Genomic DNA, 57,671 nt, shown 5'->3' with positions numbered 1-57,671 from the left:
CGCGCTGCGGGTTCTCCGCTCGACGGAACAGGAGACAGCCGATCATGAACGATGCCGGCAATGCGATCGAGATAGCCGGACTGGTCAAACGATTCGGCCGACACCGGGCGCTCGACGGGCTGGACTTGACGGTGTCCGAAGGTGCGATCGCGGGGTTCCTCGGCCCGAACGGCGCGGGCAAGTCCACGACGATCCGGATTCTTCTCGGACTGGTGCACCGCGACGCCGGCACGGTACGACTACTCGGCGCAGACCCGGTGCGTGATGCCGTGAGTGTCCATCGGCGTCTTGCCTACGTGCCCGGCGACGTCGCGTTGTGGCCACGACTGACCGGAGGAGAGACGATCGACCTGCTGCTCGGAATGCGCGGCGCTCGCGTGGACGCCCACGCACGCGAGTCCCTGATCGAGCGCTTCGACCTCGACCCCACCAGACGTGTCTCGACCTACTCGAAGGGGAACCGTCAGAAAGTCGTGTTGATCGCTGCGTTCGCGGGGCGCGCCGACCTGGTCGTCCTCGACGAACCCACGTCCGGCCTGGATCCCGTCATGGAGAACGTGTTCGCCGAGTGCGTTCGGGAGATCGCCGACCAGGGAACATCGGTGCTGTTGTCCAGCCACATCCTGTCCGAAGTCGAGAAACTCTGCGACACAGTCACGATCATCCGCGCCGGGCGGACGGTAGAGAGCGGCACGCTGGCCGACCTCCGCCATGTCACCACCGTGCACGTGACAGCGGAGGTGACGGGAGACCCGGGGTCGTTGGCGAGAACCCCCGGCGTGAGCGACCTCGACGTCGTCGGGTCCGCCGAGACCGGTCGATGGCGCGTCACCTTCTCCGTGACCCGTGCGGACATGCCCATTGCGGTCGCCGCACTCGGCGCTCTCGGCGTCGTGGATCTGACGGTGGCGCCACCGTCTCTGGAGGAGTTGTTCCTGCGGTACTACGACTCCGACGGTGATCGTTCATGACCACGCTCTCCGACCGGCGTGACACTGCTGATCGCCCCGGCGACCGCCCACCGGGCCGGCTCGCCGGAACCACGTACCTGCTTCGTCTCGCCCTGCGCACCGAACGATTCACGACCCCGGTCGGCGTCCTGGTGGTGCCGGTCCTGTACCTGCTGACCGCGGCGTCGCTCGCGCCTCTGTACCCGGATGCGACATCGCGCGCCGCACTGGCCGACGGCTCGGCAGCGAACGCGGTCTTCCGGATCCTTCTCGGCCCGCTTCGCGACACATCGGGCATCGCCCAGATCGCCGTCTGGCGGGTGGGCGCCTTCGCGCTTCTCGTCGTCGCGATCATCGTCGCCGCGACGGTGACGCGACACCTTCGCGGCCCGGAAGCCACGGGGCGGATGGAGCTCGTGCGGGCGGGCGCCATCGGCGCAGCGGCACCTCTGGCGGCTGCGGCGATCACCGCCATGGGGGCTGCGGTCGCGACCGGCGTGTCGACCGGTGCGGCGGCCGCCCTGGCCGGAGTGCCCGCGCCGGCCGCGACTTTCCTCGCTCTCCAGTTCGTCGGCGCCGGACTCGCCGCGACAGGTGTCGCCGCGGTCGTCGACCAGGTCGTGACGACGTCGCGAACGGCCATCGCCACGTCGGCGGTCGTACTGCTCACCGCGTACCTCGTCCGAGGGATCGGTGACGCCGTGGGCGGACTCGCCTGGATGACGTGGCTGTCACCACTGGGGTGGGCCGAACGCGTGGACCCACTCGGCGACCGCGCCGTATCGCCGTTCCTCGCGTGCGTGGCCCTGTGTGCGGTCGGCCTCGGAGTTGCGGCAGCGGTCGTGCGGAGGCGTGATCTGGGTGCAGGCCTGGTGCAGCCGCGACCGGGCCCGCCGGTCGCACGATGGCCGATCTCGACTCTCGGAGTCACCGTCCGGACCATGGGAGCCTCGCTGGTGCCGTGGATGTCCGGTGCCTTCGCCTACTGTCTCCTCGTCGGGCTGCTCACCGACTCCATCGACGATCTCGTGGGTGCGTCCGGGGCGACAGGTGACGTACTCCGAGACATCGGGGGCGGTTCGGGGGCGGCGTCATCGGGCCTCGTCGGCGCCTTGATCGACACCGTCCTCGGCATCGTGGCGATCGCCGCGTCGGCTGCCGCGGTGTCCGTGGTCGGGCACCTGCGCGAGGACGACCGGACGGGTCGCGCGGAAATACTCCTCGCTACCGCCGTCTCCCCTGTGTCCCGTCTGCTCGCCGCTGCCGCCACGGCGACAGTCACGGCAACCCTCGTGTTGCTTCTGGCAGGTGTCGGGCTCGTCACCGGGGCTGCTGCCGTCGGCGGAGACGGCCCCGGTGTCGTCGACGTGCTCGTCGGAGCGGTGTCGCAGCTGCCGGCAACCCTTGCTGTCGCCGCGATCGCCTGGGCCGCATACGGATTCGGAAGCCGGTGGATCGCAGTCGGGTGGGCCGCAGTCGTCCTCGACCTGCTGCTGGGGCCGCTCGGTACCCTCATCGGCGCTCCCCAGTGGTTGCGCGACACAGCACCGCACACGCATCTTCCCGCCGACGTCGGCGCGCCGGTTCCACTCACCGCCGCGTTCATCCTCATCGTCGTGGCCACAGCACTTCTGACCACCGGATCGTGGGCTCTGCGCCGCCGCGACCTCGTGTGAACGCCGGACAGAGCGTCGGCGAGTGCACACCAGCAACACTCCCGATGCCTGACCTCACTGCGCCCCACGGACACGTCGGCACGCCACGACCTGCCCGAGCACGTCGACCACGGCGGCCGCAGCGATCGCCACGAGCAATACCCACACCAACAGAGCCACGTCCGGCGCCCACCTGCCTGCCACCGACAACCCCGCGCCGGTCGAAGAAGACAGTCCGAACAGGACGGCGACAGCGGCCGCTGTCCCTACCCCGACCGCAACGACCCCGCGCACGACGGCGACTCCTCTGGTCCGCTGGGGCGTCCTGCCCGAGACGATGCGGACCGCGTGAACGCCGATGCCGACCACCAGCGTCGCGATGATCGCAGCGAGCGCTCCGAGCACGGTGGACGCCGAGGACTCGGGTAGCTCGCTCGTCCGTCCACCCGTCACCGACGTCGTCAGGTTCCGGCCGACGGCCGCGAGTCGATCGGCCTCGATCTCACCGTATCGGTTCGCCGCCAACACGATTGCTGTGTCCAGCGACGGAATCACAGAGACGTAAGTGTAGTAGCCGGGCACCGCACCCGCATGCCACCAGACATCGTGGCCATCGATCCTCTCGTGGAACAGGCCGTCACCGTAGGTCGAACCCTGAGCTGTCGGCACCTCGCGATACCGGGCTTCGTCGTCGCGACGTTCCCGCAGTCGCCACGACGCATAGCGTCCCAGGTCGTCGATGGAGCCGGCGAGGTAGCCGTATCCCAACCCCGCCGAATCGACGCCGACGTCGACCGGGCGGGAGAAACCGAAGAACGGAACGTGTCCCCGCGGAACACTGTCGACGAACAGCTGCGGGTCGGTGATGGCGTCACTACCGGCGGGATCGAGTACGACGCGGCGCACGGCGTCCGCGTAGGAGGACCCTCCCGCCTGCTCGATCACAGCCTGCAGGAGCAGGTAGTTCAGACTCGAGTACCGGAACTCACCACGAGGTCCAGCCCCCTTCGGCGCGTCGAGGGCGGTGACGGCGTCTGTCGCGGAACCCCTTCGGGTCCACTCGTCCGTCACGGTGATGTCGTGCGGCAGCCCGCTGGCGTGATGAACGAGGTCGTCGACGGTCACTGCGGGGTCGGAGAGCACTCGGCGAGCCTGCGGGACCACCTCGACGACAGGGCTTGTGGCGTCGAGAACGCCCTCGCGCTCGAGGCCCCTCGCTGTCGCTGCCGCGAACTGCTTCGACACCGACCCCCAGACGAACGGGGTCGACCCGTCGATGTCGTGTCCGTCCCCGTCGACTCCCACGAATGCCGCAGACCGTGCACCGTCGCTGTCGACGATCCGTGCGGCCATTCCTGGTGCACCGATCTCCGAGGCCCACCGGGTGACGAGGCCCTGCAACGACTCCTCGTCGTGCCCTAGACCGGCCGCTGGGCAGATCGACGGTGCGAGCAGTGTCAGGGCGCCCAGAAACACGGCGACGAGTCGTCGCGCTCCGGTCATCGTCGAGTTTGCGTCAGCGCTGTGGCCCGGTGCGTGGTGGACCACAACCCGGTCAGCAGCGCTGCGCCCCAGACCGTGAACAGCGGATCCCAGACCACGGCATGCCCGATCATCGCGGTCCGGTCGTACCCGCCGTCGGGCACGATGACGCCGGCGAGCACCGCCGCCGCGGACACTGTCGACACTGCGCCCCACACGAACAGCACACCGCCCGCGCACCACCCGCACATGCGGACCTGCCGATGACCGTGGCCTCGGACCCGCTCGTTCACCCACGGAAGGACAGCAGCGCCGGCCTTCACGACAGCGACGACACCGAGCGCGAGACCGCTCGCCACCGGTCGGTCGTCGGCCAGGGTCACCGCCCAGTCCCCCACCGAGGCGAGCTGCCATCGACCACCCACCGCCCAGTACGCGCTCGCGGCCGCATGCAGCAGCCCGGCTGCCGCAGCGAGGAGAAAGGCCACCGCCGCAGGCATTCTCATGCGTGTCGTTCCCGAGGGTGTCTGCACACGATCGACACTAGGAACGTTCCGCTCGCCCGAACATCCGGGAACACCCCGACCCCACCCTGAGACAGACGAGGTCTCGACCGACGAGGGACACCAGGAATGCCGTCTCGGAACCATCCCACCCGCACCAGTCGATCAGCTCAGCACCACGAGTTGCCGGGTCGCCCGCGTCATCGCCACGTAGCGGTCGACGGCGCTGTCCAGACCCGGCCCCTCGACGAGGACGACGAGATCGAACTCGAGCCCCTTGACCGACCGTGCGCTCAGAGAACGGATCCGCTCGGTGTCCGGCCGAGCCGGCATACCGATGACGCATGCCACGCCCTCACCGGCCGCGGCCCACTCGTCGAGAATCGCGTCCAGGTCGTCCACTCCGGCCTGGCGAACGCCCACCCCGGTGCTGCGGACCGAACGGGGCACGTTCGCGTCGGGGAGGACCGCTCTGATGACCGGTTCGGCCGCGGCCATGATCTCGGCCGGTGTGCGGTAGTTGACGTCGAGCGTGGACACCGCCACGTCGGTGAATCCGACACGCGCCAGCCGCGCCTCCCAGGATTCCGGGAAACCGCTGTGGGCCTGCGCGCGGTCACCCACCACCGTGAGACTGCCCGACGGACAGCGGGCACGGACCATCTGCCACTGCGCATCCGTCAGTTCCTGGGCCTCGTCGACGACGACGTGGGAGAACGGACCAGCAAGCCGATCCGGTTCGCCCGTCGGAAACTCGTTCTCGTCCAGCACATTCTGCAGGTCGTCGCCGCGGAGCATCGACATGACACGAAGCTCCGAATCGTCGGACTCGACGAGATCGTCGACCACCGCGCGTCGGCGCGCACGCTCGGAGGCGATCGTCCGGGCACGGCGCACGCGCATCGTCGTCGCCCGTGGGTCTCCGAGGCGGCGACGAGCGACGTCGAGAAGAGGGAGATCCGCAGTCGTCCAGGGAGCACCGAGGTCTCTGCGGACCGCGGCCCTGTCGTCCTCGTCCAACCAGGGCGCGCACTGGCGTAGGTATGCCGGCACGGCCCAGAGGTCGGCGACGAGATCGGGAGCATCGATCACCGTCCACGACGACTCGACGCTGTCGCGAAGCTCGTCGATCTCCCGCAGCGACGACGTCAGCTCGGCGGCCGACACGTCGCCGGCGAGGCGGTCGACGACGATGTCGCCCAGCGCCGCCCAGATCTCCTCTCTCGCATCGTTGTGCGGAGTCTCCGCGTCGGGTGCCGCGAAGGCTTCCGCCCAGTCGGTTGCCCGGAGCAGCACTGCACCCCACTCGGTCTCGACGACCATGTCGTTCGCGGGCGGTGTCTGGTAGAAGCGGATCGCGCGATCGATCATCTCCGTCATCGACGCGGAGCCTTTCACCGCGGCGGCGCGTGGCGAGCTCTCCGCGACTGCATTCCGGCCCTCGGGAACCATCTCGTCGAGCAGGCACACCCGGACGCCGTCCTCTCCGAGATCAGGAAGCACGTCGGCGACGTACGACAGGTAGGGCTCGTGCGGTCCGATCACCAGGACCCCGCCGCGGTGGTGTTCGACCTGCGGATCCGCGTACAGAAGGTAGGCCGCACGGTGCAGTGCGACCACGCTCTTTCCCGTTCCGGGGCCGCCGTCCACCACACGCACTCCTCGGGACGGAGCGCGGACGATGGCATCCTGGTCCGCTGCGATGGTGCCCAGCACGTCGCGCATGCGGGACGACCGCGCCGCCCCGAGATCGGCGACGAAGGCCGACCGATCGTCCAATGCCACGGCGCCGTGCGGGATCTCGGCGGTGAACACCTCGTCCCAGTAATCGCTCACTCGTCCTCCGGTCCACCGGTAGCGACGACGCCAGGCAACACCCATCGGACGTGCCGGGGTCGCGGCGAAGAACGGTGCTGCTGCTGGTGAGCGCCAGTCGACGAGCAGAGGATGACCGGTCTCGTCGAGAAGTCCGCGCCGCCCGACGTACACCGGGGCCGTTCCGTCCGCCGGCACGAGTCGTCCCAGACACATGTCCCGCCCGACACGTCGCACTGCGCAAATCTCGGCGGTGAGCCGATGTGTCTCCAGGTCGCGTTCCATCGCGTCCTGGCCGGATCGGCCAGGGGCGGCGCGAGTCCGGGCGAGGCGTCGTTCGAGATGGGCGAGGGACCGACGCAGGGCCGCGTCGATTCTGGCGAGATGTCGATCATCCGCCGCGATCGAGGCGGGGTCGGCCTTGGCTCGGCGGTGCGGGGGCAGGGCGAACACGGTGTCCACAGGTCGGCTCCGATCGGTGAAACGTGCAGGTCATGGCATCGAGCGAGCCATACTGCGCCGACCGCGGGGGCTTGCCGCAAGCCCCACCGTGCGCTATATCTTGGAGGTGGAAGGGATCGTTCCCGTCAACGCCGATCGTCGCGCGCCTCGGCCAACCGCCTGATCGCCGACGGCCCCACTCCGTGCAGCGCGGACAACACCGCGAGGTCCGCCGGAAGGTCGAGCACCGTGCGATACCCGGCGTCGATCAACGCGCCCGTCGCAGGCCTACCGATGCGGACACCGTCGAACACGGGCCCACGATCGGTCGGCGCGTCGTTGGTCATGCTGCTCACCGCCTTCCGCTCGTCGTCTTTCTCTGCAGCCAGATGGTGCACATTCCCGTCTCCGATGCGGCCGTCGCGACACGCGACTCTGATCTGTCGAGTTCGAAACCGAGTCGGCGTGGGATGGCTCGGCTCCTCACGTTGGCCGCGTCGCAGTGGATTTCGACCCGGTCCACCCAGTCGAGACCGAGGGCTTCGTCCCGGATCATGGCGACTGCTTCGGTCATCACGCCTCGCCCTTCGGCCGCGCCATCGAGCCAGTACCCCAGCTCGACACCGCGAGGTCCGATTCGGCGGTGCATCGAGATCTTGCCCCAGAATGTCCCCGTCGCTCGATCGACGATCGCGTAGTCGAACATCTCCCCGGCGTCCCACTGCTCACCGCTCCGGGTGATCCGAACAGTCTGCGCCTCGACGGAGGCAGCCTCCTCGGTCGCCCATCCGAGCCACGGCAGCAGTCGGTCGCGATTGCGGCCGATGGACGCGGCCACAGCGGCAGCGTCATCGGCCGTCTCCCGACGAATTGTCAGACGTCTCGTCACGATGTGGTCCGACGGCACGGTCAGCATGGACCCATTCTGACGCTCCCCGGGACGACATAGGCCCGGCTGTCCCCAGAGCTCGCCCGGGCACCTGCTGCAGTATTCGCCCACAGCGCTTTCGCCGGTCCTCACCGATCTCCACGAGTGTCCGAGCCAGGACGATCGGTCACTCGTTCCACGACGCTTCCGGTGCGGATCCGGCGCATACTGTTCGCCATGGCGACCGTGGCAGACCATTTCGTGCAGACCCTGACCGAGAGCGGCGTGACCCACGTCTACGGCCTTCCGGGCGATTCGTTGAACGGCTTCACCGACGCGATCCGCCGGAACGACGGCATGACGTGGCAGCACGTCCGCAACGAGGAGACTGCCGCCTTCGCCGCAGCCGGTGACGCGGCGATCACCGGCGAACTCGCGGTGTGCGCCGGCAGTTGTGGTCCCGGCAATCTCCACCTGATCAACGGGCTGTTCGACGCACATCGCAGCCGGGTTCCCGTGCTCGCGATCGCGGCGCACATCCCGTGCAGCGAGATCGGATCGCAGTACTTCCAGGAAACTCACCCGCAGAACCTCTTTCAGGAGTGCAGCGTCTTCTTCGAACTGGTCAGTGACCCGGAGATGGCGGAACACGTGTTCGCGATGGCGATGCGGGCGGCGATCGAGGAACGCGGTGTCGCAGTGGTCGTCGTCCCTGGCGAAGTGCTACTGGCGCATGCCGAACAGAGAAAGGCCACCCCGGCCATCCGCGCGACCACGTCCCACGTGCGACCCGACGATGCCTCGCTCGACGAGGCCGCGTCGATCCTGAACTCGTCCGACAACATCACCATTCTGGCCGGCGCCGGTGTGGCGGGTGCGCATCGACAACTGCTCGAGATCGCCGGCGCGCTGCAGGCTCCTGTCGTGCACGCACTGCGCGGCAAGGAGCACGTCGAGTACGACAATCCCTACGATGTGGGGATGACGGGGCTGCTCGGCTTCGCCTCGGGGTACCGCGCGATCTCGCATGCCGACGTTCTTCTCATGCTGGGCACCGACTTTCCGTACCGCAACTTCTATCCCGACGACGCGAAGATCATCCAGGTGGACATCCGTGGCCAGAACCTGGGCCGCAGAGCGACCCTGGACGTCGGCTTGGTGGGTACCGTCGCCGACACCGTGGACGCTCTGCTCCCCCGTGTCCACGCCAAGACGGACAGCAAGCATCTGGACACATCGGTCAAGCACTACCGCAAGACACGCAAGAATCTCGATTCGTTCGCCGTGGACGACCGGCACCGCACACCCATCCGGCCGGAGTACCTGGCACGCATGGCGAACGAGCTGGCCGACGATGACGCCGTCTTCACCGTCGACGTGGGATCGCCCGTCGTGTGGGCTGCCCGGTACCTGACGATGAACGGCAAGCGCCGATTGCTCGGGTCGTTCAATCACGGATCGATGGCCTGCGCTCTCCCGTTGGCGATCGGTGCGCAGACCGCTCAGCCCGGAAGGCAGGTGGTGGCCTTCGCCGGCGACGGCGGGTTGACGATGGGCTTCGGTGAGCTGATCACGTTGATGCAGAGCGGTCTGCCGGTCAAGGTCATCATCTTCGACAATTCGTCGTTGAACTTCGTCGAACTCGAGATGAAGGCTGCCGGCATCGTCAACTACGGCACCGATCTGAAGAACCCCGACTTCGCAGCTGTGGCACAGGCTCTGGGGATGTTCGGCCGACGAGTGGAGAAGCCGCAGGATCTGGAGGCGGCTCTGATCGACGCGTTCGCGTACGACGGTCCCGCCGTCATCGACGTCGTCACCGCGGCACAGGAGCTCTCCATTCCCCCCAAGATCACCCTCGAGCAGGCAAAGGGGTTCACGCTGTACGGCATTCGGACGATCCTGTCCGGCCGAGCCGACGAACTCGTGGACCTCGCGGACACCAATGTCCGTCGGCGGATCTTCGACTGAGAGCTTTGCTGGCCGGACTGGCGTGATCCGGTGCCACGGTCGTGGTCGACGCGCAACCATGCAGGCGTCGAGTGGTGAAACGTGCGCCCCAACCACGTTCTGCTCCGTGAACGGCGATCAACGGAAACCACGGCCGTCACGGCTCGACCCGACGTGGCCGACAGACGTCAGGTCATGACGCTGCGCTGACGATCGAGTCGACGACAGAGGCGGGCGCCGACAACGGAGTGAAGCCGTCGGCCAGGATGCGCCGGCACCCGTCGAGTTCGATGTGGACGTCGATCATGACCAACTCGTCCCCAACCGTGGACTGCGTCGAGGTGGTCGCCAGCGACGTCGCGCGTTCACCGCAGGGACCGGCGGGCTCGACGTCGATGAGGGCGGCGTTCCAGTCGAGGTACGGCTCGGATTCGTACCGATCCGCCCCGGTGAACATCAGATCGGGTCCGGCGGTGTCGAAGTGGCAGAACCCGGACGGTGTCAACGTCAGGTCGAGTAGCGACCGAGACCCCGGCACCGGCGTCGAGACGACCGGCGAGCACGAGTAGAAGTAGGCGATCCCGGCAGCATCGAGGCGGACGCGGTGTTCGGTGGCCTCTACCTCCGGGAACTCGAGAATCTCGGCGAGCCCCAGGGTGTCGTCCAGGCCGCAGTCACCACGCGGGTACGACGGTTGTACGGCGCGTCCGTCCACGTCGACGAGCCACATGTCGACCGGCGCCGCAGCGAGCACGGACGCAAGACATTCGGCGTCGAAGATCGAGCGACGGGTGGGCGGCCCGTTCAGCTCCCGCACAGCGCTGCCGAAGTCCCCGGCGTAGCGGCGTTCGACGTAGGTCACGGTCCCGTCGGCCTCGACGTGGTCTCCGATACCGATGTCGCACACCACGGCTGCCACCGGCTCGAACCCCTCGGGCACCGTGCCCCGCGCCGGACGGGGAGCGACGCTCTGCTGCGGCGGCGGGGCCGCGAGATAGCCGCCGACGTCCTGTGGCAACGCGCAGACGAAGCGATCGGCCGAACCGATCTCGGCGACCGACCTCGGCTCAGGAGTGGTCAGCACGCCGTAGGACGCGAGAGCAACCGTCACCACCAGAAACAACGCGAGTCCCACGTGTCGACCAGTCATGGCCGGAAGCATCCCACCTCGCGCAGTCGCGGTGAGTGTCGTCGAAGACCAGTCAGTGGCAGCTGACGAGGCGTCTCGAGGACCAGTGGATCACTGCCAGGCGGGGACGTTGTGGCGATGCAGCGAGCGGGTACGGCACTGCAGGCGCAGCGCCGCGATCTCGGGCGCCGACAACGCCTGCGCCACCGTCGGGTCTCCGCTGTCGAGGACACGAGCGAGCCGCTCGTGGAACTGATACCCGGGGACACCGAACGTCACGAGGATCTCCTCGTCAGGACCGCCGCCGTAGGGCAACCACCGACGCGCGAACTCGATCATCCCGCGAAGGCCCTCGGCCTGACTCGTGCTCATCGCACCATCATCGCGGCCGACGAGCCGTCCCACCCGGCGGTGAGCCGAGTCGACACCCGCTGTTCACCGCACCGCCACTCCGACCACCTGCGGACCGGGCATCCCTCACTTGGCGCAGCCCCACCACGGCCCGACCCGAGGAGCCCCCCGATGTCCTACATCCTCTTCGACACCCTGCTCCCCTACCTCGGTGAGCACACCGCCGCGTACTGGGCTCAGCTGCTGGTGATCACCCCGGTCTGATCGGAACCGTTCACGGCGGCAACCCATTGAGACAACCGATGATCCACCGTTCGTTCACCAGTGCTCGGTACCAATGAACAGGCATTCCTGCCACCACCACTCGACCACGGGAGCTCCCATGATCACCGACCTCGCAAGCTTCGTCGACTTCCTTGGCGCCCTGTCCGACATCTTCGGCGGCAGCGGCGACTTCCTCGACGGACTCAGCTTCTTCAGCTGACACACCCCGGGCCGATCTGATCCGCGCTGCAGCAAGCGCGATGCGATCGGTGAATGTCCGCACCGTGCACGGTCGCCCACGTTCTGGGCTGCCGTGTACTGCTGTGCGACAGGTGGTGTCAGTGCGGTGCGACGGAGCGCAGTGCCTCTCGTGCGTTGCGCTCGACGAACAGCGGCACGAAGTCGCGCACCGAGCGTCCCTCGAAGCGGGCATACTCGGCCGCCACGGTCTGTTCGATGTCGTGTCGGCTCACCCCGGGCAGGGCGGCGGTGAGCCGGTCCTGCACCGCCGCGAGATGCTCCGATTCGTTGGTGGTTGTCATCTACTCAGAATCGACCTCGTATCGGGACCGAGTCAACGTTTCGACGATATTGTTCGCAGCAGTAACGATCACTCGGCAATGAGCGCGAACCTCGTGCGCAGGTTCTCCGACTGCCGGGTCACTTCGCGTGCTTTTCGCTCCGAGAATCCGACTGTGCTGCAGTTGCCGTTGCTGCCGCACCCAGACTCGGGCACGCCTCATCCAGCACAGTCCAACCACGTCCGGAGCGCTGCGGCAAACTCGATGGGCCGGCCCGTCTGACCGTACTCACCACCGAGAAACCCCTGGTGTCCGCCGGGGAAGACGACAGCGTCCTGGCCCAACAGACGGGCCACCGCATACGCTGCACGACCGGCCATCTCGCCGTCCTCAGGCCCACCGGACTCTTCGCCTACCGCGATGACGATGCGAGTCGACGCTGCCGTCAGACGCTCCACGTCGGGCACGTAATCGACGCCCAGTCCACGCATGTTCGACATCAGCGGATCGGTACGAGAACCGTCGTCCTCGGTCGGGAGTCCGAACTGCGCCGGGTCCGGCGCCGGCCCTGCGAGGTACGCGTCGTCGACAGGACCGCGGTGCATCACCAGGCGGATGAACTCGGCCATCGCCGGCCCCGTCCCCGCCGCGTCGTAGGACTCCACCATGTGCGTGCAGGCAGCCGAGATGTGGTTGTGGTCAGCGAGTGCACCACCGGCGGGTGGCTCGTGGGCGACGAGAGTTCGGATCGCGCCCGGCCGGCGTTCGACGCAGACGAGGGCGTTGACCGCGCCGCCGCTCGACGCGAACACGTCGACAGGTCCGGACCCCAGCGCTGTGATCAACGCATCCAGATCGTCGGCGTGCTGCCACGGCGTGACCGCAGCCGTGGGTTCGCCACAGACGCTGCGGCCGGTGTTGCGTGGGTCGTAGGTCACGACCGGTCGATCGATGAAATGCGTACGGAGCGTGGTGAACCCACTCGCATCCATCGGTGAACCGATGAGCAACAGGGGTGTATCCGAGGTCAGTGGACCATGGACGTCGTAGGTGATGGTGGCGCCGGAAACGGCGAGCGTGTGTGTAGTCATGCCGTGTCGACTCGGGTGCGCTGCCGAACTCATCACCGGACAGGCACGCCGTGTCGACGTCACATCGGTACCTCGCCGTCATACCTGTGGTCCACGGTCTCGAAAAAAGTAGTGAGTAGCATCTGAACCAGAAGGGACTCGAACCCCGGACCCAGTGACTGTCCCCGGCCGAACTCGGAAATCCAGTGGGACCATGAATCCCACCTCAGTAGCGTGGATCAAGAGTCACATGACCATGTGGGACCATCACGGTTCCGATGAGACCGCAATAGAAGTCGGGAATCATTGCTGTCAGGTACCCCGGTCGCACGGGCAACGGCTTTCATGACGAGACGGCGCACAACCTTGTAGGTGAACGACGAGGCGGACGAGGACGCAAGGGCAACCGCGCACACGGGCACCTCACCGAATTTGTGCCGCTGCACACCCTTGAGCTGCGCATTCATCGCTAATCCGAGCTCGTGTACCGTCCCCGCCATGCCGACGCACCATCGATCGGTCGACGGCAATGCCGACCAAGTGGGCCACGACTCGGGAACGGATCCGCACATGCCACTCTCCACCGGACGCGAACGCCAGAACCACATCTACACAGCGGGGGTGGCCGGACGAACACCGACTGTTCCCACGGATTTCCCTGGATTGGAACGGCGTGCACTCACGAAGATGTCCGACCGAGCGCGTGCCTACATTGCGGGTGGGGCCGGCTCCGGCACCACGATGGACAACAACCGCCGCGCTCTCGACCGATGGAACATCGTGCCTCGGGTCCTTCGGGACGTGTCTGCGAGAACCACCGAAAGCGAACTCCTCGGCCTCACGCTTCCGGCACCCGTGTTGTTCGCTCCGGTCGGAGCCGGGGGCGCAGTGCATCGACAGGCAGATCTGTTGATCGGCCAAGCCGCCGCCACACTGGGACTTCCCTACATCTTCTCCAACCAGGGGTCCGTCGCGATGGAGGAGGTCGCTGCCGGCATGGACCGGATCGCGCCCGGGTCCCCGAGGTGGTTCCAACTCTACTGGTCGACCGACGACGACCTGGTCGATTCCCTGCTCACGCGGGCCGAGCGCTCCGGTGCCAGCGCGATCACGGTGACCCTCGACACGACACTGCTGGGATGGCGACCACAGGACCTCAACCTTGGATCGCTACCGTTCTCACGTGGTATCGGCATCAGCCAGTACACCTCGGATGCTCGGTTCCGTTCGATCGTCGCGGAGCGCCTGGCGGCCGGCGCCGAAAAGCCGAAGCTCCCCATCACGGGCCCGTCGAGTGCACTGTCCGCGCTGTCCACCCTGTTCTCGATCGCACGGAACGCACCGGGCAGCACCGTGGCCAATCTCCTGTCGCCCGAGCCGCGCACCGCGGTGACGACGTTCACCGACATCTACTCGCGAGAAAGCTTGAACTGGAACGACATCGCCGGACTGCAGGACCGCACGTCCCTGCCGATCGTCTTGAAAGGCGTTCTGCATCCGGACGACGCCCGACGCGCCGTCGATCTCGGCGTCGCCGCAATCGTGGTGTCCAACCACGGGGGACGACAGATCGACGGAGCGATCGGAGCCGCTGACGCTTTGCCGGGGGTCGTCGACGCAGTCGACGGACGCGTGAGGGTGTTGTTCGACTCCGGAATCCGATCAGGGTCGGATGTGTTCAAGGCACTCGCCCTGGGCGCCGACGCCGTGTGCATCGGCAGACCGCACATGTACGGACTCGCTCTGGCCGGTGCCGCCGGTGCCGCCGACGTCGTCGCCAATATCGTTGCCGAATTCGACCTCGTCATGGCACTCGCCGGCCACTGCTCACCCGACAGCATCGATCGAGACTCCCTGTGGCGAGCACCATGACACGATCGAGTGCAGCGCAGTGAGCCACGACGGAGCCGCGGCGCGAACCCTACTTTCCTCGCGAATACAACAGACCCTGGACGGCGAACCGCCGTCCGGCATCCCGGTGTGCCGATCACTCGCAGCTCAGCTCCGATCATCAAGGCGATCGCCCACAGACGGAACAGCAAGACCACCCAAACGCACTGCGAGCAAAGTCGTTCGGGCCGCGGCCGAGTGAATACAGGACGCCACCATGACCACGCCGACACCCTCGGGTACGACCGGACCCCAGCGACGTGCATGGAGACGACGTACCACATCTCGTCTATTGGTCCTCGCCGTCGTCGGCGTTCCTCTCACCGTCCGACAACGCACTGTCGCAGACAAGCGCGCCCAGGCCTGGCAACGCATCACATGGTGCCTCGAACGCACACCAGTGACAACGGCAACGAGGCCGAACTCGGCCGGGACATCTACGCCACGGTCACCGACTCGGCGCTGACCACCAGGACCGAGGAAGACGTTCTGGTCGCTGTCACCGACCGTGCAGCGGCACGGCGGGCGCTGGTGCCGCCGACCGAAACCGAGGACACTGACAGCCAGAGCGAGCAGCAGGAGGACCCCCGATGACCGCCACCGAGGAACGCAGTGACCGACCGGCCGAGCGGCCCAGGGTGGCTGCTGCCGCTGCCCGCGCCTCCATCGCCATCCGCGAGCGAAGCGGACGAGAGGTACCGCAGTGGCTTCGCGACACTGCTGCCGGCCGTCCCACCACGCCACCGCCTGATTTGACCTGACCTTCCAGCGGTGCAGCGGCTGCTTGGAAGGTGAACACCAACTGGCGCAGCGGGCGTAGAACACTTGTCTTTCGCTGTGGCGTTGCTCGGGGAACCGACCGATCAGTGCGCTCAGCCCGAGAAGGGCTGTACACGGTCCATCCGTCGCTGCGGCGTATCGCCGCCGTCTCGATACCACGACCTCGAAGCTGAGAGGCTCGGTCATGGAGTGTTTCTCCCGGCTCGGTAGAGGTAGCTGTGTCTGGCTGTACTGCGCGAGGCGGTGCTCGTCGAGCTGGGTTGTGTTCTTGTCCCAGTTGCCGCCCCGGGTGCCAGGTTGCGGGGCGGCATAGCCGTCGAGTGTCAGTAAAGGTCCGGGGTGCGGGTCCCTGTGGGCGCACCACAAAGGGCCCCTGATCAGCAGCCGTGCCGATCAGGGGCGCGGAGAGGTGGGTAGCCCTGGGAACAGTTTCTCGGTCGAGATGGTTGACTTGTAAACTAAACCAGGGTCGACGTCGTGGCCCCGACCGAGAGGTTCAGCAATGCATGTAGGTGTGGACAGCTTCGTGTCCTCCGTGACCGACCCGACCGACGGCCGCGTGATCGGCGCTGCCGAGCGAATGGAGCACCTGCTCGAGGAGATCACCCTCGCCGACCGGGTGGGTCTTTACTCGTTCGGGATCGGCGAGCACCACCGCAGCGAGTACTTCGATTCCGCTCCATCGATCATCCTCGCGGCCGCGGCAGCTCGCACGGAACGAATCCGGCTGGGCAGTGCGGTCAAGGTACTCAGCGCGGACGATCCGGTGCGAGTTTTCCAGGAATTCGCCACCCTGGATTTGATCTCGAAGGGGCGGACGGATCTGGTCGTGGGCCGCGGCTCGTTCACCGAGTCGTTCCCCCTGTTCGGTCTGGACCTGGCCGACTACGACTCGCTGTTCATCGAGAAGCTCGAGCTGCTGCTGCAGATCCGGGACAACGTCGAGGTGACGTGGTCGGGCAAGCACCGGCCGGCGCTGACGCGGCAGAGCATCTATCCGCGTCCGATGCAGGATCCTCTGCCGATCTGGGTGGGTGTCGGCGGCAGTCCCGAATCATTCGCTCGCGCAGGTCTGTTGGGGTTGCCGCTGATGATCGCGATCATCGGCGGTGAGCCGCGCCAGTTCGCGCCGCTCGTCGATCTGTACCGCCGCGCGGGTGCGCAGGCAGGTCATGCGCCGGAGAAATTGAAGGTGGGCCTGCACGTGTTCGGGTTCGTCGCGGAGAGCACGCAGGCGGCGGCGGACACCATCTACCCCGGGTGGAACGAGATGTTCACGAAGATCTCGCGGGAGCGAGGATTCGCGCGACCGACCCGAGCGCAGTTCGATGCCACGTCCGGACCTAACGGTGCCTTTTTCATGGGTGACCCGCAGACGGTGGCCGACAAGATCGCGCGAGTGGGCGAACAGCTCGGCGGTGTGGATCGGCTGTCCCTGCAGATGACCAATCCCCGCTTGGCTCACAGTGATCTGCTCCGCGGCATCGAGCTACTGGGAACGGAGGTCGCACCGCTGGTGGCCGATCTCTGACCGTGGGCTTGATCATGACGAGCTAGCGGACCTACGGCCGGTTCTGCGGAATTGCTCGGGCGCGTTCGATCTCGATTCCCAGCCCACGTAGATTCCGTGGATCTTCGCCCGCCGTCCAAGTTCGGACGGCGGGCTCTGACGCGAGATTGCATTATGCCCCGCCCGGAAAATATTCGATTCACAGTCGCCGATCCCTCGACCGGTAGGGCCGGCCTTGTCTCAGGTGCCGGGTGAAGAATCGGTCCGCCTCGTCGCTGGCGTATTCGGGGACGCCGACGTGCCCACCCTAATCGGCGTGCAACATTCGGTGGTGGTCCACAGTGCGGTGATGAGCTCGTCGCCCCCGGTCGAGTCGGAGATCGGAGTTCGACGGTGTAGATGTACGGCAGGGGCGCTCCCACGATGCACAGCAACCCCCACTCCGCCCGGGGGGCGATGTCGCCGTCCGAACTCTCTGTAGCGGACGGTGGCACCCCAGGCGTCGCAGTGGGCGCGAGCAGCCTGCACCGCAGGTCATTGGACCCGGTACAGACAACTTTGCAGCCGCCTGAGCAGGCACAATGCGTCGTTCGATATTGCCGAGGAGAAGACCCGAAACCTCGAGTTTCGAGTTGCAGTCATGCATAAGTAGTGAGTGGCACCGAAACCAGAAGAGCCCCTGACCAGCTACCTGCTGATCAGGGGCCCTTTGTGGTGCGCCCACAGGGACTCGAACCCCGGACCCAGTGATTAAGAGTCACTTGCTCTACCAACTGAGCTATAGGCGCATGGTCGGAGCGGCTCGCGCTCCTCGGTGCGTGAAAGACATTAACACCTGGCGCGCAGGGAGTGAAATCGAGTCACTGACCTGCGCAGATGCTCAGCTGACGATCTTGCGGATCACCAGGATGGCGACGACGGCGCCGACGCCGATGAGCGAGAACTTCACGGCGGGCTCGTTGAGGGTGCCCACGACGCTGCGCTTGGTGTTCTCGACCAGCCGCTTCGGGTTGGCGCGCACGCTGAGCTCGTCCAGCGTCGACGCGAGCTGGTCGCGTGCGGCCTCGATGTCGCGCTCGATGTTGTCGGTGTTGCGTGCCACGAAAGCCCTCCCGGCTGGACGAAGATGCAGAACTTCTGCGGTCGCCTCAGAGCCTAGAGCACGACGCCCGGCGCGCCTGCCCGGCTCGGACGAGTCGGCTAAGTTTGGCATCGTGACCACGACCTCGAGACTGTCCGCAGGCGACGCTGCTCCCGCCCTGTCCCTTCCCGACGCCGACGGCAACACCGTGTCGCTGGCGGACTACGCCGGCCGACGCGTGGTCGTCTACTTCTACCCCGCCGCGGCGACGCCGGGGTGCACGAAGCAGGCGTGCGACTTCCGCGACAGCCTGGCGCAGCTCAACGATGCGGGCCTCGAGGTGATCGGGGTGTCGCCGGACAAGCCCGCCAAGCTGACGAAGTTCCGCGACGACGAGGGCCTCACGTTCCCGTTGCTCTCCGATCCGGAGAAGTCGACCTTGCAGGCGTGGGGCGCGTTCGGCGAGAAGTCGATGTACGGCAAGACCGTCACGGGCGTCATCCGCTCGACGTTCGTCATCGACGCCGACGGCAAGGTCGAGGTGGCTCAGTACAACGTGAAGGCCACCGGCCACGTCGCCAAGCTCATCCGCGATCTGAAGCTCTGAGCCGCCACTGCTCGGGCAGGCGGCTCAGGAACGCTGCTTCGGCCACCGCGATGGTCTCGATCTCGCTGGGGTCGACGCTCTCGTTCGGTGCGTGAATGGTCGACAGCGGCTCCTCGACGCCCATGAGGACGATCTCCGCGTCCGGAACCGCGCGCTGCAGCGCGGTGCACAGCGGAATGGAACCACCCTGCCCGGCGAACTGCACGGGCTCGCCGTAGGCGTCGCTCAGCGCGGTCATCAGCGTGCCGTACGCGGGGCCGTCCGTACGGGCGGCGAAGGGTGATCCGACGGCATCCGGCGTGACCGTCACCCGCGCGGACCACGGCGCCGCATTCGTCAGGTGAGTGACGAGCAGATCACGCGTCTTCTCGGCGTCCATGCCGGGCGGTACGCGCAGTCCGATGCGCGCGGACGCGCGAGGCACCACGGCGGCGGCGCTTCCCACCACGGGTGGGCAGTCGATGCCCATGACGGTGACGGACGGCCGGGCCCAGAGATGGTCCGCGATGGACCCGCTCCCGGTGAGCTCCACACCGTCCAGCACGCCCGCATCCGTCCGGAAACGCTCGACCGGATACTCGGCACCGTCCCACACGCCGGAACCGTCCACCCCGTCGATGGTGGTGTCTCCGTTGACGTCGTGCAGTGTGGCGAGCATTGCCACGAGGGCCACCAGTGCGTCGGGCGCAGGACCGCCGTACATGCCGGAATGCACTGCGCCGCGGAGTGTCTCGACGTCGACCCGCACGATCGCCATGCCGCGCAGCGACGTCGTCAGCGTCGGCGTTCCGACGGCGATGTTGCCCGTGTCGCCGATGACGATCACATCGGCCGCGAACAGTTCGGGACGATCGTGCACCAGGTCCTCGAGGCCACCGGTCCCGGTCTCCTCCGAGCCCTCGCACACCACCACGATGCCCACCTCCGAGTCGGAGCCGAGCGCACGGAGCGCCGCGAGGTGCATCAGCACGTTGCCCTTGCAATCGGCCGAACCGCGGCCGAACCAGCGACCGTCCCGATCGGTCAACTCGAAAGGCGCGCTCTTCCAGAGAGACTCGTCGCCCGCAGGCTGGACGTCGTAGTGCGAGTACAGCAGGACCGTCGGAGCACCGTCCGCAGCGCGGCGCCGACCGATGACGGCCGCCGATCCGTCGGACGTCTCGTGCAACTCCGTGTCTTTCACGCCGGCGTCGCGGAATGCGTCCCGCACCCACTCCGCGGCGGAGCGGCACTCGGACGGCGGCGCCTGCTCGGGATCGGCGATGGAGCGAAAGGCGACGAGGTCTGCCAGTTCGGCGCGCACTCTCGGCATGCTCGCACGCACGCGGTCTCGGAGCTCGGACAACTGCGCATCGGTACCAGAGGTCATGGAAAACAGTCTGGCACCTCGACACGTCGACCTACTGCGGGAACTCCTGGTTCAGCCACTGCCCGGTCTGCTGCCAGTGCTTCGCCCACGCCTCGTCCTGCAGCTGCTGCGGGGACTTGTTCGGATCCTGCTCGGGCACCGGGACGGTGAACTGCGGAGCGGGTACCGCACTGGGAGAGGACGACTGCTGCTGTGGCGGCGTGGTGGTCCACGGCGTGGGCGCCGGCGCAGCGGCGGTCGGCGACCAGGGTGCTGCCGACGGCGCGGTCCAGTCGGAGGCCGCGGCGTCTGCTGCGGCGTCCTCTGTCGGAACCGGCGCTGCCGGAGCAGCGGGGGCCGGCGACGCGGCCGGAGCAGCGGGAACCACCGGTGCCGCGGCTGCGGGAGCATCTGCCACCGGGGACGCGGAGCCACCGTTCGGGGCCTGCTGCTCAGCGGCGGTGTTCTGGGGCACGCTGTCCGATCCACCGGACATCACGGCAGCGGTACCGATGCCCGCCGCGACCAGCGCTGCTGCTGCAGCAGCGCCGGCGAACCCGACGAAACGGCGCGAGCGGCGACCGGTGGGAGCGACGGACGCGGCCGTCACCACCGGGATGGCCTCGGTCCGAGCATCGTCGATCGGATCGACGACAGCAGGTGCCACGACGGCGGGGAACACCTCGGTGTCGGTGTCGGACGACGTCGTGGGAGGAATGACCTCGTCGACGGGCGTGACCTCGTCGGCGGACGCGACTCGGGGTCGAGCAGCCGCGGCGGCACCTGCCACACCGGCACGTGCCGCTGCGGACTTCGAGATCGGCGACGCGGACGCGCCCGACTTCACGACGCCGGACTTCCCCGCACCGGTCGCGGACCGGCGTACCGGCTTGGCCGGGACGGGACGCGTCGGGCGCAGAGGTGGGCGGGCTGCCGCTGCGGCGGCGGCGACAGCGGAGGGTGTGGTTCGCTGCCAGGGCGCGACATCGTCGGCAGGAGGAGTGGCGTCGTCGTCGAGTGTCGCGCCGTCGGCGGGCGTGTCCGCGACGACCGGGGTGGGAGAGTCGAAGACGGGAACACCGAACGCGAGTTCGAGGATGGGCGGAGCCACGTCGATGTCAGCGGCAGCGCCCGAGGTCACGACGGACATGACACAGGCGTCGGCGACGTCCACCAGGTCCCACAGCATCGGCACCGTCAGCCCGATCTGCTCGGGCGAGAAGTCCTCGAGGTCGATCGACTCGGCGACGCCGAGGTCCGACCCGTCGATGGGAGACAGCAGGGACGCCGTCACCGTGGACCCGTCCAGGTGATACAGCAGAACGGCGGAGACCACGGTGGTGTCACCACGGGTCTCGGGTGCGCTGCTGTTGCGGGGGGTGTCGTTCATGATGTGCCTCCTCTTCTCGAAGACGAACCGGAAGCCGACACAGCCGTCGTGACTCCCCCGAGACCGGCCTGAACGATCGACTACTTGCTCCGTCAGTGAACGATGCGTCTTGTAACAGTCTCTAAACATACCGTAAGTTCATATTGAATGCGGCCGAACGGTAGCTCACTGTTCGAGAACGGTGGGTCGACCGATACTGTTGGTGACGTGGAGTCGACCGACGGAGCACCGGGGCGCAGCACCCCGATCACCGAGGAGACAGCGCACGAACAGGGCCTTCACGACGAGACCGATGTCCGCGACGGGGCCGACACCAGCGAGAACGCGGACGAGAACGAGCCCGTCGAGCTGCTCCCCCGCCGCCGCCCCACCCAGGAGCGCAGCAAACGGAAGTTCGACGCGTTGTTGACGGCGTCGCGCGAACTGTTGACCGACGTGGGGTTCGAGTCGTTCACGTGCGAGGAGGTCGCGGCCCGCGCCGGGCTGCCCATCGGCACGCTGTACCAGTTCTTCGCCAACAAGTACGTAATCGTGTGCGAACTGGGTCGCCAGGATCTCGCAGGCGTGCGCCAGGAGTTCGCCGATTTCGACGGGGAGGTTCCGTCACTCGACTGGCTACGCTTCCTCGACGACTTCCTGGACCATCTCTCCAGCCTGTGGACGTCGGATCCGTCCCGACGCGAGGTGTGGTTGGCGATGCAGTCCACCCCGGCCACACGCGCCACCGGCATGATCCACGAGAAGGCGTTCGCCGCCCAGGTGGAGCGGGTGCTCGCACCGCTCACACCCCGCACCCCACGTGCCCGCCGCAACCTCATGGCCGAGGTGCTCGTGCACGTCGTCTACTCCATGCTCAACTTCTCGGTGCAGGACGGTCAGAGTCACGCCGACGCCGTCGCCGAGCTGAAGCGCCTGATGGGCGCCTACCTGTTGGTGGCAGAAAAGGAGAGCCGACGCTGATCGCGTCGGCTCTCCTCTTCTCCGTCATTCGTCTGACGATCACTCCTCGAGGATCGCCACCGCTCCCGCCATGTCGCCGTCGTGGGTCAGCGACAGGTGGATCTTGACCGTCGGCAGGAACTCCGCGGCCATGCCGTGCAGCTTGATCGACGGACGTCCCCACGCGTCGTTGACGACCTCGATCAGCGGGTACGGGTTGTCGCCGATCTGGGGCGCACGAGCGAAACGTGATGCGGCCCAGGCCTTCAGCACCGCTTCCTTGGCGGCCCACCGCGCGGCGTAGTGCCGCGCGGGGTCCGCACTGCGCGTGGCGGCGTGGCGGCGCTCGCCGGCAGTGAAGCTGTCGCGGACCATGGTGGTCCCGACCTTCTCCATCTGCTCGGCGAACTCCGAGACCGACACCAGATCCAGACCGACTCCCAGGATGCTCACTCGGCCACCGTACGGTAGACGTCGTCGGCGCCGAGGCGAGAATCTTCGCTCAGCAGCAGATCGATCTCGAGCTCGTGCTTCGCATCGCTCGAGGTGCCGTCGTGGCCCAGTCGGCGATCCTCCGGACGCTCGTACAGCGAGGATCCGCCGCACATCGCCTCCATCAGCCGCCGCTTGCCTGCCACCACACGTGCCTGCGCCTTCGCCGTGTACTCCTCGCGCTGCGCGGCCGGAACCGCCTCGAGGAACGCCTGCGGGTGCACCACGGCGATGATGCCGGACACGTGGCCGAAGCCGAGGCTGGTCAGCAGACCGGCCTTGAACGGCAGCCTCTCCCCGAAGCGCAGCGGTTCGCGTACCCAGACCAGGTTCTCGAACTCGGTCATCGTGTCGTCGACGCAGTCGAGACTGCGGTTCGGCGGGACGACGCCCTCGGCCAGCACCTGGCACAGACCGATCAGCTGGAAGGCGGCAGCTCCGCCCTTGCTGTGTCCGGTCAGCGACTTCTGCGAGACCACGAAGAGGGGGTTGCCCTCTGTGCGGCCCAGTGCTCGGGCCAGACGCGTGTGCATCTCCGCCTCGTTGGGATCGTTCGCGTTGGTCGACGTGTCGTGCTTGGAGACGATCGCGATGTCGTCCGCGGAGACGCCGAGTGCGCTGAGCGACAACGCCATCGCCGAGTCCTGACCGCCGCGGGCAGCGCCGAGGGCGCCGAGACCGGGAGCCGGGATCGACGTGTGCACGCCGTCACCGAAGGACTGCGCCCATCCAACGACACCGAGGACGGGCAGGCCCATCTCCAGAGCGAGGTCACCGCGAGCCAGCAGAATCGTTCCGCCGCCGTGCGACTCGACGAAACCACCGCGTCGACGGTCGTTGGCTCGGGAGAACCGGCGATCCGAGATGCCCTTGGCGTGCATCGCCGAGGCCTCCGCCGTCGCCGACATGTCGCCGAAGCCGATGATGCCCTCGGTGCTGAGGTCGTCGAACCCGCCGGCCACGACGAACGTCGCCTTGCCGAGCCGGATCTTGTCCACGCCCTCCTCGACCGAGACCGCCGCCGTGGCGCAGGCCGCGACCGGGTGGATCATCGCGCCGTAGGACCCGACGTACGACTGCACCACGTGCGCCGCAACGACGTTCGGCAGCGCTTCCTGCAGGATGTCGTTCGCACGAGCGTCACCCAGCAGGGTGTCGATGTACAGCGAGCGCATCGACTCCATGCCGCCCATACCGGTGCCCTGCGTATTGGCGACCAGCGAGGGGTGCGTCCAGCGCATGAGCTCGGACGGGGTGAAGCCGCTGGTGATGAACGCGTCGACCGTGCAGACGATGTTCCACAGCGCGACCCGGTCGATGGAGCTCGCCATGTCCGGCGAGATGCCCCACTTGGTGGCGTCGAATCCCGTGGGGATCTGACCACCGACCGTGCGCGTCAGCTTCATCTGACGCGGTACGCGGATCTCGGTGCCCGCCTTGCGCGTGACCTGCCAGTCACCCTCCGCGTTCTGGTTCACGACCGTCCGCTCGGGATCGGCACCGACGAAGGCGCGTGCCTCCGCCTCGCTGCCGACGACGAACGTCAGATCGTTGTCCAGGAACACCGAGGTGAGCAGCGGCGCGGTGTTGTTCACCATCGCGCCGTCGTCCTCGTACTGCCGGATACCGCAGCGTTCGACGACCGTGTCGTGGTACCGGTCGGCGATCTCCGCCTCGGGCACCAGATCGCCCGACTCGGCGTCGTACCACCCCGGCTTGGGATCGTTCTCCCAGACCACCAGACCGGTGTTCCACGCGAGTTCGAGAACGCCTGCCGCCGAGAGCTTCTCGTCGACCTCCATCTCGAAGCGGGTGCGTGCGCTGCCGTACGGCCCGAGCTCGCCCGTACCGACGATGACGACCATCTCGGACGGCTCGATGTCCAGAGCGGTCCACGCGGGTGCTGCGGGCTGCTCGTCGAGCCGCGGCGGCGCGGGAAGCGCGTCGACGGTGGCGAGTGCCTCGGCGACGGCGTCGTCCGCGACGGCCTCGTCGGCCGCCTGCTTGGCGAGTGCGGCCAGATCGAGGCCCGCCTCGGCGAGGCCGCCGGTGAGATCGACCTCGAGCGGTGCCTGCGCGGCGGCGGTCCGGGACTCCTCGTCGCAGGTGGCGAGCAGCTGCTCGGCCATCTCCGCCGTGGACCAGGTGCGCACACCGGCCGCCTCGGCAGCGTTGGCCACCGGGTCGTTGTGACCCATGAGGCCGGTGCCGCGGACCCAACCGATACGGGCGTGCACCAACGTGACTCGCTCGGCCCAGGTGCGCTCCGCCTTCCAGCGATTCACCACGGCGTCGAGCGCTGCCTTGGACTCGCCGTAGGCACCGTCGCCACCGAACAGTCCACGGTTCGGCGAACCGGGAAGTGTCACGTGCAGACGGGTGTCGACGTCGCGGTCGTGACCGATCTTCGACAGACCACCGATGAGACGCTCGACCGACCAGAGCAGGACGCGCATCTCCATCTCGGCGCGGGCACCGGCGTCGGACAGCTCGCCGGCGACCCGCGGTGCCGCGAAGGGGAACAGCATCGTGGGGGTGACGGCGGGCTTGACCAGCTTCTTCGCGCCACCGGCCGAATCGATCTGGTCGCTGCCGATCCACTCGATCAGGGCATCGACGTCGGCGTACGAGGCCATGTTCGCCGGGACCACCCAGAGGGCTGCTCCCGCAGTGGCATTCGTGCGGTAGAGCTCACGGTAGAACCCGACTCGGCTCTCGTCGAGACGCGAGGTGGTGAGGAACACGGTCGCACCGCCGGCGAGCAGTTCCCCGGTCACCGCAGCGGCGATCGAGTTCTTGCTGGCGCCGGTGACGACCGCGACCTGTCCGGCCCAGCGGGTGGACGCCTCGGTCGACTGCGCCGCAGCCGACGCGATGGCGCCGTAGGTGGCCGCCAGGTCGCCGCGCCCCTGGGCGTCGGCCTTCTGCTGCCACCAGCTCGCCTGGGACGCGACCGCCGTGCCGGTTCCGGCGAAAGTGTCGACAGCGAGTGCCTGAGCCTTCTCGTCCCCCAGCCACAGCCGGGCGAGATCCTCACGCGCACTGGCCCAGCGGTCGTCGATCAGCACCGCCTTGCGGGCGTCGAACGACGGAGCGACCAGACGCGGCCAGTCGGTGCCGAGCTCGGTGGACACCAGGTCGACCAGCTCGGCCTCGCTCGCGTCCGCCTCGGGCAGGGTGAGGTTCTCGGCGAATCCGAGCTGTTCGAGGACCAGTCGGGCCGCCGAGGCCAGCACTCCGCTGCGCCCGGTGATGTTCTCGGTGAACTCACCCAGGGCGGCCGCGTCGACGGTGCCACCGCCGCCGCTGCCCCCACTGGAGGGCATGGAAACCTGGATGCCGCGTCGCTGACCGACCGCAGTCACGGCTGCGTCGATGACCGCGTCGACCGCGGCACCGTCGGCGACGGCACCGTCCGCGAGACCACCGAGGTCGCCGCCGCGGATCGATGCGCCGTCCCTGGTGCCGAGAGCGACCTCGGCGGTGACGTGGTGGGCCCACCCGTCACCGAGCTGCCACACCTTGGCGACGCGCTCCGCGATGGAGCCGGGACGACGTCCCGACGGTCCGAACACCTTGCGCAGGTGATCGTTCACCGAGTCGCTGAGCACCGGCCCGAACGGACGGTAGGTACGTGCCAGCTTGTTGACGGTGCCGGCGAGGGCACCCATGTCGGCGTCGGCCGCGCCGTCGATCGCACCGAGCGACAGCTCGGAACCGAGATCGACGAGCAGCTGGTTACGCCGGGACGAGACGCCGTCGCACAGTGCCTCGATGGTGTCGGCGGGGCCGATCTGATCGATGCGGAGCTTGGTCCACAGGGCGATCAGCACGGTCGTGGCGTCCGACGCCGTGAACGCGATGTCGTCGGGACGCGGCCCACCGGCCGGTGCCGCGGGAGCAGCGACCGGGGCGGCGACGGCTGCCGGGGCAGCCGCCGGATCTGCAGCGGGAGTCTCGGACTCGGGCTCGTCCGCCATCTCCGGGTCGGTGTCCGTGGAGAAGACGACGGCCGCGTCGCGCTCGATGTTGAGCACCTCGACGGGGTGGCCGATGCGACCGGGGAGCTTCAGCGTGTTGGTGGCGAGGTTGGCCACCGTGGGAACGGATCCCAGACCCACCTCGACGAAACGCTCGATGCCCAGTCCGCCGTCCGACTCGTCGGCGAACAGCAGGTCCTGCGTCTCGATCCACCGGACCGGGCTGGCGAACTGCCATGCCAGCAGCTCGGTCAGGATCACGCGGCACAGATCGGCCGGGCGGGCGGCCCAGTCGTCCCACCGACCCAGGACGTCGGCCAGCGGCTCGGACGGCACCAGGTCGGCGATCTCCTGCACGAAGTCACGATCGAGCGTGAACAGACGCGGAACCAGGTTGGGGATGTAGCGGCCGACGAGGATCGACGGGTCGATCGTCTCCGGGAGCAGCTCGAGGAGACGAGCCCGGAAGTCGTCCACACCGCCGCGCAGAACGGTGGAGTGGAACGGGACGTCGATGCCGGGGACCAGGATGAAGGCCCGCTTGCCGCCGAACTCGGCACGGCGACGGTCGATCTCGCGCTCGAGCTCCTCGAGACCCGCGACGGTGCCGGCGATGGCGTACTGGGAGCCGCGCAGGTTGAGGTTGACCACCTGCAGGAACTCGCCGGTGCGCTCACCGATGGACTCGACGAATCCGATGACGTCGTCGTCGGCGAGGCCGACCTGGGACGGACGGATGGCGGCCATGCGGTACTGGCTGCGGCCCTTCGCATCACGCGGGACCAGCTGGTGCATGGCGGAGCCGCGCTGGAAGACCACTTCGAGGACGGCCTCGAGCGGCAGGACCCCGGCGACGGCGGCGAGAGCGTTGTACTCACCGACGGAGTGGCCGGCGAGGAACGAGTCCTCGACGAACGCGCCGGACTCGCGGAGCTCGGCCACCTGGGCGACACCGAGCACGGCCATCGCGACCTGGGTGAACTGGGTCAGGTGCAGGACGCCGTCGGGATGACGGTGGGTCACTCCCCTGGCCCGCAGCTCGGTCGGGTTGTCCCGCACGACAGCGAGAATGGAGAAGCCGAGGGCAGCGCGGGTGTGCTTGTCCGCACGCTCCCAGATCTCACGGGCGGCCTTCGAGCGAGCCCGTGCGTCGAGTCCCATGCCGGGCTGCTGGATGCCCTGGCCCGGGAACGCGTAGACCGTCTTCGGTGCGGCGATGCGGCCGGTGGCCATCATGACCATGTCGCCGTCGACCTTGCAGGAGACCTCGACGATCTCGGAACCGGCCTCGTAGCCGACGCGATCGACGCGGACGTCGATCGAGGCGCCGGGACGCACCATGCCGAGAAAGCGCGTGGTCCACGCCGTGAGGCGACGCGGCGGAGTCGTCGCGGCCGGATCGACGGCGGTGACCACCTGCTGCGCGGCAGCCGAGAGCCACATGCCGTGCACGATGGGATCGCCGAGACCGGCGAGACGTGCTGCGGCGTCCGAGGTGTGGATCGGGTTGTGGTCGCCGGAGACCTGAGCGAACGCACCCATGTGACGCGGAGCCGTGATGGTGGTGTCGCGGCGACGGCGGCGCGGGGTCTCGACCAGCGCGTCGGTGACCGACCCGCCGGCGCGCGGCGGATCCGACAGCGTGCCGGTGCCGGTGCGGCCACGGATGGCGAACCGCTCGACGAGGGTGGCGACGACGGGAGCGTCGAGGCCCTCGCCCAGCATGGCGCCGATCTCCACGGAGACCTCGACCACGCGGCCGAGATCGGTGTCGACGACCTCGCCCGACTGCGCCTTCACCACCAGGATGCTGTGGTGGTCCGGCAGCGTGCCCATGAGATCGATGCGGTGGTCGAGGTGCACCAGGTCGAGCATGCCCTCGATGACGGAGCCGGCGTCGGCGGTACGCGCCGAGCCGAGCACGGCGAACACGGCGGGCCAGCACGCTCCGACGAGGACGTCGGGCACGGCCGAGTGGCCGACGCCGTAGTCCGCGGGGAGGCCGGAGCCGGTGACGCCCGCATGGTCGGCGACGAGGTCGGGCGACCAGGCGATGTTGAGACGAGCAGCGCCGCCCTTGACGGTCGGGAGCTCCTGTCCCGCAGCGACTCCGAGCAGCGCGGACATCGACGACTCGGCGTCCGCGTCGGTGACGAGCGGCGCTCCGCCGTCGACCGCGGAGGCGGGGACGGTGATCCGGATGTCGACGCTCTTGCCGGGCGAGAGCGGGACCGAGAGGAGCACCTGGTCCGAGCCGGCGACGGTCAGCGTGGCGCCGGTACGGGCGTGGGTGGCGGCCTCGTCGGACACGACGTCCCACTCGGACAGTGCACCGAGTCGACGAACGGGGTTGGGTGCGAGGCGCGATGCCCAGGTGATGTCCGGAGCGGCGAGCACCATGCCCACGAGACCGCCCGCGATGTCGGGATGACGGCGGGTGGCGACGGCGACGGAGTCCGCGCCGGAGCCGAGCAGGCGGTCCGCGGTGGCCTTCTCGAAGCGGTTCAGCAGATCGCCGACCGGCTCGTTCAGCCGGTCGATGCCGGCGACTGCCACGGTGCCGGGGATGACGCAGACCTGGTCTGCCGAGTACCGCGCGTCGTGGGCCTGCCACAGCGAGTCACTGCGCCACCAGCGGCGGACGTCCTTGTCCACGACGGGAACGAAGTTGACCGGCTTGCCGGGGATGCGGCACAGCGAGATGAAGAACGGCACGTCGGCCGGGTGCAGCTCGACCGTCGAGGCGTCGGGGTAGGCCGCGACGAGTGCCCGCAGGGCATCGGCGGGGCGATCGAGGATGTCGTCCTCGGCGAAGAGGGTGGGAACGGGGCCACGGTCGACGGGGTGCAGGCGGGCCTCGGCGCGCTGGAGCATGTCGCGGAAGCGGACGCGCCACGTGACGTCGAGCCACGGAGTGTCGGTGTCGATGTCGTGCCCGACGGCGAGCTCGAGGTAACGCTCGAGCCAGCGCAGGTACGTCATGGACGCGACGTCGCCGAAGTACGGCTTCGCGGTGGCGTCGAGAGCGGCGATGATCTCGTCGCGGCGGGCGGCCACGGCCTCGTCGTCGCCGGCGACCTCGTCGAGCAGACGACCGGTCCGCGAGGCGGCGTTGTCGATCTCGTGGATGTCCGCGCCGAGCTGGCTGCGGCCGGAGGCCATGCCGCCGATCGCGGTGCCGGCACCGACCCAGTCGGGCGTTCCGGGGGTGTCGACGAGGAGCTGCTTGACCTCGGGGGACGTTGTCGCCTCGAGCGTGGCCATCGCGGCGGTGCCGACGAGGATGCCGTCGAGCGGCATGGCCGGGAAGCCGGCGGCCTCCGACCAGCGTCCGGTGAGGTAGTCGGCTGCGCGCTCGGGAGTTCCGATGCCGCCGCCGACGCAGATGACGATGTTGTCGTGCGACCGCAGCTCCGCGTAGGTGGCTACCAGCAGGTCGTCGAGGTCCTCCCACGAATGGTGGCCACCGGCGCGGCCACCTTCGATGTGGACGATGACCGGGTAGTCCGGAACCTCGTTGGCGATGCGGATCACGGCGCGGATCTGCGCCACCGTGCCCGGCTTGAAGCAGACGTGGCTGATGCCGACCTCGGTCAGCTCCTCGATGAGCGCGACGGCCTCGTCGAGCTCGGGGATGCCCGCGGTGACGACGACGCCGTCGAACGGCGCACCCGCCGTGCGGGCCTTCTGCACGAGGCGCTTGCCGCCGAGCTGCAGCTTCCACAGGTAGGGGTCGAGGAAGAGCGAGTTGAACTGCACGGACCGGCCCGGCTCGAGGAGCTCCTGCAGCTCGGCGACGTGGCCGGCGAAGATCTCCTCGGTGACCTGTCCGCCACCGGCGAGCTCGGCCCAGTGGCCGGCGTTGGTCGCGGCGGCGACGATCTTCGGGTCGACGGTGGTCGGGGTCATGCCCGCGAGCAGGATCGGCGACCGACCCGTCAGCTTGGTGAAGGACGTCTCGACGGCGGTGTATCCGTTCGGGAGGGTGACCACGGACGGGGCGAAGTCGCTCCACGGCCGGTCCACCTCGGGTGCGGCGCCGGGAGTGAGGAGGTTGCGGTGCCCGGTGCGGGTCGACGCGGCGACGACGCCCACGCCGTGGCCACTGATGTTCGATGCGGTCAGGCGGGTGAGGGCGTCACCGGGACCGAGGTCGAGGATCCACGAGGCGCCGGCGGTGACCACGGACTCGGTCGCGGCGACCCAGTCGACCGGATCGACCAGGATGGCCTGCGCGAGTGCGCGGGCACGGGAGACGTCGACGCCACAGCGCTCGGCCCACTGGCCGACGACGTCGACGGCCTCACCCATCTGCGGGTGGTGGAAGCCGACCTCGATGTCGAGGGGTTCGAAGACGGGAGCGAAGATCGCGCCGCCACGCTTCTTGGCGTCACGCTCGCGGGTCTCGGTGGCCGAGATCTCCTCGCAGCGCTGCTGCACGCGGACGAGCTTGGTGTACGGACCGCTGAGGACGACGCGGCGGCGACCGTTGCGGATGGCGACGACGGCGGACGTCGTGGCGTCGTCGCCCGCGACCTCGTCGACGATGGCCTGCAGACGGACGGGGTCGACGGCGGAGACGGCGATCATGGGAGCCCGCTCGCCCGAGCCGATGAGGGCACGGCGGCGGCCGACGAGACCGGCTGCGGCACCGATGAGCTGCGCGACGGCCAGCAGTTCGGCGTCACTGCGTCCGAGATCGGCGACTGCCGCCTCGGCGAGGACACCCTGCGAGTGGCCGATGACGGCGGAGGGCGGAGTGGCGGTCCAGTCCAGTCCCTGCACCGACAGCGCGCGCAGTGCGGCGATCTGGGTGAGGAGGACGCCGGGGACGGAGACGGCCGCGGAGGCAAGGGCCGCGGTGGACGGACCGGCCGACGGATCGTCGGCGAGCTCCTGCTCCAGCATCCAGGCGATGGGATCGAAGCCGAGGGGCCGCACGACCAGGAGCTCCTGCGCCACGGGCGCGAGGATGTCGGCCGCGGTGTTGACGAGATCGGTGATCTGCGGCTCGAGTGCACAGTCCCGGGTCAGCTCGTCGAGGGTGGGCAACCAGGGCGCACCCTGGCCACCGAAGGCGAACGCGTAGGGCTCGCCCGCGACGAACCGCTCCGCGAGCGACTCCGCCCGATCGGTGGAGCGCTGGCGGTTGGGGGGAGTGCTCTCGTTGATGGTCACGCGTGCGTGTCCTCTCCTACCTCGGATCGCGAGGTGCTGGGTACTTCTGACGCTGGGCTCGTTCGACGTGGCTGAGTTGTTCGACGTTGCTGGGCCACCGGCGACACGAGACTCCGGGAGCCCGAGACGGTGGGCAGTCGTCATCGACGGACCACTCGCATCTCGTGGGCTCAAGGATGACACGGAATCATGAGGAATTCCTCACGTTCTGTTTGACGTCCTAGTGCTACCCGCGGGTACGTCGTGATCGTGGCCAGAAACGGCGGCTCAACTGACCCGAAAGTAGGGTCGATCGCTGCAGACCAGGGCGGTTTCTGCGAGCGCGGAACCTGAGGAATTCCTCGTGTTTATCGTTACCAATTCGTTATACCAGCGGACGGGCGGTTCCTGTCGGACCGTCCGCCTACCTTCCTGATCGCACACGTCGTGCACCGAGACCGGGGGGACTCACATGACCGACACCATCGCAGCGCTCGTCGACCGTTGGACGCGGACTGCCACCGCTACCGCCGTCGACGCGGTGATTCCACGAGAGACCTGGCCGTTCTGGTTTCCGGGGTGGGCCGGGGACGTCGAGGCCGCTCTCCTCGACGCCGTGTTCTCGTCGAGAGCGACGTACGGCGGTCCCACCACGGGAGTGCGCCGGGTGATCGCCGCGTGGCGGCACTCGCGCGGCGGCGCGGTGGACGATCTCCGCGCTCTCACCACGCTCGATGCCGACGTCGTGGACAACCGGCAGCGGGTTCCGGGGAATCACTCGACCAAGGCCGACGCCGCGCGGGCCGTCGCCGCCGCACTGCTCGCAGTCGGGGTGACCGGGGCGACGGACGTGGACGGGTCCGAGACGCAGCACGACGCGTTCGTCTCCGTCGCAGGTGTCGGCGAGCTGTCATGGGAGTGCTTTCTCGGCGCCCTCGGCGTGGCGTCACCGCTGAGCGACGCCGGGGTCGACGACTTCCTGCGCGTGACACTCGCCGTGACCGTCGACGGAGTCGAGGACCGGAACGCCGTCCTGGACGCGGTCGCAGGTGACCTCGACACCGACCGCGCGACGCTGCGGCACGCGGTGTGGCGCTACCAGCGTTCGCTCGTCCGCAGGCCGCGGACCCGCGAGGTGCCGGCCGAGGTCGTCTAGACTCACCTGCACGCGCGAGTGGCGGAATTGGCAGACGCGCCAGGTTTAGGTCCTGGTGTCTCAGGACGTGGGGGTTCAAGTCCCCCCTCGCGCACCAGCAGGTGAGTCCCACCACGACCCCTACGACGCGGTGTCGTTGACCGTGCGCGGTCCGGTACCGTCGTGGTGTGGATCAGAGCCGGGACACCACCTCCAGGACGCGCCGACCAGCACTCATCGTGCTGGTCATCGTCGCTGCCTGCGGATGCCTGGCGCTCGGGTACTGGCAGTGGGAACGATTCGAATCGTCGTCCGGCACGGGTCAGAATCTCGGCTACGCCTTCCAGTGGCCCCTCTTCGCCGCCTTCGTCGTGTTCGCCTACCGACGGTTCGTCCAACTCGAGGACACCGTGGACGAACCGGTGGAGTCCACGGTGATCACCGAGATCCCCACCGATCTCCTCCCGCAGCGCCCGACAGCTCGGGCGACCCGCGTGTCCGACGACACCGCCGACGACGAGGAGACTCGTCAACTGCGGGAGTACAACAGCTATCTCGCGGAGTTGGACGCCGGCCGCGAGAACGACAGGAGCACTTCGTGAGCACCGCAGAACCTCGTCCCGCCGCTCGAAGCACCGGGGGTCGGCCGACCGACCGGCGGATCGAGCCCGCGCTTCTGCGCTATCGCGTTCTCGCCTACGCCACCGGCGTATGGCTGCTGGTGCTGACCGCGGAGATGGTGGCCAAGTACGTCTTCGGCGTCGAGAACCTGCCCGGGTGGATCGCGATCGTGCACGGCTGGGTCTACTTCGCGTACCTGATCGTCACGCTCGACCTCGCCGTGAAGGTGCGCTGGCCCGTCGGCCGCACCATCGGCACGCTCCTCGCCGGCACCGTGCCGTTCCTGTCGTTCGTCATCGAGCACCGCCGCACCCAGCAGGTGAAGCGGGACTTCGCCGTCCGACCTACTGCGTGAGCGCGGTGATCTCCGGGAGCAACCGGCGCAGCGCGACGCCGCGATGGGACGACGCGTCCTTCTCCGCGGGCGTCATCTCGGCAGCGGACTGCCCGGCACCGTCCGGAACGAAGATCGGGTCGTAACCGAATCCACCGCTTCCAGCACGGGTTCTCGACACACTCCCCCGCCACTCGCCGCGGACCACGTGCTCACGTCCGTCCGGCAGCACCAGCGCACAGGCGGAGACGAACGCCGCACCGCGCCGCTCGTCCGGCACGTCGGCCAGTTGCGCCAGCACCAGCGCGGTGTTCGCCTCGTCCTGGCCGTGCTGCCCCGACCATCGCGCCGACAGCACTCCGGGCATACCGTTCAGTGCGTCGATCGCGATCCCCGAATCATCTGCCACACACGGCATTCCGGTCGCGGCAGCGCCGTCCCGAGCCTTGATCAGTGCGTTCTCCTCGAAGGTCGCCCCGGTCTCGGGAGTCTCCGGGTACTCGGCGACCTCGTCGAGCCCCACCAGTTCCACGCCGCCGACCTGCGCGGCATCGAGCACCCGCCGCAGTTCGGCGAGCTTCTTCGCGTTGCGGCTGGCGACGAGGAGCCGTACGTCAGGCACCGGGCAGCTCACCGGGGTAAGGGGCCGCGAGAGCCTCCTTCTGGATCGCGAAGATGCGCTCGCAGCCGGCGAGGGCATTGTCGAGCATGGCGTCGAGGGTGGACCGCGGGAAGGTCGCGCCCTCGCCGGTGCCCTGGATCTCGACGAGTGTTCCGGTGTCGGTGGCCACGACGTTCATGTCCACCTCGGCGCGGGAGTCCTCCTCGTACGGCAGGTCCAACCGGACGCGGCCGTCCACCACGCCGACCGACACGGCCGCGATGGCGCAGGAGATGGGCTGCGGATCGGCGAGCTTGCCGTGAGCAGCGAGGTAGGTGACGGCGTCGGACAGTGCCACGAAGGCCCCCGTGATCGCCGCGGTGCGCGTCCCGCCGTCGGCCTGCAGCACGTCGCAGTCGAGGGCGATGGTGTTCTCACCGAGCGCGGCGAGATCGATGCAGGCCCGCAGCGAGCGCCCGATGAGTCGGCTGATCTCGGACGTGCGTCCGCTGACCTTGCCCTTCACCGATTCGCGGCTGTTGCGGGTGTGCGTCGCGCCGGGAAGCATGGCGTACTCGGCGGTGAGCCAGCCGAGCCCGGATCCCTTGCGCCACCGCGGCACCCCCTCCTCCACGCTGGCGGTGCACATCACCCGGGTGTTGCCGAATTCGACCAGCACCGATCCTGCCGGGTGCGAGGTGAAACCGCGGGTGATGGTGATGGTGCGGAGTTCGTCGTCTGCTCTGCCGTCTTCACGTGTGGACACGCCTGCCACCCTAGTCGGGTCGCCGACACGGCCCGGGGACGGACTGCCGCGCCCCGAGGGACGTGCGAGCGGTCAGACCTCGACGACGTAGCCGGGTGAGACGGCGTGCACCGGACCACCGAACTCGGCCTTCGCCTCCGCGACGACGTCCTCGCGTGACGTCCACGGCGGGATGTGGGTGAGCAGCAGTTCCGAGACCTCCGCCATGGCCGCCAGCCGGCCGGCCTCGGTACCCGAGAGGTGTACGCCCTGAGGGCGATCCGCGGCGTGTGTCCACGACGCCTCGGCCAGGAGCACGTCGGCCCCGGTCGACAGTTCGACCACCGCGTCGCACATTCCGGTGTCCCCGGTGTAGGCCAGGACGGTTCCACTCTCGGTGGTGATGCGCATGCCGTAGGACTCCGGCGGGTGGTACACGCGTCGCGGCTCGATGGTCAGCGCACCGAACGTCACCACGGAACCGTCTCGGAGGTACCGCAGATCGAGGGTGTCCGACATGTCGTCGATCCGGCCACCGCTCTCCGCGGACGCCACGCCCAGACGGAACGCCATGTCCGACGGCCCGAGGACCACGGCACGGCCCTCCACCGCAGTGGGGCCGTACCGGCGCCAGACCAGCAGTCCGGGGACGTCGAGGCAGTGATCGGCGTGCAGGTGCGACAGCAGCACGTGCACGTCGGCGGGGTTCACGTACTTCTGCAGGGCACCGAGAACACCGGGGCCGAAGTCCATGACGAGCGGAGCGGTGTCGGGCGCCTCGATGAGATATCCCGATGCCGGCGAGTCCGGACCCGAGACACTGCCCGAACAACCCAGAACCGTGAGACGCATGGGTGTCATGCTGCCACGCGCGGTGAGAGGTCCGAGAGAGTTCGGCGACACACCGTGTCGTGAGATGTCCGAAGGGTGCGCACGGCTCCTGTCACCGGTGCAGTGTGGGCGACGGCGGGAGCGTGCGCGCGGCGCGTTCCCGGCGTGCGGCACCGGCGAACATCCAGGCCGCCAGCACTCCCGCGAGTGCGCCGAACAGGTGGCCCTGCCACGACACGTCCTCCTGCGTCGGGAGCACCCCCCACAACGCGCTGCCGTAGACGAGCAGCACCAGGACCCCGACGAGCAACTGCCCGAGATCGCGGGCGAAGACGCCGCGCACGATGAGGTAGGACAACCACCCGAACACGATGATCGAGGCGCCGACGTGCAGGGACGCGGTCTCGCCCGTCAGCCAGGTGCCCAGCCCACCCACGATCCACACCACCGCGGTGACGGCCAGACCGCGCGCGATGCCCGAGAGCATCAGCACGAATCCCAACACCAGCAGCGGAACGGTGTTGGCGAACAGGTGGTCCCACCCGTGGTGAAGCAGAGGGGCGAAGGCGACGCCTTGGAGACCGTCGACCGATCGGGGGCCGATGCCGTGCCGGTCGAGGGCGAGACCGGACGCCACGTCCACCGCCTCGATGACGTACAGAACGGCGACGAAGCCACCGATCACCATGGCGGCGCTCGCCCAGCGCGAGCGTCGCGGCTGCGTGGCCGGCTGAGCGCCGGAGGTTCCGAGGGTCATGGCGTCCCCGATCGTGAGGCGAGAGGTGATGTCCGGTTTCGACGATACTCGAGAGTGCGGGTCGGACTCACGCGCCGGAACTCGGGAACACGTCCCGATAGGCGGGAACCCCGGCCACCGCCGTCGCGGCGAGGATCGCCCGCGCGATGGCGCGCTCGACCACCGGGGCGACCGCCGCGCACACTCCGTCGAGCACGGCCAGATGGGGCATCATCATCGGCATGTCCACCTCGGCGGGGCGGGCGGCCGCCCGTCCCGTCGCGACGGCGAAGATCGTGTCGCCGTCCAGCGGCGAGTGGGCCGGTCGGATCGCGCGTGCGAGCCCGTCGTGTGCGGCGACGGCCACCCGCCGGCACTCCGACTCGGTGAGCTGCGCGTCCGTGGCGACGACGCCGATGGTCGTGTTGAGGGAGGTGTCCTTCGGCGCGAGCTCGGCGGCCGCCCGCACGTCGTCCGCACTCGGGGTTCGCAGGCCCACCTCCGGGACGGACGCCGCACTCCACAGGACACCCGTCGCGGGGTCGAAGACCGATCCGACGGGATTGACGACCATCAACGCGCTGACCACCAGACCCGCCGCGGCGCCGGTCTCGATCCGTGTCGACGCGCTGCCGACGCCGCCTTTCAGGAGCCCGGCGCGCGCGCCCGTCCCCGCGCCGACGCATCCGAGCGCGAAGTCGGCGGACGCGGTTGCCGCAGCCGCTCGTCCGAACTCCGCGTCCGGTCGCACGGACCAGTCCCCCATCGGTAGATCGAAGATCACGGCGCCCGGCACGATCGGGACGACACGGTCGTCTCGGCCCATCCGCACGCCGCGCCGATGCTCCTCGAGGTGGCGCATGACTCCGTCCGCCGCCGCGAGACCGTAGGCGGAACCGCCTGTCAGCAGCACCGCGTCGATCTGCTGCACGGCGTGGGACGGATCCAGCAGGTCGGTCTCGCGGGTACCGGGCCCGCCGCCGCGGACATCGACGGCCGCGGTGACCGGCGCGTCCGTCATGACGACGGTGCAGCCGGTCGCGCGTCCGACGCCGTCGTGGTGCTCGTCGGACAGCGTGACCTCGGGATCCAGCACGTGGTGGTGTCCGACGGTCAGTCCGGCGACGTCCGACAGCAGGTCGCGCATCACGGCATGAGTACCTGGACCAGCGAGTCCTGCATCCAGGTGAGCCAGTGGTAGACGTCCAGGTGCGGTGCTCGCGGATCGTCCTCCTCGAGTTGGTCGGGGGTGTCCGCATCGATGCCGAGGGTGGTGCCGAGGGCCAGCCGGACGTCGTTCAGCCCGGTCAGCCAGGAGTCGGCCTGCTCGCGGGTGAGAACGATCTTGCCGCCGCCGTTCGGCAGCGTCGACAGGATGGTCGCGCCTGCGGCGCGCTTGATGTCGATGATGTCCGGCTCGTACAGGCTGCGGAGGGCGCCGTTGAGGTCGGCCTGCTCGGCGAGCGCGTCGGACTCGGCCGTGTCTGCGCCCTCGGGCCGGTGGAAATCGGGAAGCAACCGCGCGAGCGTGGGGTCCTCGGGAGCTGAGGTGTTGCCGGATCGCATGCCGGTGAGCTCGGCCAGGTCGTCGGTCGGCGCCTCGGCGCCCCGTCGCTCCAGCAGCCCCACCACCGACTCGACGAGCGACCGCAGGACGGCCACCTCGCGGCCGTCCATCTCCGACTTGAACTTGACGCCGCCCAGCGCGTTCTTCCGGGTCCACATGCGCACGACGACGGTCCTTCCAGAGTGGGTGAGACGAGTGTTCGAGAGTCAGACGTCGTGCTGCATGGTGGCCCACAGGCCCGCCGCGTGCAGCTTCTGCACGTCGATCTCCATCTTGTCGCGGGGCCCGCTCGTGACGACCGCCTTGCCTTCCGAGTGCACCTGCATCATCAGCTCCGTCGCCTTGTCCTTGCTGTAGCCGAACAGCTTCTGGAAGACGTAGGTGACGTAGTGCATCAGGTTGACCGGGTCGTCCCAGACGATGGTGACCCAGGGTGTGTCCGTCGCGGTGTCCTCGGACACCTCCACAGCCTCGTCGGGCGTGGCCTGCGGAAGTGTCGCGGTGAGATCCGAAGCCATGCCGCCCAGGATACGGCGTACATCGGTCGCCCCGTGACACGGTGACCGCTCTATGGTGCAGTGGTGACCTCCACTGCGCTGTTCACCGATCAGTACGAGCTGACCATGCTGTCGGCCGCCCTCCGCGACGGTTCGGCGCATCGCGCCTGCACCTTCGAGGTGTTCGCCCGGCGGCTTCCCGACGGGCGGCGGTACGGCGTCGTCGCAGGCACGGGCCGCTTCCTCGATGCTCTGCGCGACTTCCGCTTCGGCGAGGACGAACTCGCGTCGTTGTCGTTCCTCGAGGCGGACACCCTCGACTGGCTCCGGAGCTACCGGTTCGGCGGAGACATCGACGGTTACCGCGAGGGCGAATTGTTCTTCCCCGGCTCCCCCGTCCTGTCCGTGCGCGGCACCTTCGCCGAGTGCGTGATCCTCGAGACGCTCGCACTGTCGATCTACAACCACGACAGCGCCATCGCCGCCGCGGCCACCCGCATGGTCTCCGCGTCCGACGGCCGGCCGCTCATCGAGATGGGTTCTCGACGCGCCCACGAGGAAGCGGCGGTGGCCTCGTCGCGCGTCGCGTACATCTGCGGTTTCGCGGCCACGTCCAACCTCGAAGCGGTCCGCCGCCACGGCATTCCGGGCGCCGGAACCAGTGCGCACGCCTTCACGCTGCTGCACACGGGCGTCGACGGGCCGGACGAGGCCGCGGCGTTCCGCTCGCAGATCGCCGCCCTCGGTGTGGGCACCACGCTGTTGGTGGACACCTACGACATCACCGCCGGCGTCGCGACGGCCATCGAGGTGGCCGGGCCCGAGCTCGGCGGCGTGCGCATCGACTCGGGCGATCTCGGTGTCCTGGCGCGGCAGGTCCGTCGGCAGCTCGACGACCTCGGCGCCACGCGCACCCGCATCGTCGTCTCGGGCGATCTGGACGAGTACGCCATCGCCTCGCTGCGGGCCGAGCCCGTGGACACCTACGGCGTCGGCACGTCCGTCGTCACGGGATCGGGCGCACCGACCGCCGGCATGGTCTACAAACTGGTCGAGGTCGACGGCATCCCCGTGGCCAAGCGCAGTTCGCACAAGGAGTCGCGCGGTGGACGCAAGCGCGCCGTCCGCCTGGCCCGCAGCACGGGCACCGTCGTCGAGGAGCTGGTGACGAAGGCCGGCGCGCCGTTGCCCGCGACCGATCCGTACACGGTGCGGGAGCTGTCCGTACCCATGGTGCGCGGCGGCGAGATCGTGCACACCGCCACGGTCGAGGACGCACGCACGCTGGTCGCGGAGGGCCTGCGATCACTGCCCTGGGAGGGACTCGGTCTGTCCCAGGGAGATCCGGCCGTGCCGACGGTATTCTCCTGACCGTGGCCACCGCACTCGTCGTCGTCGACGTCCAGAACGATTTCTGTGAGGGCGGCTCGCTGGCCGTCGAAGGCGGGGCGCGAGTCGCCGCCGCCGTCAGCACGCTCGTCGCAGGCGCGAGCTACGACGCCGTCGTCGCGACACGTGATCACCACATCGACCCCGGCGCCCACTTCTCCGAGACCCCGGACTACGTCGACAGCTGGCCGCGGCACTGCGTCGTCGGCACACCCGGCTGCGACTTCCACCCCGATCTCGACCTCACCCCGATCGAGGCGGTCTTCTCGAAGGGCGAGTACGACGCGGCCTACTCCGGTTTCGAGGGTGCCGACGAGTCCGGCACAGGCCTCGCGGAGTGGCTCCGCGCTCGGAACATCGACGCCGTCCACGTCGTCGGCCTGGCCACCGATCACTGCGTCCGCGCCACGGCCCGCGACGCCGCGCGCGCCGGCTTCGAGACGACGGTGCTGCTGGACTACTGCGCCGCGGTGAGCCCCACGACGGTGCCGGCAGTTCTCGCCGAACTGGCCGACGAGGGTGTACACGCCGACCGCTGACCGAGAGCCCGACGCGTCGGCACACCGGCGTAACCTCGCACGGTGCCGCCGAAGTCGAAGTCCGAGTTGCCCACCGTTCCGAGTCTGCTCAGCACCGCGGTGACGGCGCTCGGCGGCACCGAGCGCACGGCCCAGCTCACCATGGCCTCGGCCGTCGCGCACAGCATCGACACCGGCGAGCACCTCGCGGTGCAGGCGGGCACCGGCACCGGCAAGTCGCTCGCCTACCTGGTTCCGTCGCTGCGGCACGCGGTGACGTCGGGGAAGACCGTCGTCGTGTCCACCGCGACCATCGCGCTGCAGCGTCAGCTGGTCGACCGCGACCTGCCGCGTCTGTCGAAGGCTCTCACCACGGCCCTCGCGCACGAACCGACATTCGCGATCCTCAAAGGCCGCGGCAACTACCTGTGCCTCAACAAACTGCACGGCGCACCGTCCGACGCTCCGGAGGAGGAGCTGTTCGACGCCTTCGCCGTGTCGCGGCTCGGCCGTGAGGTCAAGCGCATCACCGAGTGGTCCTCGGACACCGAGACCGGTGACCGCGACGAGCTGAACCCGGGCGTGTCCGATCAGGCCTGGCGGCAGATGAGCGTGACCTCCCGCGAGTGTCTGGGGAAGTCGCGCTGCCCCTACGGCGAGGACTGCTTCGCCGAGCTCGCCCGGGTGGACGCGGCGCGCGCCGACGTCGTCGTCACCAATCACGCGATGCTCGCCATCGACGCGATCACCGGCATCTCGGTGCTGCCCGAACACGACGTCGTCGTGGTGGACGAGGCGCACGAGCTCGTGGACCGGGTGACGTCCGCGGCGACGGCGGAGATGTCCGCGACCGCGGTCGGCGCCGCCATGCGTCGCTGCGGGAAGCTCGTGGAGGACGAGATTCTCGACCGACTGGCCGGCGCGGCAGAGGGTTTCGCCGCGTTGCTCGACGAACTCGAGGGCGGACGCTGGGAGGAGTTGCCCCCCGGCGCGTCCCAGACGATCGCGAGCATCCGCGACGCCGCGTGGGCCGTGCGCACGGCCATCGGGCCGGCCAAGCAGGGCGGCGCCGCCGCGGACCCCGACGCGGCGGCCGCGCGGACCGCGGCTCTCGCCGCCATCGACGACGTGCACGACACCGCGGTGCGCATTCTCGAGACGTACGAGGAGAGCGATCCCGCGAAGCGGCGGGACGTGGTGTGGTTGGCCGTCGACGAGTTCCGCGGCGTCGTGAAGCGGGTGGTTCGGGTGGCACCGCTGTCCGTCGGCGGACTGCTCCGGACCCGGCTGTTCGCGGAGTCGACCGTGGTCCTCACCTCCGCGACGCTCACCGTGGGCGGCTCGTTCGACGGTCTCGCCGTCAACTGGGGTCTGCCGGCCGCCAACCCCACCCGCGTCGACGCGGCCCTCGCGACCGGCACCGAGGCACCGTCCGACGCGGACACGTTCCGGTGGAACTCGCTCGACGTCGGATCGCCGTTCGACCACGGCAGGGCCGGCATCCTCTACATCGCCAAGCACCTCACCGCACCGGGGCGCGACGGTACGTCGCCGAGTCAGCTCGACGAGATCGCGGGGCTCGTGCGCGCCGCGGGTGGCCGCACTCTGGGACTGTTCTCGTCGATGCGGGCGGCGAAGGCCGCGGCGGCCGAGATGCGCGAACGGCTGGACACCCCCGTGCTGTGCCAGGGCGACGATGCCACCGGCGCCCTGGTCGAGCGCTTCGCGCAGGACGAGGCCACGTCACTGTTCGGCACGCTCTCCCTGTGGCAGGGCGTCGACGTCCCCGGTCGGTCACTGACCCTCGTGATCGTCGACCGCATCCCGTTCCCGCGACCCGACGATCCGCTGCTGGTGGCGCGGCAGCGCGCCGTCGAGTCGCGCGGAGGCAACGGGTTCCTCGCCGTCGCCGCGAACCACGCGGCGCTACTGCTGGCCCAGGGTGTCGGCCGACTGCTCCGCAGCGTCGACGACAAGGGCGTCGTCGCGGTGCTCGACTCCCGACTGGCCACGGCGCGATACGGCGGCTACCTCCGGGCGTCGCTCCCACCGTTCTGGGAGACGACGGACCCGGAGATCGTGCGCAAGGCGCTGACGCGCCTCACCGCCACCCAGACCTGAACCTGGAGGGACCTACATCGGGGACGGACCCGCGACCCGACCGAGCTCGGCGTCTCCCGCGAGCAGCGGATGGTGCGGCAGGACCCGCACCGTGTATCCGACCGACCCGGAGAGCGGCAGCGTCGTGTCGGCGAGGAACCGCTCGCCGCCCGCGGCCGATCCCTGGTGCAGCATCGGGACCGTCACGACGTCGCCGAGCTGCTCGTCCTGATCGACGTGGCCGAACACGGCCTGCACGGACACGTCCGACGGGCCGAGTCCGCCGAGCCCCACCGTCGCGGACAGGGTGAGTGTCGAACCCAGCACCGGGGTGTCCGGCAGCCCGTCCGCCTCGACGTCGGTCACCGTGACCGCGGGCCACGCCGAATCGACGCGGCGCCGATAGTCGGCCATGGCCTTCGCACCGGCGTAGTCGTCGGAGATCGCCGCCGCACCCGCCCGGGTGGCGGGACCGTAGTACTGCTGCGTGTAGTCGCGAACCATCCTGGACGCCAACACCTTCGGGCCCGTGACCGTGAGGGTGTGCCGCACCATCTCGACCCAGCGCGCCGGCAACCCGTCGTCGCCCCGGTCGTAGAACTTGGGGAGCACCGACTTCTCGAGCAACTCGTACAGCGCCGCGGCCTCGAGATCGTCGCGGCGGTTCTCGTCGACGACGCCGTCGGCGGTGGGAATGGCCCAGCCGTTCTCCCCGTCGTACATCTCGTCCCACCATCCGTCCCGGATGGAGAGGTTCAGTCCACCGTTGAGAGCGGACTTCATGCCCGAGGTGCCGCACGCCTCGAGCGGCCGCAACGGGTTGTTGAGCCAGACGTCGCATCCCCAGTAGAGGTAGCGGGCCATCGACATGTCGTAGTCGGGCAGGAAGACGATACGGTGCCGAACGTCGTGCTGATCGGCGAATCGCACGATCTGCTGAATCAGGGCCTTGCCACCGTCGTCCGCGGGGTGCGACTTGCCGGCCACCACCAGCTGTACCGGGCGGACCGGATCGAGCAGCATGGCGCGCAGGCGCTCCGGTTGCCGCAGCATCAACGTCAGTCGCTTGTAGGTGGGGACACGGCGCGCGAATCCGACCGTGAGCACCGACGTGTCGAACACGTCGTCCGTCCACGCGAGTTCGGCGTCGGTGGACCCGCGCTCGAGGGCCGAGTGGCGCACGCGGCGGCGCACTTCCGCGACCAGATCGGACCGCAGCGCCGAACGCGTCTCCCACAGGTCCGATGCGGAGACCTCGGCCAGCTGCTCCCAGCCCTGCGCCTCCTCCATCGTGCGGGTTCCCACCGTGCGCGCCGCGAGGTCGAGCCACCGCTGCGACGCCCACGTCGGTGCGTGCACGCCGTTGGTGACCGAGCCGATGGGGACGTCGGACGCGTCGAATCCGGGCCAGAGTTCGTCGAACATGCCGCGACTGACGATGCCGTGGAGCTTGGAGACTCCGTTCGCGCGCTGCGCCGACCGCAGCCCCATGTGGGCCATGTTGAACACCGCGGGGTCGCTCTCGCGGCCGAGTTCGAGGATGCGTTCCATCTCGATGCCGGGCAGCAGCGACGACTCCGCCGTGCCGTCGCCGAAGTAGAGGCGCACCAGATCCGCGGGGAAGCGGTCGATACCGGCGGGCACGGGAGTGTGCGTCGTGAAGACGGTGGACGCTCGCACCGCGGCGAGCGCGGAATCGAAGTCCAGCCCGCCCGCGTGCAGTTCACGGATGCGCTCGAGACCGAGGAAGCCGGCGTGGCCCTCGTTCATGTGGAAGACGCTGGGCGCGGGAAGCGAGTGGTACTCGGTGTAGGCGCGCACGGCGCGGACGCCGCCGACCCCGGCCAGGATCTCCTGCTTCACCCGGTGGTCCTGATCGCCGCCGTAGAGGCGATCGGTCACGCCGCGCAGCTCGGGATCGTTGTCGGCGATGTCGGAGTCCAGCAGCAGCAGCGGGATGCGTCCGACCTGGGCGATCCAGATACGCGCGCGCAGCACGCGGTCGCCCGGCATCGCGACGTGGACGAGCACCGGGGAATCGGACTCGTCGATGAGCAGTCGCAGCGGCAGACCCTGCGGGTCGAGGGACGGATACCGCTCGGCCTGCCAGCCGTCGGCCGTCAGCGACTGGCGGAAGTACCCGGAGCGGTACAGCAGGCCCACGCCGATGAGGGGCAACCCCAGATCGGACGCGGCCTTGAGGTGATCGCCGGCGAGGATGCCGAGACCACCGGAGTAGTTGGGCAGCACCTCGGAGACGCCGAACTCCATCGAGAAGTACGCGATGCCCACCGGCAGATCCGCACCGGAGTCGACCTGCTGCTGGAACCATCGGGGTTGCGCCAGGTAGAGGTGCAGATCGGCGACGAGATCATCCACGCGCTGGACGAACGCGTCGTCGTTCGCCAGGTCCTCGAGGCGGGACGAGCGCACCTCGCCGAGGATGCGCACCGGATCGCGGTCACCACTGACCCACAGGTCCGGATCGATGCTCTCGAACAGCTCCAGGGTCGGCGGATGCCACGACCATCGCAGGTTGACGGACAGTTCGGCGAGTCCGGAGAGTCGGGCCGGGAGCTGCGCGCGGACGGTGAATCTGCGGAGTGCTTTCACGATTCCGAAGACTACTGCGGGCGACCGCCGCGCACCGTGGTTCCGCGTTTGCCGAGGAGCCGTTCGGGTACTTCTCCCGGTGGCGTCCGAGACTGCCGCGTGCCTCGTCCGCAGGTCGCGTCGGTGCTCTCGGTCGGTTTCGAGAAAGACCGGGGCATCTCGTCTACGGTTGACTTCGAGCTCAGCCCGACAACCCGACATCGACAGAACTGCGACAACCAGCAGAAAAGGGGCTTCGGTGACAGGCCGTATCGGCATCGACGACGTACTACCCAACACATCGTCCGGTAAGTATCCCGCCAAGGCCGTTGTGGGAGAGACATTCCCGATCACGGCCGCGGTGTGGCGCGAGGGGCACGACGCCGTCAACGCGACGTTGGCGGTTCGCGGGCCCGGCCAGGGCAAGTCGGTCCACATCCCGATGGTCCCCGGCGAGCAGCCGGACATCTTCCACGGTGTGTTCACTCCCGACGCCGAAGGCTTCTGGATCGCCCGCATCGAGGGCTGGGGTGATCCGATCGCCACCTGGATGCATGCGGTCGAGGCGAAACTCGGCGTGGGCCAGGGGCCGGCCGAACTGGCCAACGATCTCGAGACCGGCGCACGCCTGTTCGAACGCGCCGCGAAGAACGTCGGTCGCTCGGAGAAGCCACTGCTCGAGAACGTCGTGACGGCGCTGCGGAGCGACGCACCGCTGCCGTCACGCGTCGCACCGGCGTTCACGCCCGAGGTGCGCGAGATCCTGCACGAGACGCCGCTGCGCGAGCTGGTGACGCGCGGCGAGGCGATCAACGTCTGGGTCGACCGCCGCGAGGCACTCGTCGGATCGTGGTACGAGCTCTTCCCCCGCTCCACGGGCGGCTGGAACGAGGACGGCACTCCTCGCCACGGCACGTTCGAGACCACCATCGGCGCGCTCCCCCGCGTGGCGGCCATGGGCTTCGACGTCGTCTACTTCCCGCCGATCCATCCGATCGGCAAGGTGAATCGCAAGGGCCGCAACAACACTCTGACTCCGGGACCCACCGACGTGGGCTCGCCGTGGGCCATCGGCTCGTCCGAGGGCGGCCACGACGCGGTGCATCCCGAGCTGGGGACGGTCAAGGAGTTCCGCGCACTCGTCACGGCCGCGCGCAAGCTCGGCCTCGAGATCGCCCTGGACCTCGCCCTGCAGTGCGCCCCGGACCACCCCTGGGCCGCCGCACATCCCGACTGGTTCACCGTGCTCCCCGACGGCACCATCGCCTACGCGGAGAACCCGCCCAAGAAGTACCAGGACATCTACCCGGTCAACTTCGACAACGATCGCAAGGGCATCTACGCGGAGGTGCTGCGCGTCGTCAAGTTCTGGATCAGCCAGGGAGTCAAGATCTTCCGGGTCGACAATCCGCACACCAAGCCACCGGACTTCTGGGAGTGGCTCATCGCCGAGGTCAAGAAGACGCACCCCGACGTGCTCTTCCTCGCCGAGGCGTTCACGCGTCCCGCGCGGCTCTACGGTCTCGCGCGACGCGGTTTCACGCAGTCCTACACGTACTTCACGTGGCGCACGGCCAAGTGGGAGCTCACGGAGTTCGGACAGGAGATCGCCGCCAAGGCCGATCTGGGTCGACCCAACCTGTTCGTCAACACGCCGGACATCCTCCACGAGAGCCTGCAGAAGGGCGGCCCCGGCATGTTCGCGCTGCGTGCCGCTCTCGCCGCCACCCTGTCCCCCACGTGGGGCGTGTACTCGGGATACGAACTCTACGAACACGTTCCGGTGCGCGAGGGCAGCGAGGAGTACCTCGACACGGAGAAATTCGAGTTGCGCCCCCGCGACTTCGAAGGCGCACGGGCTCGCGGCGAATCGCTCGAGCCGTGGTTGACCATGCTCAACGCCGTCCGCAAGGCGCACCCGGCGTTGCAGCAGTTGCGCAACATCCACTTCCACCACGTCGACAACGACGCGATCATCGCCTACTCGAAGTTCGACGCGGTGACCGGTGACGCGGTGCTGGTCGTGATCAACCTGAACCCGTTCGGCGCCGAGGAAGGCACCGTCTGGCTCGACATGCCGCAGATCGGCCGCGACTGGCAGGAGCACCTGACGGTCACCGACGAGGTCAGCGGTCAGCAGTTCCAGTGGGGCCAGGCCAACTACGTCAAGCTCGAGCCGTGGCGGTCGGTCGCCCACATCCTGGCGCTGCCGCCCGTCCCGTTCCCCGCCCGCACCGAACTCGCCTTCCGGAAGGAGATCTCATGACGGAACGCACCACCCCCGGCGCGAGCACGGACACCCTCGCCGCTCCCGGTGATCACGACCTCTCGCTGCTCGCCCGCGGGCAGCACCACGACCCCCACTCCGTTCTCGGCGCGCACCCCATGCCGGGCGGCACCGCCATCCGGGCGTTGCGTCCCAACGCTCTCAGCGTCACCGCGGTCATCGGCGGGAAGGACCACGAGCTCACACACGTCGCGCACGGTGTGTTCTCGGCCCTGGTGCCGGTGGAGGACCTCGCGGACTACCGGCTCCGCGTCGAGTACCCGGGCGGTCACCAGGTGACCGTCGCCGACGGCTACCGCTTCCTGCCGACCCTCGGCGAGCTCGATCTCCATCTCTTCGGAGAGGGGCGCCACGAACGACTCTGGGACATCCTCGGAGCGCATCTGCAGAGCTACACCACGCCCGACGGACCCGTGAACGGCACCTCGTTCGCGGTGTGGGCCCCGGGCGCCGTCGGCGTCACCGTCGTCGGCGAGTTCGACGGCTGGGGCGGACAGACCTGGCCGATGCGCGTGCTCGGCACCACCGGTGTGTGGGAGCTGTTCGTCCCCGACATCGGCGCCGGCACGCTGTACAAGTTCCGGGTGCACGGCAAGGACGGCTCGGTGAAGGACAAGGCCGACCCGATGGCCTTCGCCACCGAGGTCCCGCCGTCGACGGCGTCGGTCGTGAACCAGTCGTCGTACGAGTGGTCGGACGGTGACTGGATCACCGCCCGCGCCGAGCTGGAACCGCACCGGGCGCCGATGAGCGTGTACGAGGTGCATCTCGCCTCCTGGCGCCCCGGACTGAACTATCGCGAACTGGCGGAACAGCTCTCGGCTCACGTACGCGAGACCGGCTTCACCCACGTCGAGCTGCTGCCCGTCGCCGAACACCCCTTCGGTGGATCGTGGGGATATCAGGTCACCTCGTACTACGCACCGACGTCGCGCTTCGGCACCCCCGACGACTTCCGCGCCTTCGTCGACCTCCTGCACCGTGACGGCATCGGTGTCATCGTCGACTGGGTCCCGGCGCACTTCCCCAAGGACGACTGGGCCCTCGCGCGGTTCGACGGCTCCCCGCTCTACGAGCACGGCGACCCGCAGCGCGGCGAGCAGTTGGACTGGGGCACCTACGTCTTCGACTTCGGTCGTACCGAGGTGCGCAACTTCCTCGTCGCCAACGCGCTGTACTGGATCGAGGAGTTCCACATCGACGGGCTCCGCGTCGACGCGGTCGCGTCGATGCTCTACCTGGACTACTCGCGCCCCGAGGGTGGGTGGAGCCCCAACATCTACGGCGGTCGCGAGAATCTCGAGGCCGTGGCGTTCCTGCAGGAGATGAACGCGACCGTGCACAAGCTGCACCGCGGCGTCGTCACCGTGGCCGAGGAGTCGACCTCGTGGCCCGGCGTCACGCGTCCCACCAGCGTGGGCGGCCTCGGCTTCTCCATGAAGTGGAACATGGGCTGGATGCACGACACGCTCGGGTACATCGGGCGCGATCCGATCCACCGCGCGTACCACCACCACGAGGTCACGTTCTCCCTGGTCTACGCCTGGAGCGAGAACTTCGTGCTGCCCATCAGCCACGACGAGGTCGTGCACGGGAAGGGCACGCTCTGGTCCCGCATGCCGGGTGACGACTGGGCGAAGGCCGCGGGTCTGCGCGGCATGCTCGCCTACATGTGGGCGCATCCCGGCAAGCAACTGCTGTTCATGGGCCAGGAGTTCGGCCAGACCGCCGAGTGGTCCGACGAGCGCGGTCTCGACTGGTGGGAGATCGGCGAGGAGGGAAGCGGCTCGCTGCACCGCGGTGTGCAGCACCTGGTCGGCGACCTCAACCGCACCTACGTCGCAGGCCCGGAGTTCTGGACACAGGACGGCTCGCCCAGCGGCTTCTCGTGGATCGACGCCAACGACACCGCGAACAACGTGCTGAGCTTCCTGCGCTTCGGCGACGACGGCTCCGTCACGGCCTGCCTGTTCAACTTCTCCGGTTCCCCGCACGGCGATTATCGTGTTGGATTACCCGAGCCGGGCCGGTGGGTCGAGATCCTCAACACCGACGCGGAGGTCTACGGCGGTTCGGGTGTGGGCAACCTCGGTGAGGTCACCGCGACCGAGCACTCGTGGCACGGTCGTCCGGCATCCGCTCGGGTCGCCCTTCCGCCCTACGGAGCGATCTGGCTCAGACTGGAGAGATGATGCGCGGGGCCCGCGTCCGGTTCGGCTGGTCCGCGAGCCTCCTCGCACTCGCCGTCACCACCGTGCTCACATCATGTGGCGCGGTGGTGACGGGCTCCCCCGTCTCCATCTACGACGATCCCTTCACCGTCGCCGGTCTCCCCGTCACGGACGGCCCGTCCGGCCCCAGACCCGGTGTCTCCCATGCCCAGCTCAACGTCGACGGCGCCGCCGGAACCGACGTCGACCTGCTGGCGACGGACGCCGTGGACGACATCCAGAAGTTCTGGCGCACCACGTACTCGACGCTGTTCCGCGGGTCCTTCCAGCCCGTCCGGTCACTGGTGTCCTGGGATGCCACAGCCGACGCCGGCGAGGGTCCGCTCTTCTGCAGCGAACCGACGGACGGACTCGCCAACGCCGGATACTGCTCGCTCGACGACAGCATCGGCTGGGACCGCGGGCTGCTCATGCCGGCCATGATCGACGCGTTCGGACCCATGTCGGTGGTCATGGTGCTCGCCCACGAGTACGGCCATGCCGTGCAGACGCAGTCCGGCCTCGTCGGGGACGACGACCCGACCATCGTCGCCGAGCAACAGGCAGACTGCTTCGCGGGCGCCTTCATGCGCCATGTCGCCGAGGGCGACTCGACCCACTTCACGCTCGACACCTCGGACGGGTTGAACGACGTCCTCGCGGCCACCGTGGCCGTCCGCGACGTCGACCCCGGTGATCCCGACTCGGTGCACGGCTCCGCGTTCGAACGAGTCACCGCCGCCCAGATCGGCTTCACCGACGGCGCCGGGGCCTGCACGCGCATCGACGAGAAGGAGGTCGAGTCGCGGCGCTCGACCCTTCCCCAACAGTTCGACAGCCCTCTCGACACCGGCGAGCTCCCCGTCACGCAGGACTCGCTCGAGCAGTTCGCCGCGACGTTCGAACAGGTGATGCCCACCACGGATCCCCCGACGGTCGACTACTCCGGCGCCGACACCGGGTGCGCGGACGCGCTCACCACCGAACCGGTCTCCTATTGCCCCTCCACCAACACGATCGGTATCTCGGTCGACGCGCTGGCCGATCGCGGACGTCCCACCGAGGTGAGCGAGGACGACATCGTGCCGCTCGACGTCACCGGTGACTACGGCGCCTATGTCCTCTTCGTCTCCCGGTACGTGCTGGCCGTGCAGAACGAGGCCGGCCAGGGCCTGACGGACGCCCGAGCCGCGCTCCGGTCGGCGTGCCTGTCGGGAGTGGTCACCGCAGCACTGAGTCCCTCCGACACGGACGCGGCGCAGAGGTCGACGGTGACACTGTCACCGGGCGACCTCGACGAGGCGGTGTCGGGTCTGTTGTCGGACGGGCTCGCCGCGAGTGACGTGGACGGTCGCACGGTCCCCAGCGGCTTCGCGCGCGTCGACGCGTTCCGCTGGGGCGTGCTGGGTGGCCGGGAGGCGTGCGACGGCCGCTACTCCTAGTAGAGGGCGGACGCCAGCTTGCGTCGAGCGGTGACCACCAGCGGATCCGCCGGGTCGAAGAGCTCGAACAACTCGAGCAACCGGGCGCGAGCACGGGCGCGATCGTCCTCACGCGTGCGCCGGACCAGCTCCACGACACGAGCGAACGAGTCCTCGGTCCGCTGCTGATACAGCAACGCGTCGGCCGCCTGGAGACCGAGATCGACGTCGTCCGGCGCCGCGTCGGCCTGCTCGACGATGTCGTCCGGCAGCCCCTGGACGCGTGCCAGGAATCGGACCTGACGCACGCCGTTCAATGCCTGCTTGTTGGCCGGCTCGGCGTCGACGATCTCCTGGAAGGCCGCCTCGGCACCCGCGAGGTCACCCTCGGCGAGCGCGGCCTCGGCTGCGTCGAAGCGCGGGTCCTCGGGCTCGGGGGCCGGTTCGTCGGCGTTCGGGACACCGGTCAGCTTCCCCTCGACGGCGCGGGCGATGGCCGCCAACCACTCACGCAGGCTCTCCTCGGGCTGCAGGCCCTGCAGATCCGCGAGGGGCTGGCCTGCTGCGACGGCGACCAGCGTGGGAACGGCCTGCACGCCGAAGGCCTGCGCGATGCGCGGATTGACGTCGACGTCGACGTTGGCGAGCACCCAGGCGCCGTCACCCTCGACCGCGAGGGCCTCGAGGGACTGCGTCAGCTGCAGCGACTGCGGGGAGCGCGGCGACAGCAGATTGACGATCACGGGGACCTGGCTCGAGCGCACCAACACCTCGGCCTCGAAGTCCACCTCCGTCACCGTGACGGAGACCGCGAGACCGTTGGCGGCGGTGGGAGACGGCGGCGCGGACGCGGCCTGCGCCTTGGCCTTGAGCGCCGAGAGGTCGACCGCGCCGGACATGGCGGCGGCTGCCGCGGCCGACGGACGTACTGGTGGGCGAGATCCGGGTCGAGTCACGAGGTTATTTTGTCACTCCGCCGCGGCCCGCGGCGATGCGGCTCCGGCCGATCGAACCAGACGTCCGGTCCTCGACGCCCACACCTCGAAGACGATGGTGCCGAAGGGCGGGATGCTCGCGAGGAGTGCGAGCACCGTGACGCCCTTGCTCCACCGCAACGCGAGGGCGGTCAGCACGGTGATCACGAGGTACAGGACGAAGACCGCGCCGTGCAGCATGCCCGGGATCCGGACACCACTGTCGATGTTGGGGTCGGGGACGTACTTGACAGCCATGCCGATGAGCAGCGCGACCCAAGTGACGGCTTCCGCGACCGCCACGACGCGGAACCACCGCACGATCGGCGGCTGCGAGACCGTGGAGGACGCGGCAGGTGCGGTGCTGGAGAGCTGGTTGTCGGCCATGTGTCCATTCTGCCGCAGTCGGTGAACGGTCCTCGACCATCGGCGGCGTCGCCTTGGCCACACAGAGTTGGCGGTCGTCCAGAGATGCCGTCGATCGATTGTGACCCAGACCACGCCCGAACTGCCGGAAAAAAGGTCTAACGTCAAAGTATGACGACCACCGACGAGCACACGACGGCGACCGCGGACGCGGTGACGGCAGGCCTCGTGACGGCCATCGACCACGTGGGGATCGCAGTGGCCGACCTCGACGTCGCCCTCGAGTTCTACCGGGACCACTTCGGGATGACGGTGACCCACCGCGAGGTCAACGAGAGCCAGGGTGTCGTCGAGGCGATGATCTCCGTTCCCGGTGCCGCCGACGGCGCCGCGCAGATCCAGCTCCTCGCTCCCCTCGACGAGACGTCGACCATCGCCAAGTTCCTCGACCGGAACGGTCCCGGCCTGCAGCAGCTCGCCTTCCGCGTCCGCGACGTCGAGGAGACCGCAGCGTTCCTCCGCGAGCGTGGTGCCCGGTTGCTGTACGACGCTCCCCGCCGCGGTACCGCCGATTCCCGGATCAATTTCGTGCACCCCAAGGACGCCGGCGGCGTCCTCGTCGAGCTGGTCGAGCCCGCCGCGAGCTGACCCCTCCCCGGGACCCGTCGTGATCAGCACCCGACGGCCGAAACGGGGCGCGTGACGGTAGGTTGTCCGCATGGCACCAGAGAACGTCAGCGGTAGCAGCTCCCTGCCCTTCAGCGTGGTCCGCAAGGGGTACGACAAGGACGAGGTCCAGCGGTACTTCGAGCGGTTCGATGCCGAGCTCCGCGTCATCGCGACCGATCGCGACGCGGCGGCCGCGCAGGCCCGCGATCTCGCGGTCCAGCTCGAGGACGCCCGCGACGAGATCGACGATCTCCGTAAGGACATCGATCGGCTGTCGGTCCCCCCGACCACCGCCGAGGGCATGAGCGATCGCATCTCTCGCATGCTGCGACTCGCCTCGGACGAGGCGTCCGAGGTGCGCGCCAAGGCCGAGGCCGACGCTGCCGAACTCGTGTCCGTGGCCGAGCAGGACGCCACCCGCATGCGCGGCGAGTACGAGGGCCTGGTGGCCGAGCTGAAGGACCGACGGTCCGCACTCGAGACCGAGCACGAGCAGACCATGGCCGAGGCACGCACAGCCGCCGCCCGCATCGTCGAGGAGGCGCAGGCCGAGCGTGATCGCCTCGCCGCCGAGGCCGAGAAGAAGCGCGCCGCGGTGCAGGAGGACTTCGAGATCACGATGGCCGATCGCCGCACCAAGGTGATGAACGCCGTCGACGAGCTCGAAGCCGACTCCAAGGCCGAGGCGGATCGTCGGCTCGCCGATGCCACCGCCGAGGCCAAGCGTCGGCTCCAGGCCGCCACCGAGCAGTCGGAGCGCCGCATCGCTCACGCCAAGGAGCTCGCCGAGGAACTGCGAGTCCTGCGTGGCCGGGTGCTCGCTCAGCTGCTCGGCATCCGCGGCCAACTCGATTCCGTGCCGGCCATGCTCGCCTCGGTCAACCGGGAGAGCGAACTGCTCGACGCACCGTTGGCGCCGGACGATCTCGAGATCGACGAGTCACTCCTCGACGAGGCACCGGTCGAGACGTCGACCGAGCGCTCCTCGAACGGCCAGTCGAGCTCGACCCAGTCCTGAGAGTCAGGACCACCTGCGGGTGAGCCCGCGGGTGCCGCGGCCGGACCAGCATCCGGTGTGCCAGTGCCGCCTGTCGTCGGGTCCGCCGAGTTTCTCGGCGGGCCAGACGACCACGTGCGCCACACCGGGCATGATCTCGTGGTCGCAGCCGGGGCACCGGTAGGTCTTGGTCGCACGAGCGCCGGGAATCGGGCGCACGACGTACTCCTCGTCGCCGTCGAAGGACGGGCCGCGCTCCACTCGCGCCGTGGCGTCACCGAACGTCGGCGCGGGTCGCCCCGGTCGGCCCGACCGGCCGGCTCGTTGGTTGTTGCGTCTCGGCACTCGACCGATGGTAGGCGACCGCGTCAGAAGAGCGTGAACGCGGACGATTCGATTCCGCGGAGCGAGTCGTAGTCCAGTGTGAGGCAACGAATCCCGCGATCCTCCGCGAGCGTCTTCGCCTGCGGCTTGATCTGCTGGGCCGCGAACACGCCCCGCACCGGAGCCAGCAGTGGATCACGGTTCAGGAGTTCGAGATAGCGAGTCAACTGCTCGACACCGTCGATGTCTCCTCGACGCTTGATCTCCACCGCGACCGTCGCACCGTCGTCGGCGCGGCACAGAAGGTCCACGGGTCCGATCGCCGTCGGGTACTCCCGGCGTACCAGGGTGTACCCGTCACCGAGCGTGTGCACGTGCTCGGCGAGCAGTTCCTGCAGATGGGACTCGACGCCGTCCTTGGTCAGACCCGGATCGACACCCAGCTCGTGGCTGCTGTCGAGTTCGATGTCCTCGATCGTGATGCGCAGTTCCTCGCCGGCCTTGTTGGTCACGACCCACAGCTGTCGGTCCGCGGGCACGACGTCGCCGTCGGCAGGGAGAGCCTCTGCAGGGTTCTCGACCAGCCAGCACGGCGGCGTCATCCAGTTGAGCGGCTTGTACGCCCGATCGTCCGCGTGGACGCTCACCGATCCGTCGGACTTGACGAGCAGCAGACGCTTCGCCCACGGCAGATGGGCCGTCAACCGGCCGACGTAATCGACCTGACACCGAGCAATGACCAGACGCACCGGGCCACCCTATCGACCGTGTGGGCCGCCGTCAGGCAGGGGTCGCGAGCTGCGTCTCCTCCGACCGCCCCCGCAACGTCACGCTCTTGCCGAACGACCACTCGTCACTCGACTGATTGTGGGCGTGCTCCACCGTGCGTGCCGACGCCACCAGACGCCCGTCCGCAGACTTGGCGAGCTCGGACAACCGGGCCGCCTCGTTCACCGGATCTCCGATGACCGTGTACTCGAATCGTTGCTTCGCACCGATGTTGCCCGCGACGGCTCGCCCGGACGCGATACCGATGGCTGCCTGGCAGTCCGGGACCTCGTTCTCGAGTCGCCGCATGATGGCGCGAGCCGCGCTGAGGGCCTCCCCGCAGTGATCGTCGAGATCGCCGGGAGCACCGAAGATGGCGAGCGCCGCATCGCCCTCGAACTTGTTGACGAAACCGTGATGCTTGTCCACCTCGTCGACCACCACGTCGAAGAAGCGGTTCAACAGATCCACCACCTGCGCCGGGGGCTGGGAGGCAGCCAGCTCCGTGGATCCGATCAGGTCGATGAAGAAGACGGCGATGTCGCGCTCCTCGCCGCCGAGCTCGGGATTGCTCTTCAGCGCGGCCTCGGCGACCTCCATGCCGACATGGCGACCGAACAGGTCCCGGATCTTGTCCCGCTCGGCGAGGCCCTCGGCCATGCGGTTGAAGCCGCTCTGCAGTTCGCCGAGCTCGGTGCCGTCGTAGACGGACACCCGTGCGTCGAGGTTGCCGCGTTCGATCTCGACCATCGCCGAGCGCACGTTGTCGATGGGCGCCGTCGTCGCCAGACCGCCGAGCAGCGTCAGCGCGAAGCCGAACAGGAACGTGATGCCGCCGAGCGCGAGGATGGCGACTGCGAACTGGTCGGCGGTGGTGTCATCGCGGATGAACGAGGCGATGGCGATGACCATGAGTCCCGCCACTGGGACGCCGGTACCCAGGAGCCACGAGAGGATGGAGCGCCCCATCACCCCGGCGATACGGATACGGCGGAGATCGCCGGCCTCGAGAGCACGCGCCGCCGCCGGGCGCAGAGCGAACTCCGTCAGCAGGTAGCTGAACGCGCAGACGGTCGCACCACCGAACGCGATGGTGAACGCGACCTTGGGGATGGAGTTGGGATCGATGATGCCGTCGGCCGTCGTGACGATGACGAGCCCGCCGATCCAGAGACCGATCTGCAACCGGGTGAGCCGCCACGGCATCGCCAGCGTGCGCTTCTGTTCCTTGCGGGTGGGCACGCGGTCCTCGATGGCCCAGCGCAGTCCCTTGACGGTGCGCTTGGTTCCCCACCCCACTCCGATGAGGAACGCGACCACGAGGTAGCACGGGATGAGGATGAAGTTCACCCACCAGTACTCACGGGGCGTGACGACGTCCGGCCCCGGCACGACCACGCTGATGAGTGCACCCACGATCACGGCGCCGATCGCGTTGGCGCCCAGCAGGAAGACGGTGAGCAGAATCTGCACCCGGATACGCCGGCGACGCGGTGATTCCTCGGTGTGCCCGAGCAGCGGGGAGCCCAGAGGCGATATCGAGCGTCGTGGTTTCTGCGGCATGGTGGATACGAGACTATCCCGGCGCGCGTACGACGGGACTCTGCTTGATCGGACTGTGTCCGGACACCGATACCCGTGAATGCAGAAAGCCCCCCGACCGGTGGTCGGGGGGCTTTCTGGGAAGGGTTGTTCGGCGGTGTCCTACTCTCCCACACCCTGTCGGGTGCAGTACCATCGGCGCTGGAGGGCTTAGCTTCCGGGTTCGGAATGGGTCCGGGCGTTTCCCCTCCGCTATGGCCACCGAAACTCTGTG

48 protein-coding genes, 2 tRNA genes and 1 rRNA gene (1 of these 51 running past the window's edge) are annotated in these 57,671 nt (G+C 68.7%); 22 read left to right on the top strand and 29 right to left on the bottom strand.

The genetic code is table 11. The annotated features are described in order from the left end of the window. The 3 genes in view from HQ308_RS18220 to HQ308_RS18210 are tightly spaced (each overlapping or abutting the next) and all read left to right on the top strand, a layout consistent with a single transcriptional unit that may run on beyond the window. On the top strand, positions 1-48 hold the final stretch of the coding sequence (locus tag HQ308_RS18220) for a TetR/AcrR family transcriptional regulator (protein WP_056448759.1). Its footprint begins 651 nt before the window's first position; the window shows 48 of its 699 coding nt (coding positions 652-699); its start codon lies beyond the left edge, outside the window; the stop codon is at positions 46-48. Then, entirely contained in the window at positions 42-971 is a 930-nt protein-coding gene (locus tag HQ308_RS18215) for an ATP-binding cassette domain-containing protein (RefSeq protein WP_374198545.1), read from the top strand. Before HQ308_RS18220 ends, HQ308_RS18215 begins: the two co-directional genes overlap by 7 nt. Next, entirely contained in the window at positions 968-2,626 is a 1,659-nt protein-coding gene (locus HQ308_RS18210) for a hypothetical protein (RefSeq protein ID WP_222647429.1), read from the top strand. Before HQ308_RS18215 ends, HQ308_RS18210 begins: the two co-directional genes overlap by 4 nt. A 54-nt stretch (positions 2,627-2,680) precedes the next feature. On the opposite strand, the gene HQ308_RS18205 is transcribed toward HQ308_RS18210, so the two are convergent. The 5 genes from HQ308_RS18205 to HQ308_RS18185 form a co-directional block, all read right to left on the bottom strand. After that, complete coding sequence (locus HQ308_RS18205) at positions 2,681-4,108, bottom strand: serine hydrolase (protein WP_222647428.1); 1,428 nt, start codon at positions 4,106-4,108, stop codon at positions 2,681-2,683. After that, positions 4,105-4,593: a DUF3995 domain-containing protein gene (locus HQ308_RS18200; protein WP_222647427.1), complete on the bottom strand. Its 489-nt coding sequence runs from the start codon at positions 4,591-4,593 to the stop codon at positions 4,105-4,107. The genes HQ308_RS18205 and HQ308_RS18200 overlap by 4 nt, the downstream gene beginning before the upstream one ends. A gap of 162 nt (positions 4,594-4,755) precedes the next feature. Continuing rightward, on the bottom strand, positions 4,756-6,867 hold the full coding sequence (gene helR, locus HQ308_RS18195) for an RNA polymerase recycling motor ATPase HelR (RefSeq protein ID WP_222647426.1): 2,112 nt from the start codon (positions 6,865-6,867) through the stop codon (positions 4,756-4,758). Positions 6,868-6,992: 125 nt separating this feature from the next. Further along, on the bottom strand, positions 6,993-7,193 hold the full coding sequence (locus HQ308_RS18190) for a helix-hairpin-helix domain-containing protein (protein ID WP_222647489.1): 201 nt from the start codon (positions 7,191-7,193) through the stop codon (positions 6,993-6,995). A 5-nt stretch (positions 7,194-7,198) separates the two neighbouring features. Continuing rightward, positions 7,199-7,762 carry a GNAT family N-acetyltransferase gene (locus HQ308_RS18185; RefSeq protein ID WP_222647425.1) on the bottom strand — a complete coding sequence of 188 codons (564 nt, stop codon included), beginning with the start codon at positions 7,760-7,762 and terminating at the stop codon, positions 7,199-7,201. Between the two features lie 189 nt (positions 7,763-7,951). Between HQ308_RS18185 and poxB the strand changes: the two genes are divergently transcribed. Beyond that, on the top strand, positions 7,952-9,685 hold the full coding sequence (gene poxB / locus HQ308_RS18180; protein WP_222647424.1) for a ubiquinone-dependent pyruvate dehydrogenase: 1,734 nt from the start codon (positions 7,952-7,954) through the stop codon (positions 9,683-9,685). Positions 9,686-9,857: 172 nt separating this feature from the next. Here the strand turns inward: poxB and HQ308_RS18175 are convergent, their stop codons facing one another. From HQ308_RS18175 to HQ308_RS18160, 4 genes are all read right to left on the bottom strand, one after another. After that, positions 9,858-10,814 (bottom strand): hypothetical protein, encoded by a 957-nt coding sequence (locus HQ308_RS18175; protein WP_222647423.1) that lies wholly within the window; start codon positions 10,812-10,814, stop codon positions 9,858-9,860. 90 nt (positions 10,815-10,904) lie between these two features. Further along, complete coding sequence (locus tag HQ308_RS18170; protein WP_155957006.1) at positions 10,905-11,165, bottom strand: hypothetical protein; 261 nt, start codon at positions 11,163-11,165, stop codon at positions 10,905-10,907. A 581-nt stretch (positions 11,166-11,746) separates the two neighbouring features. After that, entirely contained in the window at positions 11,747-11,950 is a 204-nt protein-coding gene (locus HQ308_RS18165; RefSeq protein WP_027505531.1) for a three-helix bundle dimerization domain-containing protein, read from the bottom strand. A 197-nt stretch (positions 11,951-12,147) separates the two neighbouring features. After that, complete coding sequence (locus tag HQ308_RS18160; RefSeq protein ID WP_222638536.1) at positions 12,148-13,020, bottom strand: alpha/beta fold hydrolase; 873 nt, start codon at positions 13,018-13,020, stop codon at positions 12,148-12,150. Between the two features lie 549 nt (positions 13,021-13,569). Between HQ308_RS18160 and HQ308_RS18155 the strand changes: the two genes are divergently transcribed. The 4 genes from HQ308_RS18155 to HQ308_RS18140 all read left to right on the top strand — a co-directional run bounded on the left by HQ308_RS18155 (position 13,570) and on the right by HQ308_RS18140 (position 17,200). Continuing rightward, positions 13,570-14,871, top strand: coding sequence for an alpha-hydroxy-acid oxidizing protein (locus HQ308_RS18155; RefSeq protein ID WP_222647488.1), 1,302 nt, complete (start codon positions 13,570-13,572; stop codon positions 14,869-14,871). A gap of 396 nt (positions 14,872-15,267) precedes the next feature. Continuing rightward, entirely contained in the window at positions 15,268-15,483 is a 216-nt protein-coding gene (locus tag HQ308_RS18150; RefSeq protein ID WP_261776291.1) for a hypothetical protein, read from the top strand. Beyond that, a complete protein-coding gene (locus HQ308_RS18145) occupies positions 15,480-15,650 on the top strand; it encodes a hypothetical protein (protein ID WP_155957004.1) in 171 nt (56 codons plus the stop codon). Before HQ308_RS18150 ends, HQ308_RS18145 begins: the two co-directional genes overlap by 4 nt. A 521-nt stretch (positions 15,651-16,171) precedes the next feature. Next, a complete protein-coding gene (locus HQ308_RS18140) occupies positions 16,172-17,200 on the top strand; it encodes an LLM class flavin-dependent oxidoreductase (protein ID WP_027505529.1) in 1,029 nt (342 codons plus the stop codon). Between the two features lie 691 nt (positions 17,201-17,891). Here HQ308_RS18140 and HQ308_RS18135 read toward each other — a convergent pair. Further along, a tRNA-Lys gene (locus tag HQ308_RS18135) sits at positions 17,892-17,967 on the bottom strand. A 92-nt stretch (positions 17,968-18,059) separates the two neighbouring features. Beyond that, positions 18,060-18,281 (bottom strand): DUF3618 domain-containing protein, encoded by a 222-nt coding sequence (locus HQ308_RS18130; protein WP_027505503.1) that lies wholly within the window; start codon positions 18,279-18,281, stop codon positions 18,060-18,062. A 112-nt stretch (positions 18,282-18,393) separates the two neighbouring features. Here HQ308_RS18130 and bcp point away from each other — a divergent pair, with 112 nt between their 5' ends. After that, complete coding sequence (gene bcp / locus HQ308_RS18125; RefSeq protein WP_222638574.1) at positions 18,394-18,867, top strand: thioredoxin-dependent thiol peroxidase; 474 nt, start codon at positions 18,394-18,396, stop codon at positions 18,865-18,867. On the opposite strand, the gene HQ308_RS18120 is transcribed toward bcp, so the two are convergent. Both HQ308_RS18120 and HQ308_RS18115 read right to left on the bottom strand, forming a co-directional pair. Further along, entirely contained in the window at positions 18,845-20,236 is a 1,392-nt protein-coding gene (locus tag HQ308_RS18120) for a dipeptidase (protein ID WP_222647422.1), read from the bottom strand. The two genes, bcp and HQ308_RS18120, sit on opposite strands and share 23 nt — an antisense overlap. Positions 20,237-20,267: 31 nt before the next feature. After that, positions 20,268-21,605, bottom strand: a complete 1,338-nt coding sequence (locus tag HQ308_RS18115) for a hypothetical protein (protein ID WP_222647421.1) — start codon at positions 21,603-21,605, stop codon at positions 20,268-20,270. A 348-nt stretch (positions 21,606-21,953) separates the two neighbouring features. Between HQ308_RS18115 and HQ308_RS18110 the strand changes: the two genes are divergently transcribed. Next, positions 21,954-22,565: a TetR/AcrR family transcriptional regulator gene (locus tag HQ308_RS18110; protein WP_027505499.1), complete on the top strand. Its 612-nt coding sequence runs from the start codon at positions 21,954-21,956 to the stop codon at positions 22,563-22,565. Positions 22,566-22,604: 39 nt separating this feature from the next. On the opposite strand, the gene HQ308_RS18105 is transcribed toward HQ308_RS18110, so the two are convergent. Beyond that, complete coding sequence (locus tag HQ308_RS18105) at positions 22,605-22,997, bottom strand: holo-ACP synthase (RefSeq protein WP_027505498.1); 393 nt, start codon at positions 22,995-22,997, stop codon at positions 22,605-22,607. Further along, positions 22,994-32,194 carry a polyketide synthase gene (locus HQ308_RS18100; protein ID WP_308115816.1) on the bottom strand — a complete coding sequence of 3,067 codons (9,201 nt, stop codon included), beginning with the start codon at positions 32,192-32,194 and terminating at the stop codon, positions 22,994-22,996. The genes HQ308_RS18105 and HQ308_RS18100 overlap by 4 nt, the downstream gene beginning before the upstream one ends. A 451-nt stretch (positions 32,195-32,645) precedes the next feature. Here HQ308_RS18100 and HQ308_RS18095 point away from each other — a divergent pair, with 451 nt between their 5' ends. The 4 genes from HQ308_RS18095 (at position 32,646) to HQ308_RS18080 (ending at position 34,284) form a co-directional block, all read left to right on the top strand. Continuing rightward, positions 32,646-33,329: a hypothetical protein gene (locus HQ308_RS18095; RefSeq protein WP_222647419.1), complete on the top strand. Its 684-nt coding sequence runs from the start codon at positions 32,646-32,648 to the stop codon at positions 33,327-33,329. A 12-nt stretch (positions 33,330-33,341) separates the two neighbouring features. Beyond that, positions 33,342-33,426, top strand: a tRNA-Leu gene (locus HQ308_RS18090). A gap of 70 nt (positions 33,427-33,496) precedes the next feature. Continuing rightward, complete coding sequence (locus tag HQ308_RS18085) at positions 33,497-33,910, top strand: transcriptional regulator (RefSeq protein WP_204868612.1); 414 nt, start codon at positions 33,497-33,499, stop codon at positions 33,908-33,910. Positions 33,911-33,969: 59 nt separating this feature from the next. After that, the gene (locus HQ308_RS18080; protein WP_373425275.1) at positions 33,970-34,284 is read left to right on the top strand and encodes a DUF3817 domain-containing protein; all 315 of its coding nucleotides are present in this window, start codon (positions 33,970-33,972) and stop codon (positions 34,282-34,284) included. Here HQ308_RS18080 and rdgB read toward each other — a convergent pair. From rdgB to clpS, 7 genes are all read right to left on the bottom strand, one after another. Further along, positions 34,274-34,885 (bottom strand): RdgB/HAM1 family non-canonical purine NTP pyrophosphatase, encoded by a 612-nt coding sequence (rdgB, locus tag HQ308_RS18075; protein WP_308115815.1) that lies wholly within the window; start codon positions 34,883-34,885, stop codon positions 34,274-34,276. The two genes, HQ308_RS18080 and rdgB, sit on opposite strands and share 11 nt — an antisense overlap. Further along, positions 34,878-35,630 (bottom strand): ribonuclease PH, encoded by a 753-nt coding sequence (gene rph / locus HQ308_RS18070; protein WP_027505493.1) that lies wholly within the window; start codon positions 35,628-35,630, stop codon positions 34,878-34,880. The genes rdgB and rph overlap by 8 nt, the downstream gene beginning before the upstream one ends. A 72-nt stretch (positions 35,631-35,702) precedes the next feature. Further along, the gene (locus HQ308_RS18065) at positions 35,703-36,461 is read right to left on the bottom strand and encodes a cyclic nucleotide-degrading phosphodiesterase (RefSeq protein ID WP_037185729.1); all 759 of its coding nucleotides are present in this window, start codon (positions 36,459-36,461) and stop codon (positions 35,703-35,705) included. A gap of 91 nt (positions 36,462-36,552) precedes the next feature. Continuing rightward, on the bottom strand, positions 36,553-37,197 hold the full coding sequence (locus HQ308_RS18060; RefSeq protein ID WP_204868616.1) for a rhomboid family intramembrane serine protease: 645 nt from the start codon (positions 37,195-37,197) through the stop codon (positions 36,553-36,555). Between the two features lie 67 nt (positions 37,198-37,264). Beyond that, entirely contained in the window at positions 37,265-38,323 is a 1,059-nt protein-coding gene (locus HQ308_RS18055; protein WP_222647417.1) for a P1 family peptidase, read from the bottom strand. Next, positions 38,323-38,907 (bottom strand): DUF2017 domain-containing protein, encoded by a 585-nt coding sequence (locus HQ308_RS18050; protein WP_056448931.1) that lies wholly within the window; start codon positions 38,905-38,907, stop codon positions 38,323-38,325. Before HQ308_RS18050 ends, HQ308_RS18055 begins: the two co-directional genes overlap by 1 nt. Before the next feature lie 42 nt (positions 38,908-38,949). Beyond that, positions 38,950-39,261 carry an ATP-dependent Clp protease adapter ClpS gene (gene clpS, locus HQ308_RS18045; RefSeq protein WP_222647416.1) on the bottom strand — a complete coding sequence of 104 codons (312 nt, stop codon included), beginning with the start codon at positions 39,259-39,261 and terminating at the stop codon, positions 38,950-38,952. Positions 39,262-39,321: 60 nt separating this feature from the next. On the opposite strand from clpS, the gene HQ308_RS18040 reads away from it, so the two are divergent. Genes HQ308_RS18040 through HQ308_RS18030 form a run of 3 tightly spaced genes read left to right on the top strand, consistent with a single transcriptional unit; the run spans position 39,322 to position 43,268 of the window. Next, complete coding sequence (locus tag HQ308_RS18040) at positions 39,322-40,611, top strand: nicotinate phosphoribosyltransferase (protein WP_308115420.1); 1,290 nt, start codon at positions 39,322-39,324, stop codon at positions 40,609-40,611. 2 nt (positions 40,612-40,613) lie between these two features. After that, positions 40,614-41,168 (top strand): isochorismatase family protein, encoded by a 555-nt coding sequence (locus HQ308_RS18035; RefSeq protein ID WP_056448937.1) that lies wholly within the window; start codon positions 40,614-40,616, stop codon positions 41,166-41,168. Between the two features lie 42 nt (positions 41,169-41,210). Beyond that, a complete protein-coding gene (locus HQ308_RS18030; RefSeq protein ID WP_308115421.1) occupies positions 41,211-43,268 on the top strand; it encodes an ATP-dependent DNA helicase in 2,058 nt (685 codons plus the stop codon). Positions 43,269-43,280: 12 nt separating this feature from the next. On the opposite strand, the gene glgP is transcribed toward HQ308_RS18030, so the two are convergent. Next, positions 43,281-45,860: an alpha-glucan family phosphorylase gene (glgP, locus tag HQ308_RS18025; RefSeq protein WP_222647415.1), complete on the bottom strand. Its 2,580-nt coding sequence runs from the start codon at positions 45,858-45,860 to the stop codon at positions 43,281-43,283. 238 nt (positions 45,861-46,098) lie between these two features. Here glgP and HQ308_RS18020 point away from each other — a divergent pair, with 238 nt between their 5' ends. From HQ308_RS18020 to HQ308_RS18010, 3 genes are read left to right on the top strand one after another with little or no spacing between them, the layout of a single operon-like run. Continuing rightward, the gene (locus HQ308_RS18020; protein ID WP_056448945.1) at positions 46,099-48,105 is read left to right on the top strand and encodes a maltotransferase domain-containing protein; all 2,007 of its coding nucleotides are present in this window, start codon (positions 46,099-46,101) and stop codon (positions 48,103-48,105) included. Next, positions 48,102-50,318, top strand: coding sequence for a 1,4-alpha-glucan branching protein GlgB (glgB, locus tag HQ308_RS18015; RefSeq protein ID WP_222647414.1), 2,217 nt, complete (start codon positions 48,102-48,104; stop codon positions 50,316-50,318). Before HQ308_RS18020 ends, glgB begins: the two co-directional genes overlap by 4 nt. Beyond that, complete coding sequence (locus tag HQ308_RS18010; RefSeq protein ID WP_261776288.1) at positions 50,315-51,778, top strand: metallopeptidase; 1,464 nt, start codon at positions 50,315-50,317, stop codon at positions 51,776-51,778. The genes glgB and HQ308_RS18010 overlap by 4 nt, the downstream gene beginning before the upstream one ends. Here HQ308_RS18010 and HQ308_RS18005 read toward each other — a convergent pair. Together HQ308_RS18005 and HQ308_RS18000 are read right to left on the bottom strand one after the other, a co-directional pair. Next, on the bottom strand, positions 51,775-52,656 hold the full coding sequence (locus tag HQ308_RS18005; RefSeq protein WP_056448951.1) for a tetratricopeptide repeat protein: 882 nt from the start codon (positions 52,654-52,656) through the stop codon (positions 51,775-51,777). The two genes, HQ308_RS18010 and HQ308_RS18005, sit on opposite strands and share 4 nt — an antisense overlap. Before the next feature lie 69 nt (positions 52,657-52,725). Further along, positions 52,726-53,118 (bottom strand): DUF3817 domain-containing protein, encoded by a 393-nt coding sequence (locus HQ308_RS18000; RefSeq protein ID WP_082544701.1) that lies wholly within the window; start codon positions 53,116-53,118, stop codon positions 52,726-52,728. A gap of 150 nt (positions 53,119-53,268) precedes the next feature. Between HQ308_RS18000 and mce the strand changes: the two genes are divergently transcribed. After that, positions 53,269-53,745, top strand: a complete 477-nt coding sequence (gene mce, locus HQ308_RS17995) for a methylmalonyl-CoA epimerase (protein ID WP_027505478.1) — start codon at positions 53,269-53,271, stop codon at positions 53,743-53,745. 70 nt (positions 53,746-53,815) lie between these two features. Then, positions 53,816-54,784: a hypothetical protein gene (locus HQ308_RS17990; protein WP_222647413.1), complete on the top strand. Its 969-nt coding sequence runs from the start codon at positions 53,816-53,818 to the stop codon at positions 54,782-54,784. Positions 54,785-54,787: 3 nt separating this feature from the next. On the opposite strand, the gene HQ308_RS17985 is transcribed toward HQ308_RS17990, so the two are convergent. The 4 genes from HQ308_RS17985 to rrf form a co-directional block, all read right to left on the bottom strand. Further along, a complete protein-coding gene (locus HQ308_RS17985; protein ID WP_082544702.1) occupies positions 54,788-55,108 on the bottom strand; it encodes an ATP/GTP-binding protein in 321 nt (106 codons plus the stop codon). Between the two features lie 23 nt (positions 55,109-55,131). Next, positions 55,132-55,836 carry an endonuclease NucS gene (nucS, locus tag HQ308_RS17980; RefSeq protein WP_222647412.1) on the bottom strand — a complete coding sequence of 235 codons (705 nt, stop codon included), beginning with the start codon at positions 55,834-55,836 and terminating at the stop codon, positions 55,132-55,134. A gap of 31 nt (positions 55,837-55,867) precedes the next feature. Next, positions 55,868-57,418, bottom strand: coding sequence for an adenylate/guanylate cyclase domain-containing protein (locus HQ308_RS17975; RefSeq protein WP_027505474.1), 1,551 nt, complete (start codon positions 57,416-57,418; stop codon positions 55,868-55,870). 128 nt (positions 57,419-57,546) lie between these two features. Then, positions 57,547-57,663, bottom strand: a 5S ribosomal RNA gene (gene rrf, locus HQ308_RS17970). Positions 57,664-57,671 lie beyond the last annotated feature (8 nt).

The sequence above is a fragment of the Rhodococcus sp. BP-241 genome, from assembly GCF_019836145.1.
Classification (GTDB): domain Bacteria; phylum Actinomycetota; class Actinomycetes; order Mycobacteriales; family Mycobacteriaceae; genus Rhodococcoides.
Note: the sequence above shows the minus strand (reverse complement) of the source record. Positions and strands in the feature narration are given on the sequence as shown.

Bases quoted from the DNA above. Each gene is read 5' to 3' on its own strand.
- HQ308_RS18005 (WP_056448951.1), bottom strand. From the start codon at position 52,656: ATGTCCGGCGCGGTCGACCTCTCGGCGCTCAAGGCCAAGGCGCAGGCC.
- HQ308_RS18010 (WP_261776288.1), top strand. From the start codon at position 50,315: ATGATGCGCGGGGCCCGCGTCCGGTTCGGCTGGTCCGCGAGCCTCCTC.
- mce (WP_027505478.1), top strand. From the start codon at position 53,269: ATGACGACCACCGACGAGCACACGACGGCGACCGCGGACGCGGTGACG.
- HQ308_RS18065 (WP_037185729.1), bottom strand. From the start codon at position 36,461: ATGCGTCTCACGGTTCTGGGTTGTTCGGGCAGTGTCTCGGGTCCGGAC.
- clpS (WP_222647416.1), bottom strand. From the start codon at position 39,261: ATGGCTTCGGATCTCACCGCGACACTTCCGCAGGCCACGCCCGACGAG.
- HQ308_RS18210 (WP_222647429.1), top strand. From the start codon at position 968: ATGACCACGCTCTCCGACCGGCGTGACACTGCTGATCGCCCCGGCGAC.
- HQ308_RS18055 (WP_222647417.1), bottom strand. From the start codon at position 38,323: ATGCGCGACCTGCTGTCGGACGTCGCCGGACTGACCGTCGGACACCAC.
- HQ308_RS18120 (WP_222647422.1), bottom strand. From the start codon at position 20,236: ATGACCTCTGGTACCGATGCGCAGTTGTCCGAGCTCCGAGACCGCGTG.
- HQ308_RS18115 (WP_222647421.1), bottom strand. From the start codon at position 21,605: ATGAACGACACCCCCCGCAACAGCAGCGCACCCGAGACCCGTGGTGAC.
- HQ308_RS18095 (WP_222647419.1), top strand. From the start codon at position 32,646: ATGACCGACACCATCGCAGCGCTCGTCGACCGTTGGACGCGGACTGCC.
- HQ308_RS18175 (WP_222647423.1), bottom strand. From the start codon at position 10,814: ATGACTGGTCGACACGTGGGACTCGCGTTGTTTCTGGTGGTGACGGTT.
- HQ308_RS17990 (WP_222647413.1), top strand. From the start codon at position 53,816: ATGGCACCAGAGAACGTCAGCGGTAGCAGCTCCCTGCCCTTCAGCGTG.
- HQ308_RS18190 (WP_222647489.1), bottom strand. From the start codon at position 7,193: ATGACCAACGACGCGCCGACCGATCGTGGGCCCGTGTTCGACGGTGTC.
- glgB (WP_222647414.1), top strand. From the start codon at position 48,102: ATGACGGAACGCACCACCCCCGGCGCGAGCACGGACACCCTCGCCGCT.
- HQ308_RS18185 (WP_222647425.1), bottom strand. From the start codon at position 7,762: ATGCTGACCGTGCCGTCGGACCACATCGTGACGAGACGTCTGACAATT.
- HQ308_RS18205 (WP_222647428.1), bottom strand. From the start codon at position 4,108: ATGACCGGAGCGCGACGACTCGTCGCCGTGTTTCTGGGCGCCCTGACA.
- poxB (WP_222647424.1), top strand. From the start codon at position 7,952: ATGGCGACCGTGGCAGACCATTTCGTGCAGACCCTGACCGAGAGCGGC.
- HQ308_RS17975 (WP_027505474.1), bottom strand. From the start codon at position 57,418: ATGCCGCAGAAACCACGACGCTCGATATCGCCTCTGGGCTCCCCGCTG.
- HQ308_RS18000 (WP_082544701.1), bottom strand. From the start codon at position 53,118: ATGGCCGACAACCAGCTCTCCAGCACCGCACCTGCCGCGTCCTCCACG.
- HQ308_RS18160 (WP_222638536.1), bottom strand. From the start codon at position 13,020: ATGACTACACACACGCTCGCCGTTTCCGGCGCCACCATCACCTACGAC.
- HQ308_RS18060 (WP_204868616.1), bottom strand. From the start codon at position 37,197: ATGACCCTCGGAACCTCCGGCGCTCAGCCGGCCACGCAGCCGCGACGC.
- HQ308_RS18165 (WP_027505531.1), bottom strand. From the start codon at position 11,950: ATGACAACCACCAACGAATCGGAGCATCTCGCGGCGGTGCAGGACCGG.
- HQ308_RS18140 (WP_027505529.1), top strand. From the start codon at position 16,172: ATGCATGTAGGTGTGGACAGCTTCGTGTCCTCCGTGACCGACCCGACC.
- HQ308_RS18155 (WP_222647488.1), top strand. From the start codon at position 13,570: ATGCCACTCTCCACCGGACGCGAACGCCAGAACCACATCTACACAGCG.
- HQ308_RS18145 (WP_155957004.1), top strand. From the start codon at position 15,480: ATGACCGCCACCGAGGAACGCAGTGACCGACCGGCCGAGCGGCCCAGG.
- HQ308_RS18170 (WP_155957006.1), bottom strand. From the start codon at position 11,165: ATGAGCACGAGTCAGGCCGAGGGCCTTCGCGGGATGATCGAGTTCGCG.
- HQ308_RS18150 (WP_261776291.1), top strand. From the start codon at position 15,268: ATGGTGCCTCGAACGCACACCAGTGACAACGGCAACGAGGCCGAACTC.
- HQ308_RS18200 (WP_222647427.1), bottom strand. From the start codon at position 4,593: ATGAGAATGCCTGCGGCGGTGGCCTTTCTCCTCGCTGCGGCAGCCGGG.